The following is a 57,671-nucleotide window of genomic DNA, read 5'->3' as shown; positions in this document are numbered from 1 at the left end:
ACATTGTAGCAAAAGCCACCAGCGATATCATTTGGGATTTCGACATTATTAACGATAAGATAAGCTATAACAAAGGTATTCAAAAGATTTTTGGTTATCCGTTATCGTATCTGCAAATCAGAGATGTACAAAACTGGTGGGAAACAAGCATACACCCTGACGACCTGAAAAAAATAACTACTACATTAAACGATGTTCTTGAAAAAAAACAGACCAATATCCAGCTTGAATATCGGTTTAAATGTGCCGATGGCTCCTATAAATATGTACTCGACAGGGGCTTTATTATAGTTGATAACGACCATAACCCCGTCAGGATGATTGGAGCTATGCAGGATATTACCCGCCAGAAAGAAGAAGAAATCAGGCTTCGCTTACTGGAATCGGTCATAACTAATGCAACTGATGCTGTTTTAATTACAGAGGCTTGGCCTATTGAGGAACCCGGGCCTAAAATAGTGTATGTAAACGATGCCTTTACTCACATGACTGGATATACAAGAGAGGAGGTAATAGGGCGGAATCCAAGATTTTTGCAGGGACCAAACACCAATAGGGCTGACTTGGACCGTCTCAAAAAGAGCCTCGACAACTGGGAATCATGCGAGATGGAACTCATTAATTACAAGAAAAACGGTGAAGAGTTCTGGATAAACCTTTCAACGGCCCTTGTAAGTGATGAGAAAGGGATTTATACACACTGGATTGCCATACAGCGGGATATTACAGAACGTAAACATCGGGAAATTGAAAGAGAACAACTCATAAAAGAGCTAAACCATAGTAATCAGGATTTACGCCATTTTTCTTATATTACTTCTCATAACTTTAAGGCTCCGTTATCGAACCTGATAGGTTTTTTGAAGATAATAGACGAAATTCCGATTGAAAACCCAATTTTGAGTCAGATTATTCAAGGATTCAAAACATCAACAAGCCTGCTCAACGATACCATTAATGACCTTACGAAAATTCTGATAATCAGAGACAGCGATAAAATAGAGCAAAAGGATATACCTTTTGCTAAAATGATGAAACAAACAACGGTGCAGATAGAAAATCTGATAATTGAGGCCGACGCGCAAATTACTATGCAGTTTAGCGCAGCACCAAACGTTTTTTTTAATGAAACCTATCTGGAAAGTATTTTCCTGAATTTGCTTACAAATGCTATCAAATATCGTTCTTATAACCGCAAACTGGAAATTAAAGTCGTTTCCAGAGAAATGAAAGAGCATATTCAGTTAACTTTTGAAGATAACGGCATAGGGCTTGATGTAGAGCGGCATAAGGGCAAAATATTTGGCCTTTATCAGAAATTTCATGACCGCCCCAATAGTAAAGGCATGGGCTTGTATCTGATAAAATCTCAGTTAGAAAGTCTGGGCGGTAGTATAGATGTTGAAAGTAAGGTTGATGTGGGTACAAAATTCATTTTAAAATTTAGAAAATAAGAAATGATAAAAAAACTACTTTGCATTGATGATGATGAAACAACATTGATGCTTATTAAAATGGTCACTGAAAAAGCATCTTTTGCTAAAGAAGTAATTACAGCTGCTAACGGAAAAGAAGCACTCGATTACTATTATAATTTGCTGCATTCGGAAATAAAAGTGGCTCCTCCTGAGCTTGTTTTTCTTGACTTAAATATGCCTGTAATGAATGGGTGGGAGTTTCTGGATGAATTTATACAAAAAGTCTATCCCAGTTTTCCTGATACCAAAATAGTTGTGCTGTCGTCGTCGTCTAATCCGGTTGATAAAGAAAAAGCCAAGCAATATCCTATTATCATAGGGTATATTCCTAAGCCTATTACTGCCGATTTAATCAAAATGTTGGTAAAGAAATAATTTGTTTTGTTAAATTTGGCACTATATGGCTCAACCGAGCCGATTTTATCATTGACCCATTTAGCTAATGCAGATTTTCTACACTATTTCTGAAACACAAAACTACCTTAAAACACAACAAAAATCAGGGAAAACCCTCGGTTTTGTGCCTACTATGGGGGCCTTACACGCAGGGCATATCTCTTTGATAGAACAAGCAAAAAAAGAAAACGATATAAGCGTTTGCAGCATTTTTGTAAATCCTACACAATTTAATAATCCAGAAGATTTAAAGAAATATCCCCGAACACTCGAAAAAGACTGTGAGTTGCTTCAGGCAGCAGGTTGCGAGGTAGTATTTGCCCCATCTGCCGAAGAAATGTATCATAACCTACCAAAACTTAAATTCGATTTCGGGAATCTGGAAACCGTCATGGAAGGGAAATTCCGCCCGGGGCATTTTAACGGCGTAGGTATTGTTGTGTCAAAACTGTTTCATGTTGTAAAGCCTGATAAAGCCTATTTCGGACTAAAAGACCTGCAACAAGTAGCAGTAATACGCCAGATGGTATATGATTTAAGTTTTGACCTCGAAATTATTCCATGCCCGACTTTGCGCGAAGCCGACGGGCTGGCAATGTCTTCAAGAAATATGCGGCTTTCGGTAGAAGCCCGCGCGTTGGCACCACATATTTATAAAGTTCTGAACTTAACGAAGGCACAATTACAGGCAGGGGCTTCGTCGGTTGAAGCACACGCACACGCGGTAGCTTATTTTAAAAATTACCCCGAATTTGAACTGGAATATCTGGAAATAGCCGATTTTGATACCCTTATGCCTATCGGTCAGATAAATAGCCCAGATAAAACGGCTATTTGTATTGCCGCTTTTCTGGGCGGAGTAAGGCTTATCGACAATATAGTGTTTTAAGGCTTAGTCTTCCGGGAAAGGTACAAATACAAAACCTGCGAAATTATCTTCAATCACAAAAAGGCAGCAATATTCTTCGGGGTTTTTGTAGTTTTCTTTAAATAATTCGATGGATTCTTCCCCAATAAGTTTTCGCTGAACAAACTCATCCAGAAAAGATGCTTTGTAGTCGAACTTGGTTTTGAAATCACTACGGCCAAATAATAACTGACCTACTTCGGTCGGAATTTTGGTAAGTACAAAAATCGGATATTCTGAGAACCCGCGTTTTCTGATTTGGTAAGAGGCTTCTTTCAGGTGGTCGGCTACTGTAACAAAGTCTTCTGAAATCCGACCCATTATTTTGTTATCTAATTCCGGCGAGTTTGCGTCGTCCAGAATCGTATTTTCGTTTGAATGATTAATCATAAAATTTGCTGGGTTAAATCAAATACTACATTCGTGCTGCAATTAATAGTCCTAAATCTTTGTAGCGGAGATTAAAACGCTGCGCAATAGGAAGGTTCGTTAAGCTTCCCTTATAACTGTATACTCCTTTAGTAAACCATTGTTTAGCAAAAATCATTTCCTCAATACCACCTACATTGCCTGTTTTTAGTAAAAAAGGTGTAAACACATTGCTTAAAGCTATGCTGGCCGTATGTGCCACCCGTGAGGCAATGTTGGGCACGCAATAATGGGTTACACCATATTTCTGAAAAGTAGGCTGTTTGTGGTTGGTCATTTCGGAGGTTTCAAAACACCCGCCTTGGTCTATCGAGACATCAATAATGATTGAGTTCGTTTTCATGCGGGAAACCATATCTTCTGTTACCACCATAGGCGAAATGCTATCTTCTGCGCGCATGGCCCCAATTACCACATCTGCTCTTACGAGCGCGTCTGTGAGCGTTTCAGAGTCAATAATTGAAGTGAAAATCTGTTGTCCGATAGTATATTTTATGCGTTGCAAACGATAGATATGCTGGTCGAAAACCTTAATTTCGGCACCAAGCGCATGGGCGGCTCTGGCGGCATATTCGCCTACTGTTCCGGCACCCAGAATAACCACCTTTGTAGGCGGAACTCCCGTAATACCACCCAGAATGATACCCCTGCCATTGTGTACACTACTTAAAAGTTCGGCAGCTACGAGCATAACCGTATTACCCGCTATTTCGCTCATGGCCCTGATAATCGGGAATCCCCCCACTTTATCCTGTATCAGTTCAAAGGCTATCCCTGTAATTCGTTTCTCGTTGAGGCGTTCAAAATATTTTCTATCCAGATTCGGGATATTCAAGGCCGAAATAACAGTCTGGTCAGTTTTTAGGTAGCTTATTTCTTTTTCGGTGAGTGGCTCAATTTTCAGAATAATATCGGCCTGAAAAATTTCTTCCTGCGAATATACAATTCTGGCTCCGGCTTCGCTGTACTCATTGTCCGAGAATTTGGCTGCTTCTCCAGCACCGTTTTCGACCAATATTTCATGCCCGTTTTTAACCAGCAGGCTCACGGCTTCGGGGGTTAGCGCAATACGGCTTTCCTGTAAGGATATTTCGCGAGGTAAGCCAATAAAAAGGCTTCTCTTGCCTTTTTTTATGGCTGCCGGTGATTCTTGTGTGTAAAGTATTGTTTGGCGCGCTAGTTCAGAAACAGATTGACCAGTCATAGGCTAGTAACTTTTATGCTATTTTTGCTTTGGTATTAATGTAAACGCAAATTTCGGCTATTTTCATTAATAACTTCAATTTCTATGGTAAAACAATTATCTGGCAAAAGAGATTCTATTTTTTCGGCCCATTCCAAGAGGCATATATTTCCCGAATCAAAATACTCTTCTACGCCAAAATCAAGGGCTTCGGATTCACGTTTGAGGCGATAAAAATCAAAGTGATAAACAGTATCGCCAGTTTCTGTAAGATACTCGTTCACAATTGAAAAAGTAGGGCTTTGTACGGCACTCAATACGCCTAATTGCTTGCATATTGCTTTAATCAGGGTTGTTTTACCGGCACCCATCTCACCTTCAAATATCCAGATAGTTTTTCCACCTGCATCAGCGATAATTTTCTTCGCAATCTCTTCTAAATCTGTGATATTGTAAACCATTTTTCGTCCGTTTTTATATTCTTATTACAAAAATCGTATAATTCCTTAAAATATTTCTAATCTTATTTCAAGAAAAACCTTTTCAAAAAAAAAACATCTTTTTCTTACTCAGAAATATGTTTTTATCTTGTTTTTTCAAGAACTTTGTTAGAGAAAGTGAAAACTATAAAATTTTGCTGAATAACGTGCTTTACTCTGATATTTTGTCATTCCTGATGTATGTTCCAAGACCGTAAACAAATTATTTTGGGTTTCTTTTTTATTATCTGTGGGGTTTACCTTTTCAGGCTGTTATACCTTCAGGTTATAGATGACAAATACCGAACATTGGGGTCTACTAATGCTATAAAAAAAGAGGTTCAAATACCTTTGCGTGGGCAGATATATGACCGTAATGGCAAGCTACTAGTAGCGAATGTAGATGTTTATGATATGTATGTAACCCCCAACAAGGTTAAAAATATCGATACCGTTACATTCTGCCGTTTGTTTGGCATAACCAGAGGTTTTTTTGATAGCACCATGCACGTAGCAAAAACCTATTCTCCCAGACGAGCATCTTTGTTTTTAAGACAATTATCCAAAGAAGATTTTGGGCGGGTGTCTGACGCTATGGTGCATTTTTCAGGATTTTCATTTGAGTTGTCATTCTTTCGGACTTATCCTGCACATACCATGGCCAATGCCTTGGGTTATATAGGCGAAATCAGCAAAAAAGACTTTGAAGCACAAGTAGTAGAATATTATAGAAGCGGCGACTACGTGGGTATTACAGGGCTTGAAAAACAGTATGAATCAGAATTGCGTGGGCGAAGAGGGGTAAAGTTTACCATGATGAACGTAAAGGGAGAAGATAAAGGCTCTTATGCTGCTGGGGAATATGATACGCTGGCTGTGATAGGTAAAAACCTTTATACGACAATTGATGTGGAAATTCAGCAACTGGCTGATAGCCTATTTCAAGGTAAAACAGGCTGTGCAGTAGCCATTGAGCCTAAAACCGGTGAGATTCTGGCTATGGGGTCGTATCCGTACTTTGACCCTAATCTGTTATCAGGGAAACAGTTTGCTAAAAACTTTAAGGAACTTTACAGAAATCCTGATAAACCTTTAAACGACCGTGTGGCAACGGGTTTTTTCCGTCCGGGGTCAACATTTAAACTCGTGCAAGCACTTGTGGCTTTGCAATTAGGGGCTATTGAACCCTCAACGGCTTTTCCGTTGGGTGGTGCTCCGGTAAAATGCCACGTGCATTCGGGTTCCCCCAACGATTTACATAATGCTGTGCGTTTTTCTTGCAACCCATATTTTTATCATGTGTTCAGGAAAACCATGTCAATGGGCAACGAAACGAATCCGTTTAAAGAAGCACCCGTTATGCTCTCAAAATGGCATGAAATGATGTCTAAGTTCGGGTATGGACAAAAATTGGGTATCGACCTACCCTCAGAGTCATCGGGCTTGCTACCTAACGTAAAATATTATAATAAACGTTATGGGGAGTACCAATGGAAGTTTTCGAATATTTATTCGTTAAGTATAGGTGAAGGCGAAGTTTCTGTAAATATGTTAAAGATGGCCAATCTGGCGGCTACTATTGCTAACAGAGGCTACTGGATAACCCCCCATCTGGTAAAAGGTGTGGGGCAGGTATCAAAAGGAGTAAAACCTTCTTTACAAGAGGTACACCAGACAGGCATAGATACAAGGCATTTTGAAAGTATTATCGGAGGAATGCAGGATGCCGTTGAGCGTGGTACGGTTAGTGGTGGAGCCGGAATTGTGCCGGGCATTGCAATATGTGGTAAAACAGGTACTTCGCAGAATAAAAAAGGTAAAGACAATTCGGTGTTTATTGCCTTTGCCCCGCGTGAAAACCCTACAATTGCCATTGCAGTGATGGTTCAGAATGCAGGTTTCGGAGGCTCGTTTGCTGCCCCAATTGCTACGCTCATGATTGAAAAATACCTGAAACGTAAAGTTGAACGAATTGCCCTGAAAGAAAGAATGATGAACACAAGTATAAAAACAGTAGAAGCAATGGCAGGTAAGGGTGCCGAAATGAAAGCGAATATAGCCGAACCTAAAAAAACAGATAAAATACCTGAAAGCCCTAAGAAAGAAATACCAAAATCAGTAAAAGCAGATATAATAACTCCTAAAGAAAAAATACTAGCACCTAAGAACACAAAATAACATGGCACGTGATATTGATATTAGAGAAGGAATTGACTGGACTACCGTTTGGCTTTATGCAGCTTTAGTGTTGTTTGGCTGGCTGAACATCTATGCGGCTGTATACAACCCCGAAAACCCGATTGAGATTATTTCGCTCTCGCATAATGCAGGAAGGCAGCTGATATTTATAGGAGCATCTTTTATACTGATTCTCATAATTTTGTTTGTAGATTATAAGGTTTACGACTCCTTTGCCTATATATTTTACGGACTCGTTATTCTGCTACTCATAGGAACCATATTTCTCGCAACCGAGATTAAAGGCTCAAGGTCTTGGATAAAGATAGGTACTTTTTCGTTTCAGCCTGCCGAGTTTTCAAAAGTATTTACGGCTTTAGCTCTGGCCAGATATTTAAGTACACAGAACGTTAATATTACCCGCTTCCGCGATGCCATCGTTGCTGGGGTAATGGTATTTTTGCCGCCTGTTATTATCATTCTACAAAAAGAAACAGGTTCGGCACTTACATTTGCTGCTTTCGTAGCTGTATTTTACAGAGAAGGCTTACCCGGAATTTATCCGGCTTTAGGCATTGCGCTGGCTATTTTATTTGTGGTTACGCTGTTTGTGCCTAATCCGGTATTTATTATGATTGGGTTGGCTGTTTTGTGTGGGCTGTTCTGGTACTTGTTTCTGAAACGTTATGAACGAACCCAACAGAACCTTATCAGGTTAGTAGGGGTATTTGTATTGGCTTCCATGTTTGTTTTCGGAACAGGCTTTTTCATTACAAAGGTATTGCAGCCACACCAGCAAAAACGGATTCAGGTATTGGTAAACCCTGACTCTGACCCGTTAGGAGCAGGTTGGAACGTAACACAGTCAAGAATTGCCATCAGTTCGGGAGGTATAATCGGAAAAGGTTATCTGCAAGGAACTCAAACCAAATTTGACTTTGTGCCAGAGCAATCGACCGACTTTATTTTTTGTACAGTAGGCGAGGAGTGGGGCTTTGTTGGGAGTTTAATCGTAATCCTGATTTTTGCGGCACTGCTCAATAGAATCATTAATCTGGCCGAAAAACAGCGAAGCAAATTTGCCCGTATTTATGGTTATTGTGTAGCTTCTATTTTGTTTTTCCATTTATTTGTAAATATCGGTATGACCATTGGCTTGATGCCTGTAATTGGTATTCCGCTTCCCTTCCTGAGTTATGGGGGGTCGTCGTTGTGGTCGTTCACGATGTTGTTATTTATCTTCCTGAAACTTGATGCTCACAGAAGCTACAAAGTATAACTTAAAAGGCAGATGCTGTTAATCTGCCTTTTGATATATCCTTACGTAGTCTACTTCATATTTTATAAGGGCATTGCGTGGAGTACCACCATTTCCACCAATAGCAAGATTTAATAAAAGGTATTGTTCTTGCCTGAAAGGGTTACTTCCATCGGCATTAATGGTTTCGGCTAAAGAGGTACTATTTATTAATTCATCGTCCAGATAAAGTCTGATAGAATCATTATCCCAGTCCATGCGCCATAGATGGAATTTTGCAGGCCAGTCTTTATCTTTCTCGATAAAGTAAGCTAATGGAATTTTTTGTTCATCCCATTTCGCTATATAAGGTTTATCGGTCCCCCATGCCACATTAGCCAGAATAGTAGGTGCGTTTTTGACCCGATAAAATTCCATAATATCAACCTCTCCGTTCGAGGGCCATTGTCCGTTTACACCCAATGTCCAGATGGCAGGCCATGCACCCATGGCAGTATCAATGCGGGCTCTTACTTCTATACGCCCGTATTGCCATTGTTTAAATCCTCTGGTCTGAATACTACTCGATGTATATTCGATATATTCTCTGTTCGTACGCCAGTCGCTGCTGCCAGCCACATAATTGGGGTTTGTGAGGTGTTCTTTTCTGCCTTCAATCAGTAGAACACCATTTTGGCAAGTAGCATTATCTGGCTGATACCACTGTAATTCCTGATTCCTGACGAAGCCATTTTCATATTTCCATAAATAGGGGTCTGGCTTTCCGTCTTTATTAAACTCATCATGCCAGCGTAGCTTCATGTTTTTCACAGGCTTAGGCTCTGTATCGTCAGGTTTAAAAGGGTTTATTTCCTGAGCTTGACTATGCTGAAGTAACAGCAAAAAACAAAAAAAGATAAATATGATAGGCATAGGTTGTAAAGTTGTTTTTTATGGAAAAATATAAAAAACAATAGTTGAGTAAAAGAAGAACTTAGAAAATATTCAATCGTAACCCCATAAAGCCCCTTATACGTTGCAGAGGAGCATAATTATAACTAGGATCAAATTGCTCGCTAAAAGGGGCATCGGCTCTGAAAATAGGGTACTTTGGCAAAAAGTTCGTAAAGTTTTTTATACCACCATACAACTGTAAACCATTTTTTAAACGTTTGGTTGCTTGTATGTTGTGTAACCCAAACCACGGCGAGTATTCGGGGCGAGTATCGCCGTACTGGCGAACTACCGGCAAGCGCATAGGGCTGTAAATATTTCCGGTCAGGTCGAAGGTGAGTTGTATTTTTTCAAAAGAGTAGCTTATCGAGTAATTACCAGTAAAATGAGGAGTTTGTATCTGATTAATTTTTGTGCCATCGCTTTCTATTCTGTAAACATCCATTAATGTAGCCCCCATAAAGGCTTTCAGGCCGGAAGTAAAGGCAAATTCTCCATTAAATGCTAACCCTTTTGAAATACCATGTCCCTTAAGGTTATCATACACAACCAATTCGGGGTCTTGGTCGTAATCGGCAATGATTTTATTAGAAAAATAAGTGTAAAAGGCGTTCATCTGAATATTTCCATGGCCTTTACCAAAGGTAAAAAAATGCTGATAATCCAGATTTGTGTTGTAAGAACGCTCAGGCTGCAAAGCATTTTTAATTATTACTTTGCGAGAACCCGTAAGAGCGGCGTGGTCTTCTGAAAAAAGATTGACAACCCGATACCCATTTCCGACACTTAAACGGAAAATATTATTTTTATCAGGCGATAATTTCCAGTTAAATCTGGGCGAAAAAATATTGCCATGTTTTGAGTTGTAGTCATATCGTAGCCCCACTAAAAACTTGTTTTTAGTACCGGCAGTAATTTCGTCCTGAATAAAAACACCCGGAAGCCAGATTTTGTCAGGGGCATTACTAAGGTCTGAAAGCTGTGTAATAAGCGTGTTGTCGTCATAGTAGGTATTCCGAATGGTGGCACCCATGAGCGCATCATGGTTTTTACCTAATTTTTTGTCCCATAACAGTTGTCCGAAAAAAATGCGCTGTAAGGCAAGGTAGGTAGTAGCACCATAGACCGAGTTCTGGTCGTGTTGGTTAATCGAAAAATTAAGAGTAATTTTTTCCTTATCTATGGGTAACTGATAACTCCCCAGTAGTTCCCAACGTTTGGTGTAGATAGATTCTCCGTAGACCTCGCTACCACCACGATTACTTTTCTGCCACTGCATTTCACCTCCGAAACGGTCTTCGTAAACATAGCGGGCTGCCAGACTCAATAAGCGGTTGTGTTTACGTGCAAACGACCATTTGTTAAATAAAGAAATCCGGTTTTGAAGCGTTACATCCGTAAAATTATCCTGATTAATATCCACTCTATTTCCGAAAACAAAATAATTGCCTGAAAACAAAGTAGTAGCGTTGCCTATTTTAGCTTTAATGCTGGCATCGAAATTATTTTCCAGATAGCTAGTCGAATTCCAGTCGAAATTAAATCTTGGAGCTTTCGCCGGGCTTTTGGTAATGACGTTAATAAGCCCCCCCACAGCTTCTGACCCATATAATGTTGAGGCTGGGCCTTTCATGACTTCAATTCTTTCAACCATTGAGTTGGGTATGCCACTTAGCCCATAAACCGAAGATAAAGCCGATACAATGGGCATTCCATCAATTAAAACCATAGTATAGGGGCCTTCCATGCCGTTTATATGGATGTCGCCGGTATTGCAAACATTGCAGTTAAGCTGTGGCCGAACGCCATTTACCATTGAAAGAGATTCAAAGAGGCTTGGGGTCGGATTCTTCCTGAAAAAAGTGGGGTTCAGAATCTGGATAGGCGCAGGCGACTCATTAACGGTTGTTTCTTTCATGGTGCCTGTTACTACCACTTCGTTTAGCTGCGTATTTTCTTCTTCTATTTCAATAAGAAGATTATTTGATTTTTCAGCTGATATATGTACTGTAAGCAATTTAGTTTTATAACCAACGCTTGTAACCTGAATGGTTTGTTTGCCGTCAGGTGCATGGGTTAAGGTAAATTTCCCATCTTCATTGGCTTGTGTGCCAATGTTAGTATTCATGATTATAACATTGGCAAAACTTACAGGCTTATCTTTTGAAACGATAGTGCCTTTTATTTCCCCTGCAAATGCTGATTTTATGCTGTAAATACCTATATAAATAATAGTAGTAAATAGCTTTCTCATAATAGTATGTGTAAGTTCTCATGTAATTCTTTTCAAAATTAGAATAGTAAAATTAATTTTCAAAATATTTCTAAATAAAATTTTAGATAAAACTAAATATGTTACAATGTTGCAATTGTGAAATTGATTTAATTGGCGATGATACAAAAAAAGAAAGCCACCTCATTGAGATGGCTTTCGTGGCTTTAAAAAGTGCTTTTATTATATTTTTACAGTACCTCCGGTTTTGGCAGCTTTATAAATTGCCTCTACTACAGTTATGTCTTTCAGTCCTTCTTCACCAGGGGCTATTAGTTTGGTTCCGTTCATTAAGGCCATACAATCTTCGTCTAGCTGTTTGGCCTGCTGATTTTTTATCGGAAAATCAATGATACCACCCGAATGGCTACCCTTATTACCACCATAAGCCGAAAAAGGCTCCATTTTTAGCCAGCCTTTTTCATAGTTCACTTGTAAGTAGTTCATCTGAATACCAAAACTCGTATGGCAAGCTGCTAAGGCACCGCTCGGAAACTCAAGTTGAAAAAGCATGGTTTCTTCCACTTCCTTGTAAATCTCTGGTCTGTTAACATGGGCTTGAGCAGTTACGCTGATAGGTTCTTCGCCGGTTGCTAGTCTTGCCCCTTGCAAGGCATATACACCCATGTCGGGCATACAACCTCCGCCTAGTGCTTTTTTCTGTTTCCAGTGGGTAGTTCTGTTATCTACATATCCGGCTCCACAAGCAATCATCATCGGCTTTCCATATATCTTTTCTCGGCCAATACGCATATACTCCTGCGTGTTGGGGTCATGCTGGCACCGATACCCGATTGCCAGACTAACTTTATTGTCTTTGCAAGCTTTTATCATGGCAATACAATCACTTACCGAAGTTGCCATTGGTTTTTCACAAAACACATGTTTACCTGCTTTAGCGGCTCTCACTACGTATTCGCGGTGCATACTAGGCGGCAACACTACGTATACCACATCAATATCGGGGTTGTTAGCTATTGAGTCGAAATTCTGATAGTTATAAATGTTTTTATCAGGAATATTATATTGTTTTTTCCATTTCTCCGCTTTTTCGGGAGTACCTGTTACAATACCGGCCAGATAACATTTTTCGGTCATTTGTAAGGCCGGAGCCAGTAAATCGGTACTATAATAACCCAGACCTACCAGTGCAATGCCTAGTTTATCTTTCTTTTTAGCAACAGATGCCAGAAGTACATCCGGCGAAAATAGGGTAGTGGCACTTCCAAGTGCCAAAGTTTTAAGCGCGTGACGACGGGTAAACATAGTTTTTCGGTGTTTTGTGTTTCTAATGTTCTGACTGTACGAGCAGGCTTTTGGTTTATCAGAAGGCAGATAAAAATGTATCAGTACCGTTCATAAAAACGCTTGATTTTACTTGTCACCTGCGAATATATAGGCTTGGTAAATTCTATGAATAATTGTTGTGGCGAAGGTGGTAGCTCTTCACGGCGTTGTGCTAAGGCTTTATCGGCAGGGCTTAAGGCTCTTTCATCGCCGTTAAAAGTAGCCCAATCGTTAACCCATGTAAATTCTCCGGGAATTTCTTCTCTTGAGAGCGCACGGTTGGTTTGGTAATCGAAGATTTCGAGCGATAATATTCCCCTTGAACGAACAGCCTTATGTGAGCGTATCAGTTGCGCACTTACTTTATCATAAACGGGTACTTTCTTGCCGTTAATGGTGGCTTCGCCAGTTTTAACACTGTCTTTGCTGGTAACTTTCAGGCGGTCGGTTTGTACATTGGTTTCACCCACTACAAAGTCCAGAAATTCGAGTCTTACTACTTGGTCAGGTACGAGTTTAACCGACTTGGCTTCCTGCGGTGAGTAAAAACGTACAAATTTATTCATACGGCGGTTATTACGAAGGAAATCGTCGATTTGTCCTTGAAAATAATCATTGCTATATTGAAAAAGGCGTGAGTTAAGTTTGGGTTGCTCTAGTACTACATGTAACGATGCTACGTTGAGGGCATCTTCCATGCGGTCGCGGGTATCGCGGTAATTAGGAGCAAACGACATTAGCTGCTCAAAATGATTATAAGCCATTCTGGCTGACTCTCGGCTAGGGCGTTTCATTAAATCGCTGGCTACGGCATAGCGTTCGGCGGCTGCGTTTTCACGCGCTTCTTCTTCTTCGCGGTAATAGCTTTGAGGAGTAACCAACCTGCGGCAGGCAGTACATTTATCAATGGCATCCTGCATATTGTTGAGTTTAGTGTAATAGTTTAACACTGCTTCCCAACGAAATTGCTGATTGGCATTTTTGGCATGGTCGATGTCTCTGAGAAATTCCCGTTGGGCGTTTCGGTAGGCTTCGGGTAATACGGCTGAAGATTTACTGTTGTCGCTGTCTTTGCGTAGTTTTTCAGTAGCCTGTAAAACAGCTTCATAAAAATCGCCTCTTTCAAGAGCTTTGGTGCCACTTTTACTGCATGAGGAAAGGAATAGGAGAGTTCCTGCAATTATAACATAAATAATAGTCTTCATGAGACAAAAAATAGATTGGATAGTATTCGGAAATGTTTCGCAATATACTACTTTTCTGCGTTTTTTTTCGCTTATGTCTCCTGAAAACAAAACGTGATGTAACACTTACACCACGTTCTGAATTTATTATAAAGCGTTGCCTACTTTTTCAGGTCTGCTATTTTCTGGCTTTTGATTTTTTCCTGTAATTTCAGAATCCCGCCAATGAGTGCTTCTGGTCGTGGAGGGCAACCCGGTACATAGACATCAACCGGAATAACTCTATCAACACCTTTTACTACATGATACCCATGTTCCCAATATGGCCCGCCACAATTCGAGCAGCTACCCATTGAAATAACATATTTTGGGTCGGGCATTTGTTCGTAAAGCCTGCTGATTCTGTCGGCCATTTTAAAAGTGACCGTACCAGAAATAATCATCAGGTCAGAATGACGTGGAGAGTTTCGTGGAAAAACGCCAAATCTTTCCAAATCATAGTTAGAGGCATAAGTTGCCATCATTTCAATGGCACAGCACGCCAGCCCAAAGCCCATAGGCCAGATAGAATTGGCTCTTGCCCAGTTGGCTAGTTCGTCGATCGAAGTAAGAATAACTTCGCTCTCTCCTGTTTTAATATGTACGTCCTTATCAAGGGTTTCAAAATTCATTTTCAGAGTACTTTTTGTTCACGTTTTCGTACATATTCATTGGTATCTTACTTTTAATCTTCGGGGTTTTTATTTCTGGTTTTACCCATTCTAAATGCCCTTTTGCCCAAACGTAAGCTAATCCTAGAGCCAGTACAAGAATAAAAATGAACATTTCGGCTAAAGTAAACCAGCCCCAAAGCCCATTGCTTTGCTGAATGTAATTGCTATTTCCGAAGACAGTAGCCCATGGAAACAGAAAAACCAGTTCGACATCGAACAATATAAAAATCAAGGCTATTACATAAAAACGTATGTTGAACCTGATATTTGCATTGCCGATGGGGTCTTCGCCGGATTCATAGGTCATGAGCTTTTCTACGGTAGGTTTTTTGGGTCGAAATAACCACGAAATACCTAATACCAGTAGTATAGCTAACGCTGCGAAAATAAGAGCCAGTAAAACTATTCCAAAATCGGATAACATATTATTCGTTTTCTAATTCACGGTAGGCCAGTATTCCGCCTAATACATTGTGTACATCTTCAAAGCCTTGCGAAATAAGAAAAGCCTTTGCTTTACCGCTACGCGCACCACTACGGCAATGCAGGTAAATGGGTTGCCCTTTTAGCTCTTCAAGTTCGCCTATTCTGTCAGGTATTTCGCCTAGCGGAATAAGTTTTGCGCCGAGGTTATCATCTTCGTATTCGTAATCTTCGCGCACGTCAATCAAGTTAATTGGCTGTTCGTTGTCGAGCATTTCTTTCAATTGCTCTACGGTAATATCATAATTTTTGTCCATTAGTATATCAGTTTTCGGAATTAAATATAAGACCTGTTAATGCAAAACCATAATCTTGCGAAGAAAATTCTTTTTGCCGTCTGAAAAGTTTACAAAATACATACCCGACGGCAGGGTTTCGATGTTTATTTCCTGTGTGGTTACGTCTTCTGATAAAACAGTTACCCCTGTGGCATTAAAGATAGTAATGTGTTTGATGTTACTTAAATTCCATTGCAAAATACCAGTAGTTGGGTTCGGATAAGCAATTAGCCCACCGTTCACAGGCTCTTCGTTGGCAGTAATGCTATTTTGCTGAGCCTTTGTGGCAATAACGGGCCTTACCATCAGGCTGCCTTTAACAGATGTATTCTTTATCCATTCACTTCCGTTGTTATAGAAGATTCTGTTGGCAAACTGAGGGGTATTTTTATCGACACCAATAGCTATTACGTCAGACGTAAGTTTCGTCCAAGCCACATAAAAAGTATCTTTAAGGGCGATATTCCGGTTAAGCGGATATTCAGTAAAGCCGTTAATACCTTTGCCATAAGCCACTTTGATTGACTGCTCATGAATAATTTTGCCGGGCATACCGCCAGCACTTTCCATTATCTGTAACAGGAAAAACTGCCCCGAAATATCTTTAAAATAAGGGCTGAAATTAAACCTTACAGCTCCTATGCTATCGGGTTTACTTAAAATATATTGTATAGCCGCTTTTCCTAAGTTCTGGTCAAAATCTGCGCCTATTTCTGCCGAACCATCATCATAAGCATAGAAATCATCCAGAAATGTATATGTAGAAATAGAGTCATTAGAGGAGAGGTCATAGCCGGGTAATAGGGGTTGTACGTTATCGGTAGTAGAAATATTGAGCTGAAATTTCAGTACAGCTTTTGTAGACCCGAATTGTGTAACAGGCGGAATAATTAATTGCCGGCTGCCGGTTATGCCGGGGGGCAAGTTACCAAAAAACGGCGCAGGGGCATCATAGTATACCTGATTCGATACCGTGTCTATGATTTTCCATCGATATGGAACAAAGTTACCGATGTCTTGCAGATTAAACATTTCAGCCCTGAGGGTATCATAGGTTTCGGCGGCTGGGTTAACCATATATTGGCGCAAGGGCATTGCCGAATACCTTTTCAGGTAAGAGGTAGTAAACTTGGTACAGGCAATATCTTTGCTGTAAATATCCTGATAATTCCGATTTTTGTTGAAATAAATATAGTCGATATGCCACATATCGAAAGGACCAGACTGCCTGCCTTTTGTTTCAAACCTGAACTGGAAGTTGTCATGCAGAAAATCCTGATTTTTTATGGCAATGAGTTGTTGCTTGAAACTATCACTTCGGTAATTTCCGTTTTGTTTCCAGACTGGAATCCAGCTTTTTTTATTATTAAGAAAAGAAACAATAAGGGTATCGTCACTATCGGGTAAATCGCCATAGCCTTTAGCTTGCCAGAAAAAACTCAGGTAGAGTGAGTCAGCAACCTGATAACTCCCTATTTCGATAGGCTGGGAGGTTAGCGTATCGGTACGTCCGTAAGCTAGTTGGTTTGTATAATCGTAGGGTAGGCCCGCTGCGTTTCTTCCATCAAAAGTTGCTACATACATACTGGGCTGGTTAATAGCAAACGAGTTATTCACTAAAGTGCCGCCATTTATCCAGAGTTTTGGATTAGGGTTAGGGCCTGTATATTGTGAGAAATCATCAAAAAAAGGTAACTGAACCTTTTGGCTATAAGTATGATGGAACGAAAGAAGCAGCAATAAAATAACAGACCTGCAAAGAATTACAGGTCTGTTATTTAAAAACGAAATCATGTAATGATAAGTCTTTTGCACGTTGTTTGGATATTAAAACGAAATAAATCAGTTCTCGGTTGTGTTAGGGTCGGTTCCGGCCACATCTACATCGATAACGTCACCAATACGGATTTTATTTCCTCCGGCTGAAGGTCTTTGTTTGACGATGGTTCCATCGGCTACGCCTTCTACTGCCCCTACATAATGAATAGTTATTGACAGGTTTTGCCCTGACGTAAGTATTTCTGCTTCATCGGCGGCCATACCAACCAAATTCGGCACTTCTATCATCTGGTCGCCTAGTCCATCACCTACTACCAGCGTAATCTGTGAGCCTTTAGGAACCAACGAGCCGGGTGTGACTTCTTTTCCGTTTACTTTTAGTTTTAAAACCGTGTTTTCTTCTAATGCTGCAATGTATTCGGGTGGGCCAGCTACCAAACCATTGCTAAGTAACTGGTTTTTGGCACTTGACATTGACCGCCCCAGAATATCAGGAACTTTCACCATAGGGGCTGTTTCTGATACAATTGTAACATATATCTTACGGCCTTCTTTTACACTAGAGCCAGCTTTGGGGAATTGCGTAAGCACAGTAAGAGGCTTTGCGCCAGCCACAAAGGTGCAGTCGCTTACTTCGTATTCAAGGTCACGGTCATCGAGGGCTTTTTCCATTTCCTCAATGGTCATACTTTTTAATTCCGGTACCGTAATTGACTGCCCATGATTTGTACTCCACGGGAGGTACAGAAAAAAGAAACTGAAAAATAGTATCAGGAAAATTGCAATAATAATTCCGATATGGGTGAAAATATCAGCTCTTGTGTTTGTACTAAATTTTGCCATCTTTATAGGTTTGCATTCAGATTCTATATAGAATCAATGCAAAAAAAAAGTATTTATTGGAAATTACAAAGGTTTTTTATTTAACTCCGCCCGTCCAGTTTTTTAAAGGCTTTTGAAGTACAAGAATAATACCACCCACAATGAGGCAGAACCACACAATACTCATGAACATCTGAGGCATTTGCTGTATTTTTTCCGCGTTAAATCCTCCGGCAAATAAGCCAGCAAAAAGGTTGCCCAGCGCAGTAGCCACAAACCAGATACCCATTAACTGGCTAAGAAATTGTTTAGGAGCCAGTTTGGTGTAGGCACTTAAACCGACAGGGCTAAGGCATAGCTCGCCCAATGTATGAAAAAGATACGTAAATGTTAAAATCAAGGCTGAGGCTTTGGCACCTGTAATAGCCACTTTAGCACCCCATACCATAATATAGTACCCTAGAGCTACCAGAAATAAGCCTATGGCAAATTTAACTAGCAGCGGAGGATTCATTTTTCGTTTTTCAAGAAATACCCAGATACCCCCTACAACGGGCGCAAAAAGCAGAATGAATATCGAATTGAAATTCTGGAACCAGCTTGAAGGCATACCAAAAGGCAATTCCGAATGGCGGTCGGCAAAGATTTGTAAAGAAGAACCTTGCTGTTCAAAACCTGCCCAGAAAAGAACGGCTCCCCAGAAAAGAATAAACAAAATACCTACTCTTTTCATTTCAATTTTATTCAGGCCAGAGGCAAATAGTAAATTGGCAAAATAAGTTAGCACAACGGCTACGCAAATAATACCCATTGAGGTAGCCACTCCTTGCTTATTACTCCAACTAAAAGTGCCATTTAATTGCATCACTATCAAGAAAACAATAACTGCAGCCAATAAAACCCATGTTAAGGGCTTTATATTTGTACTTGTGTTTGACTCCGCTTTTTTGTTGCTTACCTTCGGGTATAAACCTTTCTCTTTCAGAATCGGGTTGGCAAAAATACGGTAGTTAACCAGCCCTAAAAACATGGCTATGGCTGCTGCGCCAAAGCCGTAGTGCCAGCCTACTTCCTGCCCTAGATACCCAACAATAGTAATGCCTAAAAACGAACCCAGATTAATACCCATATAGAAAATCGAGAAAGCGGCATCTCTGATGGCCCCACCTTCTGGATAAAGCTCACTTACAATAGAACTGATATTAGGTTTCAGCAAACCTGTACCTATGGCTACTAGTGCAAGGCCCGTAAAAAATAAAAATTGGGTTGAAGGGAAAGCCAACACAATATGGCCTATCATGATAGCAATGCCACCATACCAGATTGCTTTTCTTTGCCCTAAAACATTATCTGCAAGCCACCCACCGGGTAATGATAATAAATAAACTGAAAATGTGTATAAACCATAGGTAGCACCGCCCTCACCTTCGTTCATGCCTAAGCCTCCTTTGGTTTTGTCAAGTAAAAAAAGTAGCAGAATAGCGCGCATTCCGTAGTACGAAAAACGCTCCCACATTTCAGTAAAAAATAATACAAATAGCCCTACTGGGTGTCCAAATAATGTTTTTTCCTTCATTAGGTTTAAAGTTTAGATGAATGGGCAACAAATAAATTTGACTTTATTTATCATAAGAAACGCACAATTTATAAAACTTTTGTTTAAACATCGCAAAAAAACTTTCTGCAAGTGTAGATTCCGGCCTAATTAAAGCGTAAATGGCTTTTAGACTAATATTCTTGAAGATTGCTAGGGCTAAAAATAAAATTTAAAATTAATTAGCGAAATTTCGCAAAAAATATTTACTTCGCATCTGGAAAATAATCTCAGAAACCTGTGCTTCCGATAGCCGTTCGGGCTACGAAGCAATCTATATATAATATATGTTTTAAGGTTTAATTTTGCTTAGAATAAAAATTTAAATGCTCCACTTATAGTGGAGCTATTTTTTTAATAGCCTTCTGTTAATTCACTGGTCTATATTTGTAGATTATTTGTCTCATAAATCATAAAGATTTTAACAAAACAATCCCTTTATATGTTGTTACATAGAATAACTTAAACCTCGTTAAGCAATGATTAAATCACTTATTACCATTCAAGCCATTTTAGTAAGTATCTGGTTCTTTTTCTGGGGAGTTGAATCAGAAAAAAACACTCCGGTTTCCGAAATTACAATCTGCCACTCAGCCCCGATTGATGGCATGAAACAATTCGCTCTCGACCCTGCCTTTCAGGCCCTGCATCCGGCTCCACTTCCATTGCATTACGAAGCAGTAGGTAAAGACATTACCTTTAAAACTGCCGATGGTGTAGATGCCAAAGGGTATTTCATCAAATCAAAAAAGCCAAGTAACAACTGGCTATTGGTGTATCAGGAATGGTGGGGGCTGAACGATTATATCAAACGCCAGTCAGATACCTATTACAAGGATTTAGGCGAAAATGTAAACGTACTAGCTGTTGATATGTATGATGGCAAGGTAACCGCCGACCCTAAAGAAGCAGGTAAGTTTATGTCAGAGGTAAACGAAACCAGACTCGAAAACATAGTAAAAGGGGCAATAAGCTACGCAGGTAAAAAAGCAAAAATTGCCAATGTAGGCTGGTGCTTTGGCGGTGGCTGGTCGCTTCGTTCGGCTATTTTGGGCGGGCCGCAAACAGTAGGTTCTGTTATGTACTACGGAATGCCAGTAAGAGACGTTGAGCAACTAAAAAAACTCAACAGCGATGTGCTAGGTTTGTTTGCCACAGAAACACGTATTTCGAAAGAGGTAATCGAAGAGTTTGCTGCTAACATGAAAACCGCCGGAAAATCGCTCGACTATAAAATATTTAATGGTGTGCATGGTTTTGCTAATCCTAGTAATCCTAAATATGACGAAGCTCTTAGCAAAGAAGCCTATGCCATGTCGTTGAATTATTTGAAAAAGAAATTTTAGTAAAAAAACAACAACACAAATATGATGTTATGGTTTTTTAACTAACTTTCCGCCTTTCTTATCTACGACTCTAAATATTTTATTTTTTATGAAGTTAATTATTCCTTTTTTATTCGTAATAATCGGAATTTCATCATTTGTTTCTTTAAACTCTACTACTAAGAAAGAAAACAATGCCATTGTATGGAAAGATACACTAATGGCCGACCGCGAAAAGTATCTGAAGGCTTTTAAAGATTCTATCAGAGGTAAAGAAAGCATGGCAGCCGATTCAGTTTTTAAAAATATAAAAACATTAAAAGGAAAATCAGCCGAGCAAGTACTAAGTATCATGAATAGCTGGGGGCATGCGTTGGGCGTAACCTGTAAGTTCTGCCATGACCTGAACGACTTCGCTTCTGAAAAACCTCGGCATTTTAATCAGACCCGCGAAATGGTTGAAATGACCAACCGTTTAAATAAGGAAATATTAGCTAGTCTGAAAACCTTCCGTCAGCCGGTAGTAATGGGTTGTATTTCATGCCATAACGAAATGAAAGAACCCCCTCATGACGGCCCTAAGCCTGAAGGTGCCAGACCAAGACCAAGAAATTAAACAGATAACCCCATTATAAGTGGTATGAAACACCCTCATACCACTTTTTTTATGGGTATTGAAAAAAAACTATATAAATAGTTTTGAAACTAAAAAATTAGTTATAACTTTGTTTATAATTAAAGCCGTCCTATACTCAATTAATATATTAGATAAAATGGAACTGAGAGAATTGACCCGCGCGGAAGAGGAAGTAATGCAAATATTATGGAATCGTGAACCCGCCTTTGTAAAAGATATTCTGGAAGAATTCCCGGAGCCTCGTCCTGCTTATAATACTGTATCTACGATTGTTCGTATTCTTGAGCAAAAAGGTTTTATCGGGCATAAAGCCTATGGTAAAACACACCAGTATTATTCGTTGGTAAGCAAAGAGGAGTATAAGTCTTTTGCTACCACAAAATTAATGGAAGGTTATTTTGAAAACTCCGTTGAAGAAATGTTTTCATTCTTTGTCAGAGAAAAGAAAATTGATATACAGGAAGCCGATGAGATTTTGAAACTAATTGAGAAAATGAAAAAGCGGTAGTGCGCCAAATTAGTGCCAACAGATAAGTATTCAGTAAAACTATTCATTAACGTTTAATGAATCATGCAATATGATTGTACTAATCTACCTATTAAAAGTAAACCTTGGTCTGGTTGCTTTCTACGCTTTTTACTGGGCGTTTTTACGCAAGAACACTTTTTTTCAGACCAATCGTTTTTATTTGCTGTGTTCTGTGGTGGCTTCATTTCTGATGCCGCTTATTAAAGTAAGGCATAATTACAATTTTGAGTATTCGCTTCCGCTCACCCTTAACGAATTACCTACCGAGGTAATAAAAACAGTGGTGTATCAGCCTGTTTTAGGTTCGGTTTCCAATAGACTTAGTTTTCATTGGGTAGATTTGCTGGCTGTAATTTATCTGGTTGGCGTATTGGTTTTCAGTACACGCTTTATATTCGCTTTGGTAAAAATTTATTTTCTGCTGCGTGACAGCGAGCCTATTGATGTGTCCGAAACCCGTACAGGGCGTAACTACTGGCTTTTGCGCACAAACAAAGCATTTTCGTCCTATTCATTCTTTAATTTTCTGATTCTGAACAAGGAAGATGCCTTTTACAACCGCGCCGTCATAACCGACCATGAGGAGGTGCATATCGGGCAAGGCCATAGCTGGGATATATTTTTTATAGAGATTACTCATATATTTTGTTGGTTCAATCCGCTACTACTTTCATACAAGGAATCGCTTAGAAAATTACATGAATTTATAGCTGATAGCATTGTTGAAGGTGCCGAAGTTGCCCCTTATGCACAATTCCTTTTTGCTTATAATTTCAAAATTAACGCCAGTACGCTAGCAAATGACTTCTTTAAGGATTCGTTACTCAAACAGCGAATTCAGATGATGATGAAAGAGCGAACACCACTATGGTATGCCGCTAAATATATTTTTATACTACCATTAGTAATATGCTTTGGCTACTTTGTAGCTGCGCAGGATATAAGAAGAGTAAGGATAAATGATGTAGTACCAGCCGAATATGTAGGCGGGCTTATTAATCTTGAGTTATTCTTTAGCCGTAATTTCTCTTTTCCTGAGGCAGAAAACAGGGCAGTAGGAAATATCTATCTTTCATTTACAGTAACCAAAGAAGGGCAGGTGTCAGACATTCATATTGATAAAGGCTTACGGGTCGATTATGACAACGAAACCTATAACATATTAAGCAAAATGGCTGAATGGATACCCGCTGAAAAAAGAAAAAATCCGGCTCTTTCGCGCGTATTCCTGAAAATTACTTTCAATAAAACCAACGAGGTTACTATGCAGCAATATGCTGCGGACCCAGCTTTCAGAGGGGTACTGATAGTAGATAACGAGCAGATTGACTACGGAGATAAACTATACAGTGAAGATTATGCCCTTATTGTGAAAGACCTCGATAAAACCAAAGTAAGCTACCTTCGGCTGAATGGCTCTAACGAGCAACTAGAAAATAAATACGGCAACAGAGCGAAATATGGCGTTGATTTCTGGATGGATAAATACACGATGGCGGTTATTGTAGATGGTAAAGAAGTTGACATGAAGGGCGGAGTTACTTCTATCAGTATGGAAGAGTCGGCCGTGGAAGTACTAACGCCGCAGGATGCCACACACAAATTAGGAAAAAAAGCCCTCAATGGTGCTATTGTGATTAAAGAGACAAATTCAGGAAAATAATATTATTTAACTTAACTAATCTAAACTAGAAAAAACTTATGAAAAAGCTATTTTTATTAATAATTACATTGGGCTTTTCTGTGACTATTGCTATTGCCCAAAGCAACCCTAAAAATAATGAGGTATACGAGCAGGTAGACCAAACACCTGAGTATCCGGGCGGAATGCCTGCTCTTGTCGATTTTATCGGTAAAAATCTGAAATACCCTTCCGAAGCACATAAAAACAAAATAGAAGGTAAGGTACTGGTTAAATTATTAATTGAAGAAGACGGAACCATTAGCGAAACCGAAATCATGAAGGGTCTAGGGCATGGTTGTGACCAAGAAGTAACACGAGTAATAAAATTAATGCCTAAGTGGAAACCGGGTAAGAAAGACAACGCCTTTGTGCGTACCTCCTTAGTATTGCCAGTTATGTTTGCATTAGAAAGAAAATCTTCGAAATAATGAATTTTTTATTTTACATTGTTCAGGTAAACCTGTACCTGATACTTTTTTACACTTTCTACCGGCTAGTGTTATTTGGAGAAACATTCCATAACCTTAACCGTGTTTATCTGGTGGCATCAGCTTTGCTGTCGTTCGGAATCCCCCTCTGGTATTCCGAATATGTACAGTCGTGGTTTATTACAAAAGAGATTAATGCTGTCTTTTATTCTATCTATGACCCCTCGCTCATTTTGGTCAGGCCAACCGAGCAACTTAGCTTTACATGGGCTGATGCCATAAAGGGGCTATATATATTTGGCATTATTATCTTTAGTATCCGTTTGTTTGTAACGCTACTCCAGTTAATGGTGGTCTTGAGGAATAAGAATTTTGAGAAATTTTCAGCCTTTTCATTCTTCGGATACAGTTTCGTTGATGATACCCTCAAAAAGCGTGATACCATTCTTGCACACGAACACGTACACGTGCAGCAACTACACTCGGCTGACGTGCTCATTTTTGAACTTATTGCCATTCTGAACTGGTTCAATCCGATAGTATATTTTTATAAGAAAAATATAAAGCATATACATGAATTTATTGCCGACGACATAGCTTCCCGCAAGGAAGCCTCTAAAGCAGACTACGCTATTTTGCTATTTACGCAGGAATTCGGGTTGCAGCCTCACCAGCTTACACATCATTTTTTTACTCATTCAACCTTAAAACGTCGTATTCAAATGTTAAATAAACCTCGCTCTCGTCAGATTATGTTATTGAAATATGGTCTTTCTGTACCTTTATTTATTCTGATGCTTGTGCTTTCATCGGCCACAATTATCAAGCACGAAGTATTTACAGCCGTAGAAGATAAAGTAAATAATATTATCAATACTCAGGTAAGTCTGGCCCCTCCGCCTCCACCTACCGAATTGACCATTGATAAAGCTAAAGCCAACATTATTACAGGCAAGGTAACTTCGGCAGAAGACGGAAATGGTATTCCGGGAGTAATAATAGAAGTAGTAGATAAAAATAGTGGCACCACTACCGATGCCAGAGGAGAATATAAAATAAATGCATTGCCTGATGATAAACTACGGTTTACATTTCCGGGTTTTGAAACAGCAGTAGTGCCAGTAGCCAATAAAAATGCCATTAATGTAACCCTAAAAGTAAAAAACAATACAGTGTCTTTAAAGGAATCAACACCTACGCTTACGTTAAAAGCTAATAATAATGAAGATGTATATTTTACAGCAGTAGAGCAAAATCCTGAATTTCCGGGTGGAATAAAAGCAATGTACAATTTTATTAGCAATAACCTGAAATATCCGATAGAGGCAGTCGAAAACCGTACTTCAGGAAAGGTGTTTGTAAGATTTATTGTAAGAAAAGATGGAAGCATAACCGATTTAAAAATACTGAAAGGGATTGGCTACGGATGCGACGAAGAAACAGTACGGGTGTTTTCTCAGATGCCCAAGTGGAACCCAGGTACACAAAACGGAATACCAGTTAACGTTGCCTTTACTGCACCGGTCAACTTCACGCTGGGCGAAAACAATAACACAACCTTTACTACTTCGCCCGATAATGTTGCTATCCGTTTTAGAGGAATAAACGCCGACAAACAACTGTTTTTAGTTAATGGAAAAGAAGTGTCAATCGATTTATATGGCGCCCTTAACCCTGACAGTATCGAAAGAGTAGAAATATTGAAGGGAGAAGAGGCCATCAAACAGTATGGCGAAAAAGGAAAATATGGCGTTATAATAATTCAAACCAAACTGAATAAGAAAAATTAAAGTTGGCTGGTTGTGTCTTTAGGGTGCAATTGTTCCTGATGTTTCCACAATTCCTGAAAGACCGGGCTATTCTTTTTCAGATATTCAAATGTCCCCTCGTCAATAATGCGTCCATTCTGGAGAATGTACACGTAATCAAACTTGGTTAAAAGGTGAAGCCGATGCAGCGACGACAGCACGGCTTTGCCTTTAAACTCCTTAAAGAGTTTGTCGTATATCTGTACTTCCGTTTTAGGGTCAACGCTGCTGGTAGGTTCGTCTAGCAATACAATTTCACTGATTTTCGCAGCTAGTACTCCTCTGGCTAGAGCCAGCCGCTGCTTTTGCCCACCTGATAGGTTTACGCCTTTTTCCTGAATGTTTGACTCTAACCCGCGCGGAAGTTGGTGTATTACCTCTTTGAAATGGGCCGTTTCGCTAACCTTCATGATTTCTTCGTCGGCAAATGGTAAACCAAGCGTAATGTTATAAGCAATGGTGTTTTCAAAAATTTCCGGTTCCTGCGGGAAAAGCGTAACAGTTTCCGAAATAATATCTAGTGAATGATATTCTTCGCCGTCTATGACAAGTTTTAATTGTGGTTCTGCTTCATACAAGCCCCTGAGCAAAGCTAGTAGGGTACTTTTACCACTGCCACTCTCGCCGATAAACGCAATCTTTTTCCCTTTCTCAATAGTAATATTAAGGTTATGCAAGCTATGAGCAGCTTTTTCGGCTTCATAAACCATATTATGCGAAAAATTCAAGCCTTTAATTTCTATCTTTTTCCATCCTTCTGGCAAATTCAGGGCTGTGTCGGGTCTATGGTGTTCCTTAAAAGCCTCGCCTATTGTTCTGGCAGTTTGTACGTCTGTGTTGTATTGCACAATGTTGGTATATTGCCATGCAACATCATGAAAAACACTCGTGAACTGAATAACATAACCTAGCAAGGTTACTAAGCCCCCAATATAAAAAGGCTGGCCGGGTGTCCAGTGTTGATACACATAGCCTACTGCAATTACACAATAAATAGCTGTTACGAGTAGGTCGGCTACAAACCATTTCCATTCGTTTATCCGAACATTTCTGCGAAAAGGTGGTAAAACCTCTTTTACCTTTTGCATCAGGCTCGACTCCATCCGCTTTTCCAGCCGAAGCGTAATAACTGTAATAATATTTGAAAGGCTATCGAAGAGCGTCGATGACACAACGTGTTCTTTTTCGTTGGTTTCATCTAAAGCCTTAATAAATGGTTTATCGAACTTGAATATTACCCAGATAGTGAAAAACCCTAAAATAATACCAACACCACCAAAAACAGGCGAAAAATAGAGCATGGCTCCGAACGAAAAAACAAATTTTGAAATGGCATGTAAAAACATGAAGCCATCCTGAAAGAAATTTTTCAGGGCTTCGTAAGCCTTTCTGATACGGTTAATTGTAGAGCCGCTGTGGTTATCCTGATGCCAGCGGATAGGCAAATGTAAGGTCTGGTGGTATAATTCTTCCAGAAAATTCCGGCTTAAATTAAAAGCCAAATCACGTTCCATGATGCGCGCAGGGCCATGAAAACACCATTCCAGAAATTTAAGCAGCAGAAAAAGTCCCGCATAAAGCAACACGCTCGTCCAGATTTTTGAACTATCCCGTTGGATACTATCCACAAACCACCCATATAGCAGAGGGTTAAGAGCAGCAACAATATTGGCTCCAATAAAGAGACTATAAATAAAAACGTATTTTTTCTTTTCCTGACGGGCATATTTCCATGCGGTTTTCAGGAGCGAAACATAAGGATTCGACATATTTAATTCAGAAATCAATGCAAAGGACGGTATTTTCAATGAATTTGTTTTAAACAAACTATTAAATTCATGAAAATGTGGTTTTCGTTGCAGAGAGCTATTATTATTGCAGGCTGAAATAAATTTTTTGTGTTTAAAAATAGTCTGACAAAATGCACAGAGTAATTGCAATTGATAAATATATATGGCTCGATTTTACGGCGAATAATCAAGAACTTAAGCACGTGAATCTGGGTGATACTACTGCGTTCTCGGCGTATGTTTTTAACAAAATTCGGTCGGCTGGGGCTGAATTAGGCGTAGGAGGGTATCTGGAAGACAGAGTTATTTATCAGGTTAGAGAACACTTTTCAAACCAGAATGATGAAGCCAGATGTATTCATCTGGGTATTGATTTGTGGGCACAGGCAGGCACCCCCATCTATTCGCCTCTGAAAGGGAAAATACACAGTTTTAAAAATAATAATAATTTCGGCGACTATGGCCCTACCATTATTACAGAACACCAATATGAGGGCAAAACCTTATATCTATTATACGGGCATCTATCGGTAAAATCGTTAGAGGGTTTATATACAGGGAAAATGATTGAGGCAGGAGACCAGATTGCAGAAATAGGAGATTTTCCTGAAAATGGCGACTGGCCACCACATTTACATTTTCAGGTTATGACGGATATGCTAGGGTTAACAGGCGATTTCCCGGGGGTATGCACACCTAAAGACAAAGAAAAATTTGCCAGAATTTGTCTCAATCCAGACTTTCTTCTGGGGCTATAAAACAAGAATCCTGTGAAAACTCACAGGATTCTTGTTTTATGAAAAACTTATTTTTAGCCTTTATAAAAAATCCACTTGCCGATTTCCTTGAATGTAGGTTTTTTGCCAAACATCAGGATACCCACACGGTAAATACGCGCGGCCAACCAAGTAGTTCCGATAAAGCCTGCTGTCAAGAGGCTCATCGAAAGCACAATTTGCCACACAGGTACACCAAATGGAATGCGCACCATCATGATGATTGGCGATGTAAACGGAATCATCGAAGTCCAGAAGGCTAGATTACCGTCAGGTTCACGAATAACAAACTGGGCAATAGCAATTGAAAAGATAATAGGCAAAGTAATGGGAAACATAAATTGCTGGACATCCGTCTCGCTGTCAACAGCCGAGCCAATAGCTCCGAATAAGGCACTATATAGCAAGTATCCGCCCAAGAAGTAGAAAATAAAACAAGCCAGAATAGTTGCCCACGGTAGGGTTTGTACGGCTTTCATGGCCTTGCCATAAAGCCCCCCCGGCCCTTTAGCTTCTTTCTGAACCTGTTTTTCTATTTCCTGCGCCTGTGGCATTTTACGAACTTGTTCCAAGCGTTGCTCGGGCGAGCCTGCAAATTTTTCTCCGAACAAAGTAGTAGCCGCAGTAGTAATGGCAAATGACAGAACAATCCAGAGAGTAAACTGGGTTAATCCTACAAGGGCTACACCAATGATTTTACCCATCATGAGTTCAAATGGTTTAATAGAAGAAATAATTACCTCAACAATACGGTTTGTTTTTTCTTCCATTACACTTCTCATTACCTGAACACCAAAAATAAACACGGTAATATAGATAAGAAACGCACAGATATAGCCAATAACAGTAGCCGCCACTGAGCTATTACTTTTTTCGCCTTCTTCACTTAAACTGATAGTCTCGCTGTTTACATTCATTTTGGCGTCTTCAAGCACTTTTTGTGTAATACCAGCTTCTGTCAGTTTAATGGTTTCAATTTCATTCTCGATGGTTTTTTCTATTCCTCTTTGAAGTTCAATTGAAAGACTCTTTTCCGAAAATATCTTTACGCCCTTAGGGTTTGTCATAATATCTTTCGGAATATAGGCAAGTGCATCATAATCACTTTTTTTGAACCCTTTTTTTGCGTCATCAAGCGACTGCGTGATATAAGTATAAGCGAGTTCGTCAGTGTTTTTGAACTTATCTTTAAATAAACCGCTCTCGTCTATTACTTCAACCTTCTTTAGGCTAATAGACGACATGGCTGTCCAGCCGATAACACCATAGAATGCACCAATAAGAAGCGGACCAAGAATGGTCATGACAATAAAAGATTTCTTACGGACTCTGGTGAGGTATTCTCTTTTTAGAACAAGGAAAATATTTTTCATTATAATTTGAGCTTGTTTGAAGAATTAAACTTACTGAATAGCATTGGTATCATTGAGGTATTTCATTAACTGCTGCAATGAAAATATCATTCATACTTGGTATATTTTCGCCAAAACTGCGTAACTCTACCTGAGCAATCAGTTGTTTTATTAGCTGATTAACAGGCGTTTCAGGTTTTAATTTCAAGATAGACTTATTGTAGTTATCTTCAATTTTCTGGGTACTTACAATGTCAAAATCCTGATTTTCGCTGCTTAGGTCTCCGAGGTATTCAACATGATACGTATGGGTTTTAAATTGCTCCTTAATAAGTTTTTTAGGGCCATCAAGCACCTTATGAGACTTATTAATGAGAGCAACGTTATCGCATAGTTCTTCTACCGATTCCATGCGGTGTGTCGAGAAAATAATGGTAGTACCTTTCTTTTTCAACTCCAGAATCTCATCTTTTATGAGGTTTGCATTAATTGGGTCAAAACCAGAAAAAGGCTCATCCAGAATAATTAATTGTGGTTCGTGCAGAACAGTAGCCACAAACTGGATTTTCTGTTGCATCCCTTTCGAGAGGTCTTCTACATTTTTTGTCCACCATGTTTTGATGTCAAACTTAATAAACCACTCTTTCAGTTTTTCCAACGCCTGTTTCTCCGACAAACCTTTTAATTGTGCCAGATATAACAGTTGTTCGCCTACTTTCATCTTTTTGTAGAGGCCACGCTCTTCGGGCAGATACCCGATTTGCCTGATGTGTTCGGGGTTCAGCTTTTGTCCGTCAAACAGTACATAGCCTTCGTCAGGGCCGGTAATCTGGTTAATAATACGGATAAGGGAGGTCTTTCCTGCGCCATTTGGCCCAAGCAGACCAAATATTACGCCTTTAGGAACATTGATACTTACATCGTTAAGGGCAGTATGCTGTGCATATCGTTTCACGACATTGTGCACTTCGAGGATATTGTTCACAATAATGTTAGTTGGTTTAGTGGCTCAAAGTTAAGGGTCTTATCAAAAGTAATAAAGAAATCTGTATAAATGGAATAATTCTTTCATGAAAGGCAGAAAAAACAAAACTCCATGAAGTTTTGAACAACATGGAGCTTCAGAATAATCACAAATAAAGCAATGAATATGCTCAACTATAATATTCGCGTATCTGGAAAAGAAAATAACCCGAAATAAGAAACGTTATTATAGCATCCAGAAAATCCAGATAAAAAATATCACCTACCAGAAAAAGTAAAAAAGCATAATAAGCCCAGACCCAACCTTCACGTTTGCGGTCGAACAAACCCTTAATCGAAAAAAGGCTGCATACCATGCCAGCTACTTTGCATAAAGTACCCAACGAACTTAATATATGTGCAGTAAAAGCCGAAAAAAGGCTCGAAATAGTACCTAAGCCTATTACTAACAAATACAGCGGAACAAGTAACAGCATTATCCAGGGGGTAATTTTTACAATGAAGTTTTTCCATTCAACAGGTAATTGAAAAGGTACTGCGGTTGTAAAGAGAGGTAATATCTCTTTCTCAAGTGGTTTGTCAGGAGTTATGAAGCTCATAGCTATTAAATGAGTTTAGGAGTAATTAATAATTTAGTGATTGTAATGTACCGATTGACCTCTGGTTTTTCAAGTTTTTATCATTAATTGCCCATAGTTTTTTACTAAATGGTAAACTCAATAAAAAACCTTTCAACTTTTTTTGATTATTTGCATCAGAATCAAGTTATTTGTTAGGTTTTCGGCGAAATATTTAAATATGAAAGAAAATAATACCATTGATTTTATTAAGAAGTTTTGGGTAAACAGTACCTCAAAAATAGGTAAAGCCTGGGGGTGGTTTTTAGACCAGATATACCGTCTTTTATGCAAGATATTCGGCGAAAAAAGAATTGAAGCTGTATTTATTTCTTTTTACAAGGTAATTGATGGCGTAAATAACTTCTTTCTTTCGAAGTTCGACACTCAGGGAAAATATTACCCATTTATTAAAGGAACGTACAAATTTGGGGTCAGAACCCTCATTGTGGTTTTCTTTTACTGGTTCTGTATCGAAACTAATTTCCTGTGGCTTTGTGGGGGTATGCCAAGCATTGAGCAATTAACCAATCCGAAAATTGCACAATCTTCTACCATTTATTCAAGCGACGGGGTTGAGCTAGGAAAATTCTTTACAGAAAACCGCCAGACTGTTGATAGTTCACAAATGTCTCCGTGGTTATTTAAAGCATTGATTTCGACCGAAGATAAGCGTTTCTACGAACATTCAGGAGTTGACCTGCAATCAATGGGTGGGGTGCTTATAGGTATTCTGAAAGGAGGCGAGCGTGGCGGCGGTAGTACTATTTCGCAGCAATTAGCCAAAAACCTGTATAATACACGTCGGCGAGAAATGAGGGGGCTTTTGTATTACGTGCCAGTAATAAAAACGATTGTTTACAAAACCAAAGAGTGGTTAACGGCCATTCGTCTTGAACAACGTTTTACTAAAGGTGAAATCCTGACAATGTACCTGAATACCGTCGACTATGGTAATAATGCTTATGGTATCCGAACGGCTTCACGCACATATTTTGATAAAGAACCAGATAAACTAACAGCCGAAGAAGCGGCCGTTCTGGTAGGGCTACAAAAAGGTACCACGCTTTACAATCCTATCAGGAATCCTAAAAATGCCCTCAAACGCCGCAACACAGTTTTGCAACTAATGGCTAAAAACGGCGATTTACCTCAGCAGAAAGCCGACGAACTCTGCAAAACAGATATAAAACTGAATATCAATACTGACGATGCCTCAGATGGGCAGGGAAGCTATTTTAAAGTCGCTTTAGCTCGTTTTATAGAAAATTGGGCCAAAAATAACGAAGTTGATATCGATTTGTACAGAGATGGCCTAAAAATTTACACCACTATCGACTCACGGATGCAGGATTACGCCGACAAGGCGGTGTCGAGTCACATGAAACGCCTGCAAAAAATATTTGACCAAGAGTGGAAAGGTAAGAATCCGTGGATTTACGAAAACGGGCAGGAAATTGTAGGCTACATTGACACCGTTGCCAAACGTACCCCTATTTACAGAGGGCTAGCTATTAAGTATAAAAACAACCTCGACTCGATTCATTATTATATGTACGAGAAGAAAAAAATGACTAAGGTTTTCACTTGGGATGGCGAGAAAGAAATGCTCATGAGCCCCATTGATTCTATTATTCATTACAAGAGGTTTTTACAGGCAGGTATGATGGCTATGGACCCCTACAATGGCTTTGTAAAAGCATGGATAGGCGGTATAGATTATGATTATTTCAAATATGACCATGTAAAGCAGGGACGTCGCCAGCCGGGGTCTACATTTAAACCTATTTTATACTGCTCGGCTATTGATGGCCCTCTGAATTTATCTCCTTGTGACAGGCGCACCGATGAACCATTCAAAAAAGAATGGATTGAAAAAGGCGAACCTAAAGTTTGGGAGCCTAAAAATGCCGATGGAGTATTTACCTACGCTAGTATGAGTCTTAGAAGAGCAATGGCGCGTTCGATAAACTCGGTAGCAGCAAAACTGACCGATGAAGTCAAGCCCGAAACCATTGTGCAATATGCACGTAAACTAGGTATTACTTCACATCTTGACCCTGTTTTGTCGTTGGGCTTAGGCTCGTCTGATGTATCGGTCTATGAATTGGTTGCAGCCTATGCCACTTTTGCCAATGGTGGTGAGTATATTGAGCCAACGCTTCTTTTCAGAATAGAAGACCCAACCGGAAAAGTAATTTATGAAAACGAAACAAAAAAACGCGAGGCTATCAGACCTGAATCGGCATTCCTGATGCAATATATGTTACGTGGTGGGGTAGAAGAACCCGGCGGAACATCTCGCGGGCTTTGGGAATATGCCAGTGCCTTGTTCGGAAACGGTGGGCAGGTAGGAGGTAAAACCGGAACAACCTCCAATTACTCAGATGCGTGGTATATGGGCTTTACCAAAGACCTTGTTTGTGGCGTGTGGGTTGGTGGCGATGACCGTAGTATCCACTTCCGTACACGTATGGGCGAAGGTTCACGTTCGGCTTTGCCAATTTTTGGTAAATTTATGCAAAGCGTTTACACCGATAAAAAACTGGATTATTCGCCAGGACCATTTCCTAAGCCCGGTTTCCCAATCAAGAAAAACTATATGAATTGCGGCGATGACATCGGCGGAATTAATGCAGCTGATTCGACAGCCACTTTATTAGATTCATCGAATACAGTTCCGAGAGATGTAATAACTTTCCCGCCCAAAGATACTACCGTGAAAAACGACAACTAGAAGGCTTTAAAGTTTTTTATTTAAAAAAATAAAATGCTTTACAACTAATATCAGCAATTGGGAGTCATGAGTTATAAAAAGACTTAAACTCTCAATTCTGATGGAAACAAAGCTATACACAACTGAAACAATCAAGCTGGCTGGTAAAAAGAAAGTTACCCCCTCTGAAGTACTTTTTTTGAAAGCTGATGTTAACTATACAGAAGTTTTTTTGCAGGACGGTGAAAAAGTTATAGTCTCCAAAACTTTAAAAGAACTCGAAAAAGATTTCATCAACCATGATTTCTTTCGTACACATAAATCTTACATGGTTAATTTACACCATGTAACAGGTTATCAGATTCATGAAGGTTTGCTGGTAAAAGTCCACAACGAACATCAGGTAAGCCTTTCTCGCCGTAGGAAAGACGTTTTTCTACTCACTGTTTCAAAATTCAAAAGCGGGCTTAATTAACTGGTATGGTCCGAAACAATGAGCCATTTGCCCTTTATCTTCTTTAGTACTAAGGTAAAGTAACCTCCGGCATCGCCTTTTTCGGGTCTGGTTAAATGCCATTTACCCAGCACCCAGCAGGTTGTGGGCGAATAAAAGTCGGTTTTCTGAATATCAAATTTTAGCTTACCCATCGTTTGCACGTCTGGGTAGCTTTTATAATATCTTTCTAAGGTGGCTTTCCAGCCATAAATTACACCTGTTTTGCTAATAAACATCAAAGAGTCCGACTTCCAGTAGTCTTCCATAAAAGCAGCAATATCACCTTTATTCCAGTTTTCATTCTGGCGTTCCAGCACTTGTAATACTTCTTTGCGGGCTTTGGCTGTTTGCGCATAAATTTGTGCAGAAAAAAACAAACATACAATAAATGCCAGTACTGCTCTCATATTGAATAGTTTAGTTAGTTAAATAAAGATGAACGGTGGTATTTTAATAAGATAAAAGGTTTTCTTTTGAAATGATTATCTTTGTACGAAGGTATAAATTTATTTGAATATTCGTGAACAAGCAAGAAATCTGGTTTGTAGTTAATCCATTTTCTGGAAGGAAGAAAAATCATAAGGCCATAGTAGGGCTTATCGAAAACCAACTTGATAAAAAAAGATATGTAGCCAGCATAATAGAAACCAAAGCGGCAGGTCATGCTACCGAACTGGCACACGAAGCTGCCGAAAAAAAAGTGCCTTATGTGGTAGCTATGGGTGGAGACGGTACTGTAAACGAAACCGCGAAGGCATTGGTTAATACACAAACTGCTTTGGGTATTATGCCAATGGGGTCGGGCAATGGCTTGGCCAGAGAGCTAGGAATCCCGATGCAAGCCTCAAAAGTAATACAGAGGCTCAATGAGGCAACTGTCAGAAAAATTGATACTTGCTATATAAATGGCATTCCTTTTTTCTGTACCGCAGGCGTAGGATTCGATGCCCATTGCGCCGATGTTTTTTCGAGAGTAAAAGGGCGTGGCCTCATTAATTATGTAAAAGTGGGTTTTAGAGAGTTCTGGGCCTATAAACCTTTAAAATGTAATTTCGGAGGAAACGATTATGAAGTGTTCAGTATTACCTTTGGTAATGCCCGACAATTCGGTAACAATGCTTTTATTACTCCTGTTGCAGCCATTGACGATGGCTTTATTGATTGTACATTGCTGAATCCATTACCTTTATGGGAAGTGCCCTCTGTGGTAACCAAATTATTTAACAAGACAATCCATGAGTCGGTATACGCAGAGGCATACAGAAGTACAAAATTTAAACTGACAAGCACCGAAAACCTGTTGATTCATTATGATGGAGAACCTCTGCAATTATCAGCCAATGAACTGAATATAAGTATTGCAGAAAAAAGCCTGAATGTACTCGTATGAAAAATAAAAAACATAGAGAGGGAATAGTTTATTCGACTAACCCTGATTTTGAATTTAATTTTGGAGAAGCAAACGAAATTGAAACCCTGCCGGCGTCGAAACAAAATCTGAAAATATGGTTAGACAGAAAAGGCGGAAATAAAGTAGTAAGTAGGGTAGAGGGTATTATAGCCACAGATGATGATTTGCAGAATCTGAGAAAAAAACTCCAAACCCTTTGCGGAAGTGGCGGAACTGCCAAAGATGGCGAAATTCTATTACAGGGCGACCACCGTGATAAAATTCTGGCTTTCTTGCTGAAAGAAGGTTATAAAGCTAAAAAAGCCGGAGGCTGATGCCCGTCAGATAGGAATAACCTCGTCGCCTAATTTGATGGTTCCACCTTTAATAACCATACAGGTAATGCCACCGTGGCCCCTCATGGCATTGTAACCACCTATGCCCAGATTCTCTTCCATACGGCTGCATGGGTGGCAATAACCCGTCATTTTCAGCACGGCATCTCCAATCTGGAAAGTAGTATCGTTTAAGGCCAACAGATTAATGCCTGATACCACTATGTTTCGGCGGAGTAAAGCTGGGTCGATGGTTTCTTTGTGCAATATTTTTGCCACTGCTTCAATATGTTCGGCCTGAATAATAGTAACCTGACGGTTGCGGGCCGTTCCTCTGTAACGGTCTCCCACAATGCCTTTCTTTTCAGTCACTTCAAGCATATCAGCTACTAGTAATGGCCCTCTTGAAGTAGGCCCCGGGCGATAACTAAGCCATTCAACTTTGCCTCTGTGGGCAAAGTTTTTCATTAGTTGTTTGATTTCCATTATCAGAGCGACGGAGTTTTGAAATCACCTTTTTCATAAGCCAGACAAAAACCTTTCAGGTTGCACTCTCCACATTTAGGAGTGCGGGCAATACATATATACCTGCCATGCAAAATAAGCCAGTGATGAGCTACGGCAATTTTATCTTTAGGAATATACTTTACCAGTTCTTTCTCAACCAGTAAGGCACTTTTAGCCGTTTTAGGCACTAGACCTAGCCGATGCGAAGTGCGAAACACATGGGTATCAACAGCCATAGCGGGCTGGTTATAAATGACCGATACAATTACATTAGCCGTTTTACGGCCTACCCCCGGCATCCGTTGCAAATCTTCAATTGTGTTAGGTACTTCTGAATGATACTCATGTATCAGCATACGCGCCATTCCTACCAGATGCTTACTTTTGTTGTTGGGGTAACTCACGCTTCTGATATACTCAAATACTTCTTCTGCCGTAGAAGCGGCCAGACTTTCGGGTGTCGGAAAACGCTCAAAAAGTTTCGGGGTAATCATGTTCACGCGCTTATCAGTACATTGTGCCGACAAAATAACAGCCACAAGTAACTCATAAGGGTTCGTGTAATTAAGTTCGGTCTGTGCTTCAGGATAATGTTCGGTAAAGTAGTTTATCAGGGCTTTGTAACGCTCTTTTTTATTCATATTAAAGCTGGTTGTCTCAATTATTTTATGTTTTTACGGCGGTTTCGCTGGAAGTCCTCCAAAACAAACCCTCCCAAACCATTCAGGTTGCTATAATAAGCACGGCCATTATTTACCTGTGTAAACTGTTGCACAAATTGTTTCAGGTAAGGGTCAGAGGCAATCATGAAAGTAGTAATCGGAATATCCATCCGGCGCGCTTGTGCCGCAATAGTCAGGGTTTTATTAACAATTTTACGGTCGAGCCCGAAACTGTTTTTATAATACCTGATGCCTTCTTTTAGGCAGGTTGGTTTACCATCGGTTATCATAAAAACCTGCTTGTTTTTAGTTTTTCTACGGCGCAGTAAATCCATAGCCAATTCTAAACCAGCAACGGTGTTGGTATGATACGGGCCTACCTCCAGATATGGAATATCTTTGAGCTGAATCTGCCATGCGTCGTTCCCAAATACAAGAATATCAAGGGTATCTTTCGGATATTTCGTCCGAATCAGTTCTGCTAAAGCCAATGCTACCTTTTTGGCAGGTGTAATGCGGTCTTCACCATAAAGAATCATTGAGTGCGAAATATCTATCATTAATACAGTTGAGGTTTGTATTTTTGATTCCCTGTCTATCACTTCCAAATCGCTTTCAAGAAGCATAAAATCATCAATGCCGCTGTTAATCTGAGCATTTTTCAACGATTCAGTCATTGAAATCTGTTCCAGCGAATCACCAAACTGAAAGGCCCTCACATCACTACTCAGCTCATCACCAACACCCGTATAAGGTGTATGATGGCTACCGCTCGATTTTGTGCGTTTTAGCTTCCCGAAAATCTCATCTAGCGATTGTTTTCTGATACTCTGCTCACTCTTGGCTGTCATTCTATATTGCTGCCCTTCCTGATTTTCGTCTGTAATGTAGCCTTTCTTTTTCAGGTCATCAATAAAATCAGCCATGCCATAATTATCGTCAGTAAGTTGATACTGGCGGTCAAGGTCGCTCATATAACTTAAGGCCTGGCCCACATCTCCTGAGGTAATAAGTAATAATTGTTGAAAAATATTGAGCAATTGCTCAAACTTATTCTGCCCCTTCATTTCGGGTTTAAATTCTGAAAAACGGAAACCTTGCATGCTAATAATGATTTAACCTCTTGTATATATAGATAAACGCTTTTTTAGCGTTGAAAGTTTTGCTTCCTTAAAATGCGTCACTTTTTAAGAACTATTAAGTATTTGATTGCCTAAAATCCGAAGATTTGGCGTAAATTGCAACGTTTTTATAGTATTGGCGGAACATGAGCATAAAAAAAATATTTACTACACTCTTATTAGCATTTTTTTACGGTTTATGCCATGCTCAAATCCTTGACGATTCTACCCGACAAGTGTATAGCCTTAAAACTACACGTTATATTCTTGAAGAGGATATCCTGAATAACCGTAAAATCTATTACAATCCTGACTCAACATTGGAAGGTTTTCATTTATTCAATCGTAGTTTAAAAAATGGGTGGTTTTATCAGGATTTAGGAAACATCGGTACAGCCATAAAACCTCTCTTTTTCGAGCCTAATCAGGATGTTAGCACGCAACTGGGTTTTACTACTTACGGATTCTATGCCCTTGATGCCCGTAAAGCCAAATATTACAACACAAAGTCGCCGTATACTAATATGTTTTATACGCAGTCGGGTGGGGGAACCATGCTTGTAAACTTTACGCATTCTCAGAATATAAAGCCACGCTGGAATATAACATTCGATGCACATCGCCTTACTTCGTCAAAACAATATGGTGCGCCACAAACCCGCGAAGAACGACTCGTAGATAGTTGGGCCGTAATTGCTAATACCAATTATGAGTCGAAAAATGGAAAATATATTTTTCTGGCTACTTATAACCATTTCAATCATGCCCCTACTGAACTAGGAGGTATCAAACCACTCAATGATACTATCAATAAGTTTGTTCCGGTCGAAAGCCTGAATAATTATAAAAATTATCTTGGACGTTTATCAAATGCTGCTTCGCGTGACTGGCGTAATGAATTTCATATCTACCACCAATATAAACTGACGGATGAGTTTCAGGTTTATCATATTCTCGATTACCAACGGAGAATCGATTATTACAACGATTATACCTATAAAAAGGATTTATTAAGTGGAAATGGTGCCGATTTTTACAAGATTCCTGTTCCGACTGATACCATTGCTATTAAAGCCATGAAAGATACTTTGTCTTTAGCTTTGCGGTATCGCCTTATCGAAAACAGATTCGGTATTAAAGGAATTTATCGAGGCTTTGCATACAGGCTTCATCTGCGTAATCGTTTATATAACCTTACTTCTAATTTCGGGAATGATTTTCGTTTGAAACTTAAAAATGAGATTCTGGCAGGAGCATGGGCTAATTATTTTTTTCCTGATAGCCTTAAACGAGCCTACGCCGAGCTTGAGATAGGTACAAACGGAAACTTTAAACTGAAAGCCGAATATATAAGCCCCAAGTTAACGGCCGGTTTTTCTCAGTTGTCAACGCCTGCTTATATTCTCGACGAACGCTTCATGAGCGCAGCTTATACTTGGAGCAAAAGTCTTAATAATCAGTTTTCAAATAATTTATACGCTACTACTACGATTAGGAGAAACAGATTCCTGTTGGCTCCATCCTTGCATTATTCATTAATTAAGAATTACATTTATTATGACCAGAATGCACAAGTGCAGCAATCTTCGTATGATGTACATACTTTCAGAGGTAGCCTGAAAGTTGAGTATCGCTGGAAGAAAATCTTGCTGGCTAACGAAATACAAATAGCTAAAACAACCGAAGAAGCTATTCTGAGGATGCCACTCATCGCTAACAACACAACAATTGCCTACGAGTTTTTATATGCTAAAAAATTAAGTATTAATACAGGTTTGGAAATTTATTACAGGTCGGCCTACAAAGCAGACAATTACATGCCCCTAACCCGCCAGTTTTATTTGCAGGACGACGTAAAGGTGTGGGGGTATCCGGTAGTTGATGTTTTTGCTGATATGAAAATCAGTAATGTACGGCTTTTCTTTAAATTTGCCCATGTGAATCAGGGTTTCCCTGAAAACGGATACTATGTAGGCCCTGTTTATCCGGGTTTGAGAAGAACTTTCTTTGTAGGGGCTAACTGGCCATTATTCGACTAGCCGATAAACCAAGCAATAAAACGTTACTAAAACTGACCGAATTTACAATATCGTAACTGAAATCATTTAATTATTTAGATTTGTAGATATAAAGAATTTGTATCTTTGCACACTTTTAAACCTAAACTCTTGATACATGGTGTTTTGGCACTATTTACTACCGATTCTTTTTTTTGCTGCTGTTTTTATCCAACTTGTATTCATATTGGGTATTTTCCCCAGCTTATTATCGCATCAGGATCATGAACCAGAAGCGGACTCAGAAGAGAAACCCGGTGTTTCAGTAATTGTTGCAGCATGGAATGAGCTTGACAATCTGAAAGAATTGTTACCGATGCTTGAGGCACAAGAGTATCCGGATTTTGAAATAGTAGTGGCCGACGACCGCTCGCACGATGGCACGTATGATTACCTGCTATTTAATGAAGGGGGTTACTCAAAAGTTAATTTTGTCAGAATTGAGTCGTTGCCTACACACTTTACAGCAAAAAAATATGCTGTAACTATGGGTATTAAAAAAGCAAAAAAAGAAGTGATTCTTTTGACCGATGCCGATTGCCGCCCTACAAGTGACCAATGGATTGCCACAATGGTAGCACAACTAACACAAGAAAAGCAGATCGTTTTGGGCTTTTCGCCATATTCTTTTGAAGATTCAAGGCTTAACTCATTGATTCGCTACGAAACTTTTCAGACCGCCCTACAATATTTTTCTTTTGCGCTTTCAAAGATTCCTTATATGGGTGTTGGCCGTAACCTGATGTACCGGAAAAAACTGTTCTGGTCATCGAACGGGTTTAATAGTCATTATGAATTACTGGGTGGTGACGACGACCTTTTTGTAAATGAGGTTTCAAATGGCCAGAACGTGGCCGTTTGTATCAACTCCGATGCACACACCATTTCTGAACCCAAAAAAACATGGAAAGACTGGGTTCGTCAGAAACGCCGTCATTTATCGGTAGGTAAACGTTATAAGTTCAGAGATAAGTTTTTACTGGCATTGCTGGCGTTTAGCCAACTAATGTGCTGGTTTATGTTGTTACCAACATTCTTTATTAAACCAGATTGGTTTGAAGCCCCAGAGTGGTCTAGAATCCCAACTGAATGGCTCGACAACAATAACCTTCAGGATTTTTACCCATATAATGACTGGATGCGTTTAATTACAGGTGTTTTTGTGTTCTGGCTGGTAATCAGGTGGATAGTGCTGGCAAAAGCTAACAAAAAACTTAACAGTACTATTAGTTCTTTTAAGATTCCTTATTACGATTTGCTCTATGCAGGATATTATCTGGTTTTTGGGGTTATTACTATCTTTTCAAATCCTAAAAAAATTAAGTGGAGGTAAGCCAGAAATCAGGTTTATAAAAATCAGATATGTCAACAAAAATAGATATATTAAACAAGTACTTTCCGACGCTTACCGAAAAACAGCGTGGGCAGTTTGAACAATTACAAGACCTATATAGTTTTTGGAATAGCCAGATTAACGTTATTTCAAGGCAGGATATTGAAAATCTTTATGAAAAGCACGTGCTTCATTCATTAGGCATTGCTAAAGTAATTAATTTCAGGCATGGAACAGAAATTTTAGATGTAGGCACAGGTGGCGGGTTTCCGGGGATTCCGCTGGCAATTATGTTTCCAGAATGCCAGTTTCATTTAGTAGATTCTATCGGAAAAAAAATCAAGGTTGTAACCGAGGTATCACAGGCACTTGGGCTTAAAAACCTTACTGCGCAACATGAAAGGGCCGAAAATGTGGCCTCAGATTTTGATTTTATTATAAGCCGTGCCGTAACACGCCTGAAACCTTTTTACGGATGGGTGCAAGATAAAGTTACCAGAAATCAGTTTAACGATTTGAAAAATGGTATTCTGTACCTGAAAGGCGGTGATTTGGACGAAGAGTTACAGGAATTTGGTAAGAAATATAAGCTATATAACCTTGCCGATTATTTTGAAGAAGAATTTTTTGAAACCAAAAAAGTAGTTTATGTGCCTTTCTGACGGGCTTACGTTAACTCACTAACCGATAATTCCCATGAATGAACGATTCACAGCAAGTACCCTTAAAAATCCGTTTTTGCCTGACGAGGTCATTTTCAACGAAAAAGGAGTGACTTTCAGAGCAAGAAAAGTTTTTAGTAGTTCTGAAAACTTTGTTTTTTATAACGATATAGCAGGTGTAGAAATAGAATCGGGTATGTTTTTTTCAACCATTCGTATCAAAGCACGAGCCCGTGAACACGAAATTATTATTGAGAATTTCTCTAAAAGTGATGCCCGTAAAGTAAAAGAATTGATTTTACAACGTGCTACTGTCTGAAAAACATGGCTGCTGTCGCCGTTATTAACCATAGTACCAGCGAAATTCTGGTATCTGCCAAGCTCTTTTTTTATGGAAACTGCGCAGATGAAATAATTGCGGCTAAAATTGTAGATGAGATTTCGACGCAGTTCAACGAAGCAAAGGGGCATATAAACATAAAAAATGCTAATGGCGAAGGCACGCTGTATGCTGTAAAGTTTCAGATAAGTTCGTTCATAGTAACGCTCGATGAGGTATTTGACTTGGTACTTGATAATACCAGTTATGAAAATAATTTTATCAGAATAGAAAAGGAAAACACCATTCAACGCTCTTTTATGGGCCATGAATTGGGAAGTAATGTTGGGCATTGGCTCATTAGCGATAACCTCGGAGAATCAACAACGGCAGCCCATGAGTTTGGGCATTCATTAGGGCTTGACCACCCTGATGAAATAGATTTCAGAGGCAGGAGTATACCCCCTCCGATGATGGCTCCGAGAGGAACATGGGTGCAACCCCGATACCAGTGGAATCCGTCAGTAAATGCAGGAGAGTTCGGAGGTACCCTGAAACCTATTTACAGGAAAGTATGCGCCGAAGAAATAAGCCAGATTTTTGAAGGGAAAACTTTTTCGGCGGATGGCAGCCTGAATCTGGGGGTTCTTAACAATCTGGTTTTCGACGAAATAGGTAATCCTTACTATTGGGTACCCTGATTTGTTCTTTTTCACACCTTTAAATCACAGATAATTCTGCACGTTATGCTTAAACTTGGAGTCAAAAATACTTTAAAAATTCTTCGTGGCACAAGCGTAGGCATGTATTTAGGAGATAAAGAAGGCAACGATGTGCTTCTGCCTAAAAAATATATTCCAGATGACGCAATTGTGGGTGATACCATCGAAGTGTTTATCTACAAAGACTCAGAAGACCGAATAATTGCTACTACCCTCGAACCCAAAGTACAGTTAAACCAGTTTGCTTATTTACAGGTAATGGCCGTAACTGCCATAGGTGCTTTTCTTGACTGGGGGCTTGAAAAAGACCTTTTTGTGCCTTTTAAAGAGCAGAACAGGAAACTTTCAACCGGCGAATGGTGTGCTGTTTATGTGTATCTGGATGAAGAAACCGAACGGTTGGTAGGGTCATGCAAAGTGAATAAGTTTTTTGAAAAAGAAAACATCGAGCTGGAAGCAGGAGAAGAGGTAGATTTATTAATTTTTGAAGAAACAAACCTCGGGCTTAATGCAGTAGTTAATAATCGGTATAAAGGGCTTATCTATGAAAATGAAATTTTTCAGCGCGTAAAACTGGGGAGCCAAATTAAAGGGTACGTTAAGAATATACGGGAAGATAACAGAATTGATGTCAGCCTTCAGAAACAAGGCTACGCAAATATAGAACCGAATGCAGAGCGAATTCTGACCAAACTGAAAGAGAATGAGGGTTTTCTGGATGTAACTGATAAAAGTGATGCCAACTACATTATGTATCAGTTAGAAATGAGTAAAAAAACCTTTAAAAAAGCCGTAGGTGCCTTGTATAAACAACGCCTGATTACTATTGAAGAAGATGGCATATACCTGACAAAACAACAAACTTGATTTATATGAAACAGATTATTTTTACAGAGAAAGCCCCCGCAGCTATTGGCCCATACAGCCAAGCAGTTTTAGCCGGAAACACGCTTTATGTGTCGGGGCAGATTGCCTTAGAAATTGCCTCTACCGGAGACATAAAAGCTGAGGCACAGAAAATTATGGAGAACATTGGCCATATTCTGGCAGAAGCCGGCATGGACTACACAAATATCGTAAAATCAAGTATTTTTCTGAAAAATATGGATGATTTCGCAACGGTCAACGAAGTGTATGGTAGTTATTTTACTTCGGCTCCACCAGCCCGCGAAACCGTGCAGGTAGCTCGCCTGCCGAAGGATGTAAACGTAGAGATTTCGGTCATTGCCATTAAGTAAATTTTAATTTTATGCCATAAAAATTATTTTTAATTAATAATATTCTCGGTGTTATTGATAATCAAGTGTTTGGGCACAGCATAACTCGTGCCATTAAAATAAATCCTTACCGTAAAATAATTTTCATAACTGAAAATGTATCTATAATCAATAAAAACTTATATATTTACAAAAAAGAAATTCCTCCCATTTGAAACTAAAATAGTTTAGCTATGAGAAAAAATTATTTTCTATCTTTATTTTTGTTGATGATTGCTTTTTGGAAAGTAGAGGCTAAAGAGAGGGAAAACTCAACAGAAAACGCTCCTAGTTCCATTACAATCCCAGGTCCAGCAACATTGCCAACTCCAACAGAACTCAATAAGAATTTTGTTGGTGGTACAGGAACTCGCTTAAATATTTTCTGGCGTGACAACACTTCTGACGAAACATCGTTCCAAGTAGCAATTTCAACTGATGGTGTTAACTTCGGTATAGTTAACGCAGGTGCTAACTTGGGCCCATACGGCAACATTCAACTTACGGACCTTCAACCTGGCACCCAATACTGGTTTGCAGTAAGAGCAGTTAAAGCAGGTGCAGGCCCAACTACATTTGTAGGTTGTACAACTTCTATTACAACAGTTACGGAGGACCCAGCAGACCTTTATTCTTGCTGGAGTAATATTATTACGGTTACAACTAACCCTAATCGTCCGAATCCTCCTTCAAATGCGGTGGTATCTACATATGCACAAAGAAAAGCTACTTTAGTTTTCACCGATACCTCAAACGACGAACAAGGTTTCCTTATTCAACGTTCGTTTGAAGGCGGCCCTTTTGTTGACCTTGCAACTATACCAGCTTCACCAGGTATTGGTAGTAGAGTACAATTTGTAGATACAGGCTTACAACCAGAATTGTTGTATGAGTATCGTGTATTCTCGTTTAACGTAACAGACTACTCAATCATTGGTGCTAATTCAGGCTTATTCAGAACATTACCTGACCCGCCATCAGCACCACAGTTGTTGCAATCACCTAACCAGACAATCAGCACAATTGATTTACTTTGGTGGGATACTTCAACAAACGAGCAGTATTTTGTAATTGAACGCTCAACTGACCGTAATTTCTGGACCGTATTGACAAATACATGGTTTGCAAACACAGGCTATTTTACTGATAAAAATCTTCTTGAAGGTGTAACATATTATTATAGAGTAAAAGCAACAAACGCGGGAGGTTCAAGTGCTTACTCAAATATATTAACTATTGCAACTAAAAAGAGAGTGGCTCCGCCATCGCCTTATGACTTAGCTGCTACACCAAAAGCACCTACAAGAATTGACCTGAACTGGTCGAATCGTATATATGGTGAATATGATGTGCCTAAAACAACAGAAATTTACCGTTCTGAAGTAAGTGCAACAGATGGCTTTTTACCGATTGGGTATATTCCAGCACAATATTATACTTACATCGATAGTACAACTAAAGCCAAAACCAAATACTGGTATAAAGTAATAACTACTAACGAATTTGGTCGGTCAGATTATTCAAACGTAGTGGCGGTAACTTCTTTAGGCGCACCTTATGCTCCTTCTAACCTGATGGCAACTGCAGCTAAAGATAGTCTCGGCCATGATATTATGTCGGTAAACTGGACTGACAACTCAGACGATGAAGATTATTTTACGCTTGAAAGAGCAACCGATGTTAATTTTACAACTAATTTGCTTACAGCTAATCTGGTTGCTAACTATACTTCGGCAGTAAGTATTCCTTTCGAAGAAGGTGTTACTTATTTCTTCCGTATTAAAGCCACTAATAAATACGGTGACTCTAAATACAGCGAAGTAACAAGTATTACTACTTTCTATACAGCGGTTCCTAACAAACCATTTGGTCTTAAAGCCTCTGCTACGGCTACTGCCGTAACATTAAAATGGCTTGATGATTCAAACAAAGAAGAATCATTCGATATTGAACGTTCTACAAATGGTACAGACTTTACAAAAATCGGTTCAACCAATCGTAACGTTCTTACTTATGTTGACAATACAGTAGCTGCAAAAACCAAATATTATTATCGTGTAAAATCGGTGAACCCTAAAGGTAGTTCTGTGGCGTCTGATGTTGCTACTATTACTACTCCTGCGGCAACTTCTGGCTTTATCAGTACAGATATTGCTGCGGCTGATAACTGGCAGGTATTCCCGAACCCAACTGCTGATGCAGTAAAAGTGGTATTGCCTGAAAGTATGCAGAACCAAGTAGGTGTAGTAACGATAATCGATAGAATGAACAGAGAAGTGTTCAGAACAGCATTAGATGCTAATCAAACAGAATACCGTTTCGATTTGAGCAACTTCACTGAAGGTACGTATACCATCAGCATTCGTACAAGCACAAAACAAATCACCAAACGTGTATACAAGTACTAATTGAAATAATGAATTGGTAATAAATAAAGAAGCGTCTCAAAGAGACGCTTCTTTTATTTTACACTTTTGCTAATTACCTACTTATTTCAAATTGCTTTTGAAAAAGTATTCTGTGTGACACTGCCAGTCTGACGAATGTATTTATCAAACACAATACAGACATTGCGTATAAATGCACGTCCTTCAGGCGTAACCTTAATCTTATTGTCTTGTAATGTTATTATGTCATCTTGTTGTAATGCCAGTAATTGATTAAGCTGCTCATTATCGAGCATATCAATAGACAATTCAGTTTCAAACCTGCACATTAGGTTTTGTATGTGGTTTCTCAGATTTAAATCTTCTTCCGATTGTATGTGCCCTCTTAACAATGGGAATATATTATTTTTGGTCAGATGAAGGTATTCGTCGAGGCTTTTGGTATTCTGAGACAGGGCCGTCCAGCTATCGCTTATGGCCGATACACCTAATCCAAGCATACATTTCGATTGCGTAGTAGTATAGCCCATGAAATTTCGGTTAAGCATACCATTTTCGCTAGCTATAAATAGCGAGTCGGTAGGTCTGGCAAAGTGGTCCATGCCTATTTCATAGTAACCATTTTCTTCAAAAATCTTTCTACCTAGCTCATACAAGGCTCTTTTAGTGGCTGCATTGGGTAGGTTGTTTTCATCGAAACCTCTTTGACCATTTCCTTTTAACCACGGTACATGAGCATAAGAGTAAAGAGAGAGCCTGTCTGGAGATAGTTCTATGGTTTTTCTGATTGTTTTTTCAAATTGTTCTTCGTTCTGAAAAGGCAAACCATAAACAAGGTCATGGCTAATAGAAGTATAACCAATAGCACGGGCAAGTTCAGTAACTTTCTTCACATTCTCGAAAGGTTGAAGTCTGTTAATGGCTACCTGAACGGTATGGTCATAGTCTTGCACGCCAAAACTTACCCGACGAAAACCCAAATCATACAAAGTTTTGAGATGTTCTTCGGAAGTATTGTTAGGGTGGCCTTCAAAGCTGAACTCGTGTTTTTCGCTTATTTTTGAACCTGACAAAATACCCTCAATCAGGTCTTTGAGGTTTTCAGGCGAAAAGAAACTAGGTGTACCACCGCCCAGATGAATTTCTTCAATTACCGGAATTTCCCTGAGAAGGTTACGATACAACTGCCACTCTCTTAAGATAGCTTCAATATAAGGAACTTCAAATTGGTGGTTTAAAGTAATGCGTTTATGACAAGCGCAGAAAGTACACATGCTCTCACAGAAAGGAAGATGAATGTAAAGGCTTAGTTTTTTCTCGTTTTTATAAGTTCTGATAAAACTTTCTTTCCATTGAGCTTCTGTAAAAGTATCGTTTTTCCAAAAAGGTACGGTCGGATAACTCGTGTATCTAGGAGCTGAGGTGTTGTATTTCTCAATAAGTTCTGTTCGTGTCATTAGCATCTTTTTTTGTTTCAAAGGTAATGTTGAAGCAAAAAAAGAAATATGATGAATGTCATATTTGCTAATTTCTTAGCTTTTTTAACTTATCGGCATTTAGAATGGAAATTTTGCCCGATTCAATTTCAATCAGTTTTTCGTCTTTAAAATCTGATAAAGTACGAATGGCTGTTTCGAGTGAAGTGCCGGCAGCACTTGCTAAGTCTTCCCGACTGATTTTCATAGGGGCAGGAGTACTCTGGTGAAAACGTAACAAGGCCTCTGAAACCCTTTTTCTCACCGAATTATAGGCTAGTTTTAACAAGTGTTCTTCGTTCTCTTTGATATTTTTTGAGAGTAACTGAATAAACTTCTGAGCCACCTGAGTGTTTTGCAGTAATAAATTATTAAAATCTTTCTTAGGAATAAGGCAGATTTCGGCTTCTTCTAATGTTTCGGCTGTTTCAGAAAAATTAGTGTCATGAATTAAGTCTACATAACCCAAAAAATCACCAGTATTATAGAGGTTTACGATAAACTCTTTGCCGTCATCGTTCGTTTTAAAGGCTTTTACTTTTCCTTTTTGTACGTAGTATAAATAAAGCGGGAAATCGCCTTCGCGATAGATTTCGGTTTTTTTCTTGAAATACCTTATTTCCCTGTTTTCAGTTAGCTTCTTTAGTTCCTGTTCGCCGTTCGCATCAATAATGAGTTGGTCAAGTCCGGTAATATCCTGGCTATATTTTTTTTTCGAAATTTCTTTCTTTCTTAAACGGCTTTCAATGGCACTCAATAATTCAACATCATCGAAAGGCTTTGTTATATAATCGTCGGCACCCATTTCCATGCCTTTTCTGAAATCGGAACGCTCGGCTTTGGCAGTTAAAAAAATAAAAGGAATACCCGCTGTTTTTTCCTGTTTTGAAAGCAAATGCAATACCCCATATCCATCTAGCACAGGCATCATAATATCGCAGATAATAAGGTCAGGGAGTTCCTTTATGGCAAGGTCAACTCCAACTTTACCGTTTTCGGCTGCTACTACTTCATACCCATCCAATTCCAGAATTTCACAGGTATTTTCTCTGATTTCGGCATTGTCTTCTATTAACAGAATTTTCTTCATATTCCTTTGTGTGCTTATAAATATCTTGGTAGAGTTATGATAAACTGTGTTCCTTTGTTTTCTGTACTTTCAAAATCGATTTTCCCTTTTAATAGCGATACATACTGGTAAACAATGCTTAAACCCAAGCCAGTTCCCTGAATTTCTTCGGCATTACTCATGCGGTAAAATCGCTCAAAAAGATGCTTTTTCTCTGCTTCTGGAATGCCGATACCTTCATCTTTAATAATGAATGTAACGGTTTTTTCGTTCAATTGCCCTATAACCGTGATTTCAGAATCTTCAGGCGAAAACTTAATGGCATTCGATAAAAGATTGATAGCAATATTTTTAATAAGTTTTGAATCAAGACATACTTCGCATGAGCCTTTAGGAGATTCACAAAAAAGTCTGATTTTTTGTCCTTTCTTGGAAATCAACTGCATTTGCTGGCATAATTCTTCTAGGCAATCATCCAGATGAAAAACTTCAGGCGTAACTATTACTTTCCCTTCTTCGAGCTTGTTTAGTGAAAGAAAATCGTTCAGGATTTCGGTTAGGTTTCTGACAGACGATTTAATACGGTTGATGTGCTTGTCACGCTTTTCGTTTTCGTCTAAATCGGCATATTTTTCTACTAGCGAAAGAGACGACAACACTGTGGCTAAGGGCGTTCTGAACTCGTGCGAAGCAATTGTAATGAACCTAGATTTCATCAAATTCAGTTCTTGTTCCCGCTTCAAAGCTCTGTCGAGTTCATCTTTTGTTTTTTCAAGTTTCTGAATAGCCTCTTTCAGTACGAGTGTACGTTCTTCAACCTCAACTTCTAATTCATTCTTGTAACTAACTAGTTGGTTTTCAGCCTTTTTTCTAACTGTAATATCAATTACAAAAGCAATGACATAATCGCCTTTGCTGTTACTATACGGGCTTAAACTTATTTCGACCGGAAACTCCGAACCATCTTTTCGGCGTGCGTATAAATCCATGCCATGCCCCATTGAGCGGGCATGTGGATGCTTGTTGAACCCTTCACGGTAGGTAGAGTGGCTCACCCGAAAACGATTCGGAATCAGGTCTTCTACCATTTTATTCTCAAGTTCATCTGTCGTGTATCCGAACATAGCTGCACCGTTAGGATTAACCCGAATGATTTTTCCTTGTTTATCAGCTATTAAAATTCCTTCAGTGGCGAATAGAAAAATGGCCTCTGATTGGTGTAAAATATCCATTTCCGCAATAGTTGACAGATGGTCAGTGTTCTTTTTCATCAGCAAAGGAGAGAAGTTTTAATACTTAAAAATATGACAAAAATCAGGTTTTTGAAATATTCTCTGCAAAATTAACTGAATTCTCATATCTCCTTATGATTATACTCATATTCATTATTGAATAATGTGCCGAATTTTGTTATCTCGAAAAGTAATAATATGAAAACCATTCTTTTAGCGACAGATTTTTCACAACCGGCCAACCGGTCCGTTTACGCGGCAGCTCAGATAGCATCGAAACAAAATGCACGTCTGATGCTTTTTCATTCATACAGATTCATGAATACTTATGATGACAATTTTGGTTATCCGATTGATGAAATTGAGAAGCTAAGTTTAAAGAAGTTAAGTGAACTAAAGGGTAAAATTGAAAAAGAAGGTTACCAGAATCTGGAAATTATTACGTGTATCAGGCATGGGTCAATTATAGATACCATTGAAGACGTAATAAATGAGTTTGAAGTAAGCATGGTAGTAATGAGCAGCGTAGGAGGGTCTTCTATTGGTATTCATTATTTTGGTGGTACAGTTATCAAGATGATACACAAGCTGAAAATGCCTATGTTGATACTGCCACCCGGTTTCAAAGTTAGTAATATCGAGAATGTAGTAATGGCTGTTGACCTGAAAAAACCTATTGATGAAAGCACGCTCGAAAAGAGTATCTATTTTCTGAGAGACTTAAATGCTATTGTAGATGTATTATACGTAGCAAAATCGACAGCAGAAGCAGATAGCGAACCCATAAGAGAGGCCGCGCTCCATTTAAGAAGTCTGCTTAAAAATGTGCCACATACTTTTGGGGTAATTATTGGAAAGAGTCAGGTACAGGAAATAACCGGATTTGTAAAGAAAAGAAAAGCTCAGTTACTGATTACTTTTCCGGCGCACCATACCTTTTTTGAGAATATTTTTCTTCAAGGCAATACGAGGCGTCTGGTATTTGATGTCGAAGCCCCCGTTTTAGCCCTACAATAACTTTAAGCATTAATAGAATGGAAATTGTCATTGATAAAGAAATGACTGTAAATCAGTTAGCCAGTATATTTCATGAGATATATCCTTTCCTGAGAATTGAGGTGTATCATCGTGGGCAGGAAGTAAGTAACGATTGTTTCCATGCTTTGCATGAAATATCAAGTATGAAAAAGCCTGCCAGTTTCAGTATCATGTCTGACATGACCATTAAGCAGGTTGAAGATTTTTTCTGGGAAGAACTCGGCCTGCAAGTAGCTGTTTTCAGAAAAGTAGGTAATTCATGGCTACATACAGCTTTTACAAACAACTGGACGCTGGAACGGCAAAATAGAATGGGTATGAATATTTTTGGAGCCATTGCTTAATACCATATATGCACCGTATGGTACACGGCTTTTCAGAAAATATGATAAATATCAGTTTAAAGCCAGAATTTGGTCATATAACTACGTTGCTGTGAAGGCTAATTTTGAGCATTAATAAAATACTTATTCTTAATGATAATCTTAGTTTTTTTTGTTAGCCACTGGTATTTATCCTTATTCTCACAGACCTTCTTCTTACACCGCTATGCTGCACACAAGATGTTCACGATGTCGAAAGGCTGGGAAAAATTCTTTTACGTTTTTACGTATATTTCTCAAGGTTCCTCTTTCTTAAGCCCCAAGGCCTACGGAATTATGCACCGCCTGCATCATGCTTATGCCGATACCGAGAAAGACCCGCATTCGCCAAGTTATTCCGACAACCTGTTCCACATGATGTGGAAAACGAAAAAATATTACAATGATTTGCTAAACGACCGAACCGATATTGACCCTAAGTTTACCAAAAATGTACCTAATTGGATGTTTATCGAAAAACTGGGCGATATGTGGGTTTCCAGAATAGGGTGGGGCGTGTTATACACCTTATTCTATATACAATTTGCCACTAACGGTTGGGTATATTTACTATTACCCGTACATTACCTCATGGGGCCTGTGCATGGTGTTATTATTAACTGGTTTGCTCATAAATATGGTTATACTAATTTTAAAGTAAACGATACCGCCAGAAACTTACTTCCTTTCGATTTCCTGATGATGGGTGAGGCCTATCATAACAACCACCATAAATTGGGCGGTAGGGCAAATTTCGGCATTAAATGGCATGAGTTTGACCCTACGTACCCAATCATTTTGCTACTTAATAAAGTGAAAGTTATTAAACTTAAACTGAATAACGATTTGAACTATATGTAACTCTTAAACAGCAGCACAACATGACACTGACCGATACAAAAATTGCTTGCTACCATTGTGGTGAGGAATGCTCAGATACACCAATTGTGAGTGACGACAAACATTTTTGTTGCCACGGATGCAAAACGGTCTATGAAATTCTTCAGGATAATAACCTGTGCTCATATTATGACCTGAATCAGCACGCTGGTATAAGCCTGAAAGCCATGAATCTTAATGGCCGGTTTGAGTATCTGTCAGACGAAAAAATACAAGCGCAGTTGCTAGACTTTCAGAGTGATACACTTAATAAAGTTACATTCTATATACCAGCTATTCATTGTAGCTCGTGTGTGTGGTTGCTTGAGAATTTTAATAAAATACAGCAAGGGGTTACTTCGGCAAGGCTTAATTTTCTTAAAAAAGAGCTTTCGCTGAGTTATGACCCTACTCAGGTAACTCTACGAACTATTGTAGAGTTACTTACTACACTAGGTTATGAGCCTTTGATTAACCTTCAGAGTGCCGAGCATAAACCTGTTCAGAACAAAGTAAAAAGACGCCTCATACTCCAGATAGGTGTAGTGGGTTTTTGTATGGGAAACATCATGCTCATGAGTTTTCCTGAGTACTTTAAACTTGATTTGAATAATGTAGTTGACAACACCTATCAGCGTTTTTTCTTATACCTTAATTTTATTCTGTCGTTACCCGTTTTCTTTTTTGGAGCTATCGATTACCTGAAAGGCGCGGTTGTTTCAATTAGGGAGAATCTCAGAAAAAACACAGATATTTTAAGTGTCGATATTCCGATTGCTTTAGGAATTACCGTGCTTTTTATCAGAAGTACCTTTGAAACCTTCGTGAATCATTCAGCAGGGTATTGGGACAGCCTAGCTGGGTTAGTGTTTTTCTTGTTAGTAGGTAAATGGGTACAACAGGTTACTTACAATTATTTGTCGTTCGAGCGCAATTATAAGTCTTATTTTCCGCTGGCCGTAAAAGTAGGAGAGGAATATAAAAACGTATCCCAGTTACAAAAAGGAGATAAAATTCTGATACACCATCAGGAGATTATTCCGGCAGATGCCTTGCTACTAGCCGATAAAGCATTGATTGATTATAGCTTTGTAACAGGTGAAGCCGAACCTATCGAAAAAACAAGTAGTAATATTGTTTATGCAGGAGGCCGCAACATGGGCGAAAACATTGAACTGGTAGTGCAGAAACAGGTATCACAAAGTTATCTGACAGACCTCTGGAATAACGAGGCCTTCAAAAAAGAGAAAAGTACGCCAGCCATTGACCTCGCCAATGCCTTTAGTAAATATTTTACTTATACTACATTACTAATTGCGCTTCTTACAGGTGTTTACTGGTACATTCATGAGCCTTCGTTGGTATGGCGAAGTGTAACGGCGGTTCTGATGGTGGCTTGCCCATGTGCTTTAACGCTTTCGTTGCCTTTTACCATGAATACCACTATGGGCATATTCGGTCGGAACAGGTTTTTTGTAAAAAACCAGCGTGTTATTCAGTTACTGACCGAAATCAATGAGGTAGTATTTGACAAAACAGGAACGCTCACCGAAAATAAAAATGCACAGGTGTATTTTGAAGCCGGTAAATTAACTGACGAAGAAGCCCGATGGGTAGCTAGACTTACGAGCCAATCGACACACCCACTTAGTAAAATTATCAGCCAAAGTTTGGGCGTTTCGGCAAATGCTACTAAAGTTAACTGCCTGAACGAAATAAAAGGTATGGGAATAGAAGGGGTAATCGAAGGTAATTTTATCAGAGTAGGTAACGCTGACTTTATTTTATCGACTACCGAAAACATCCAGTCCAGTCACGTACTTGTTGAGATAAACCACCAATATAAAGGCTATTTTGTTATCAGACCCAATTACAGAAAAGGCTGGGAAAAAGTACTAAATAAACTCAAAATGACTTTTTCGTTGGCTTTGTTATCTGGCGATAATGATGCTGAAAAAGCAACCTTAAGTCCATTTTTTACTGCCGACAGGCTACGGTTTAATCAGAAACCACAAGATAAACTCGATTTTATCAGACAAGAACAGCAAGCCGGAAATCATGTATTAATGATAGGCGATGGCCTGAACGATGCCGGAGCCTTGCGCCAGAGTAATGTAGGGGTAGCTCTGAGCGAAGACGTACAGGCGTTTTCGCCAGCCTGCGATGCAATTCTGGATGCTTCACGTTTTGCTCAGCTAACACAGTTTTTAAGTTTCAGTAAAATTGCGCTTAACATCGTAAAAGCAAGTTTTATTTTGTCGTTAGTTTATAATTTTATTGGCATTGGCTGGGCGGTTTCGGGTAAGTTGTATCCGGTAACGGCAGCCATATTTATGCCTTTGAGTTCACTTTCAGTAGTGTTATTTGCCGTTGGAATGACCTATTTATTTGCCAGAATTAAAAAACTTATTTAGTTATGGGAGTTATTATTTTCTTGGTCGTAGCTGCGCTTATGGTAGCGGGTGGCTTCTTGATTTCGTTCTTCTGGGCTACTAACGACGGGCAGTTTGACGACACCTATACGCCAGCCGTCAGAATTTTGTTTGATGAGGAAAAACCTGTCGAAAATCACATTGAATCATGATAGTGCATAGAGAATACCCCAAAAAGCTACCCTACCTTTGAATCATGAAAATGAATAAGCATGAAATCGACTAAAAATTTATATCAGTATATTCTGAAGTCAGTAGAGTATGTTTTTGAGTCAGGGATATTTATGGGTATAATGTTAGTAATATTTCTTTTGGCTATTATAGGCAACTGCCATGCGCAAGTAAACTTTGCCAGTATTCCGCCAGTAGAGAAGTTTACAAATTATAAAACGCCCATTTCCGTAAAAAACATCTATCTGGTTCAGTATGATAAAGAGCTAGACTGTACATGGAAAACCTCTCATGCCCAGCTAAGTGGGTTACTCGATACACAAACCGAAGATTTTCTTAACGATTGGCTTTCAGGTATGACCTATTTTGGAAATTGTGAAGGTGATAAAGAATGTTATGATTTTCAGTCGTTTCATTATTATTATAAAGCAACAAGAGTAACTTATCTGGCCAATAACCTGATGGCGTTTTACTTGCATGAAGGAAATTGCAAGAACGAAAAAGATAATTGTCTGGAAAATCAGGATTGGGAAATCTATGATTTAGAAGCCAAACGTTTTTTGCAGGAAGCCGACATTATCCGTCAGGATAAAAAATCACAGGAAATTTTCTGGAGTTTAATTGAAAATAAAGTCATCGGTAAAAAACATACCTTAGTTAACGACTGGAAAGCCTATACCCGTCAGATAGGTCTGGAAGGAGCCAACATAGTTATATATCTGAACAACGACATTATTAATAATACTAAAGGAATAGTTTTAAGGTTTAAAAAAGCCGAAATCGAAAACATTCTTACACCCTGTTTTGAAAGCAGGTTACGAAACAAAGTATGTGAACAATTGGCCCAGCAGGCCATTATCCAGAGTTCATTAAAAAACTAATTGCTTAGGCAGCAATAGTTAGGTTCAAGTCGCAAAAGAAAAAGACAGGCACTGCCTGTCTTTTTTCTGATATATATCATATTTCATCAGGGTGTCAAGTCATAAAAAACTAGTTATCAGTCTGTTAGTTTTGCTGTGTCAAAACAACCAGCTAAAATGAAAAAGATTCTCATTGCTACCGACTTCTCAAAGGCATCCGTAAAAGCAGCCGAATATGCTTTAAATCTATTTAATAATACGCCCTGTGAATTTACCCTCATGAACGCCTATGATTCGTTTCCGTCGGGTAATTCTCCTGAAGTAGCTTATAGTATGTTGGAAGAACTCTATAAACGCTCGAAACTTGATTTATATGCGTATCTGGAAGAGGTGAAAAAACTTGACATCCATAAAATTCATAAGTTTAAGTCTGACCTTGTGCCTACTTCGCCTGCAAGTGCTATTCATATTCTGAATCAGAAAAATAAATATGATTTTGTAATAGTAGGTGCTAACGGCAAAGGAGAAGATATTCTGTTTGGTAGTACTGCTACTGATATAGTCAGAAATGTGCCTGTCAATACAATTGTAGTGCCTGTTCAGTCGA

The 57,671-nt window shown here is 39.1% G+C and carries 55 protein-coding genes (2 of these 55 cut by a window edge); 31 read left to right on the top strand and 24 right to left on the bottom strand.

The genetic code is table 11. From position 1 onward, the window contains the following. The 3 genes from WAA15_RS08995 to panC form a co-directional block, all read left to right on the top strand. Nucleotides 1–1,454 carry the 3' portion of a PAS domain S-box protein gene (locus WAA15_RS08995; protein WP_337042397.1) on the top strand. The gene continues 2,065 nt to the left of window position 1, outside the view, so the window shows 1,454 of its 3,519 coding nt (coding positions 2,066–3,519); its start codon lies beyond the left edge, outside the window; its stop codon occupies nucleotides 1,452–1,454. 3 nt (nucleotides 1,455–1,457) lie between these two features. Continuing rightward, the gene (locus tag WAA15_RS08990) at nucleotides 1,458–1,853 is read left to right on the top strand and encodes a response regulator (RefSeq protein ID WP_337042396.1); all 396 of its coding nucleotides are present in this window, start codon (nucleotides 1,458–1,460) and stop codon (nucleotides 1,851–1,853) included. Between the two features lie 67 nt (nucleotides 1,854–1,920). Continuing rightward, nucleotides 1,921–2,763: a pantoate--beta-alanine ligase gene (panC, locus tag WAA15_RS08985; protein ID WP_337042395.1), complete on the top strand. Its 843-nt coding sequence runs from the start codon at nucleotides 1,921–1,923 to the stop codon at nucleotides 2,761–2,763. 3 nt (nucleotides 2,764–2,766) lie between these two features. On the opposite strand, the gene WAA15_RS08980 is transcribed toward panC, so the two are convergent. Genes WAA15_RS08980 through tsaE form a run of 3 tightly spaced genes read right to left on the bottom strand, consistent with a single transcriptional unit; the run spans nucleotide 2,767 to nucleotide 4,854 of the window. Then, nucleotides 2,767–3,171 carry a hypothetical protein gene (locus WAA15_RS08980; RefSeq protein ID WP_337042394.1) on the bottom strand — a complete coding sequence of 135 codons (405 nt, stop codon included), beginning with the start codon at nucleotides 3,169–3,171 and terminating at the stop codon, nucleotides 2,767–2,769. A 25-nt stretch (nucleotides 3,172–3,196) separates the two neighbouring features. Next, nucleotides 3,197–4,414: an alanine dehydrogenase gene (locus tag WAA15_RS08975; protein ID WP_337042393.1), complete on the bottom strand. Its 1,218-nt coding sequence runs from the start codon at nucleotides 4,412–4,414 to the stop codon at nucleotides 3,197–3,199. Nucleotides 4,415–4,449: 35 nt separating this feature from the next. Beyond that, on the bottom strand, nucleotides 4,450–4,854 hold the full coding sequence (tsaE, locus tag WAA15_RS08970) for a tRNA (adenosine(37)-N6)-threonylcarbamoyltransferase complex ATPase subunit type 1 TsaE (RefSeq protein ID WP_337042392.1): 405 nt from the start codon (nucleotides 4,852–4,854) through the stop codon (nucleotides 4,450–4,452). 219 nt (nucleotides 4,855–5,073) lie between these two features. Between tsaE and WAA15_RS08965 the strand changes: the two genes are divergently transcribed. Beyond that, nucleotides 5,074–7,050 carry a penicillin-binding transpeptidase domain-containing protein gene (locus WAA15_RS08965; protein ID WP_337042391.1) on the top strand — a complete coding sequence of 659 codons (1,977 nt, stop codon included), beginning with the start codon at nucleotides 5,074–5,076 and terminating at the stop codon, nucleotides 7,048–7,050. A 1-nt stretch (nucleotide 7,051) separates the two neighbouring features. After that, nucleotides 7,052–8,329: a rod shape-determining protein RodA gene (rodA, locus tag WAA15_RS08960; protein ID WP_337042390.1), complete on the top strand. Its 1,278-nt coding sequence runs from the start codon at nucleotides 7,052–7,054 to the stop codon at nucleotides 8,327–8,329. Between the two features lie 18 nt (nucleotides 8,330–8,347). Here rodA and WAA15_RS08955 read toward each other — a convergent pair whose 3' ends face one another. The 10 genes from WAA15_RS08955 to WAA15_RS08910 all read right to left on the bottom strand — a co-directional run bounded on the left by WAA15_RS08955 (nucleotide 8,348) and on the right by WAA15_RS08910 (nucleotide 19,635). Continuing rightward, nucleotides 8,348–9,220 (bottom strand): glycoside hydrolase family 16 protein, encoded by an 873-nt coding sequence (locus tag WAA15_RS08955; RefSeq protein ID WP_337042389.1) that lies wholly within the window; start codon nucleotides 9,218–9,220, stop codon nucleotides 8,348–8,350. A gap of 61 nt (nucleotides 9,221–9,281) precedes the next feature. Continuing rightward, complete coding sequence (locus WAA15_RS08950) at nucleotides 9,282–11,495, bottom strand: TonB-dependent receptor (protein WP_337042388.1); 2,214 nt, start codon at nucleotides 11,493–11,495, stop codon at nucleotides 9,282–9,284. A gap of 201 nt (nucleotides 11,496–11,696) precedes the next feature. Further along, on the bottom strand, nucleotides 11,697–12,779 hold the full coding sequence (locus tag WAA15_RS08945) for a Gfo/Idh/MocA family protein (protein ID WP_337042387.1): 1,083 nt from the start codon (nucleotides 12,777–12,779) through the stop codon (nucleotides 11,697–11,699). Nucleotides 12,780–12,859: 80 nt separating this feature from the next. After that, nucleotides 12,860–14,005 carry a hypothetical protein gene (locus WAA15_RS08940; protein ID WP_337042386.1) on the bottom strand — a complete coding sequence of 382 codons (1,146 nt, stop codon included), beginning with the start codon at nucleotides 14,003–14,005 and terminating at the stop codon, nucleotides 12,860–12,862. A 140-nt stretch (nucleotides 14,006–14,145) separates the two neighbouring features. Beyond that, a complete protein-coding gene (nuoB, locus tag WAA15_RS08935; protein ID WP_337042385.1) occupies nucleotides 14,146–14,655 on the bottom strand; it encodes an NADH-quinone oxidoreductase subunit NuoB in 510 nt (169 codons plus the stop codon). Next, on the bottom strand, nucleotides 14,645–15,121 hold the full coding sequence (locus WAA15_RS08930; RefSeq protein WP_337042384.1) for an NADH-quinone oxidoreductase subunit A: 477 nt from the start codon (nucleotides 15,119–15,121) through the stop codon (nucleotides 14,645–14,647). The genes nuoB and WAA15_RS08930 overlap by 11 nt, the downstream gene beginning before the upstream one ends. 1 nt (nucleotide 15,122) lies before the next feature. Further along, nucleotides 15,123–15,437 (bottom strand): rhodanese-like domain-containing protein, encoded by a 315-nt coding sequence (locus WAA15_RS08925; RefSeq protein ID WP_337042383.1) that lies wholly within the window; start codon nucleotides 15,435–15,437, stop codon nucleotides 15,123–15,125. A 36-nt stretch (nucleotides 15,438–15,473) separates the two neighbouring features. Then, nucleotides 15,474–17,273 (bottom strand): T9SS type A sorting domain-containing protein, encoded by a 1,800-nt coding sequence (locus WAA15_RS08920; protein WP_337042382.1) that lies wholly within the window; start codon nucleotides 17,271–17,273, stop codon nucleotides 15,474–15,476. 27 nt (nucleotides 17,274–17,300) lie between these two features. After that, complete coding sequence (locus WAA15_RS08915; RefSeq protein ID WP_337042381.1) at nucleotides 17,301–18,080, bottom strand: PASTA domain-containing protein; 780 nt, start codon at nucleotides 18,078–18,080, stop codon at nucleotides 17,301–17,303. A gap of 76 nt (nucleotides 18,081–18,156) precedes the next feature. Beyond that, nucleotides 18,157–19,635: a peptide MFS transporter gene (locus WAA15_RS08910; protein ID WP_337042380.1), complete on the bottom strand. Its 1,479-nt coding sequence runs from the start codon at nucleotides 19,633–19,635 to the stop codon at nucleotides 18,157–18,159. Between the two features lie 497 nt (nucleotides 19,636–20,132). Here WAA15_RS08910 and WAA15_RS08905 point away from each other — a divergent pair, with 497 nt between their 5' ends. The 6 genes from WAA15_RS08905 to WAA15_RS08880 all read left to right on the top strand — a co-directional run bounded on the left by WAA15_RS08905 (nucleotide 20,133) and on the right by WAA15_RS08880 (nucleotide 26,046). Next, nucleotides 20,133–20,999, top strand: coding sequence for a dienelactone hydrolase family protein (locus WAA15_RS08905; RefSeq protein ID WP_337042379.1), 867 nt, complete (start codon nucleotides 20,133–20,135; stop codon nucleotides 20,997–20,999). 88 nt (nucleotides 21,000–21,087) lie between these two features. Beyond that, a complete protein-coding gene (locus WAA15_RS08900) occupies nucleotides 21,088–21,594 on the top strand; it encodes a photosynthetic reaction center cytochrome c subunit family protein (RefSeq protein ID WP_337042378.1) in 507 nt (168 codons plus the stop codon). Between the two features lie 157 nt (nucleotides 21,595–21,751). Then, on the top strand, nucleotides 21,752–22,123 hold the full coding sequence (locus WAA15_RS08895; protein WP_337042377.1) for a BlaI/MecI/CopY family transcriptional regulator: 372 nt from the start codon (nucleotides 21,752–21,754) through the stop codon (nucleotides 22,121–22,123). A gap of 70 nt (nucleotides 22,124–22,193) precedes the next feature. After that, nucleotides 22,194–23,807 carry a M56 family metallopeptidase gene (locus WAA15_RS08890; protein WP_337042376.1) on the top strand — a complete coding sequence of 538 codons (1,614 nt, stop codon included), beginning with the start codon at nucleotides 22,194–22,196 and terminating at the stop codon, nucleotides 23,805–23,807. A 38-nt stretch (nucleotides 23,808–23,845) separates the two neighbouring features. Continuing rightward, a complete protein-coding gene (locus WAA15_RS08885) occupies nucleotides 23,846–24,256 on the top strand; it encodes an energy transducer TonB (RefSeq protein WP_337042375.1) in 411 nt (136 codons plus the stop codon). Continuing rightward, entirely contained in the window at nucleotides 24,256–26,046 is a 1,791-nt protein-coding gene (locus tag WAA15_RS08880; RefSeq protein ID WP_337042374.1) for a TonB family protein, read from the top strand. The genes WAA15_RS08885 and WAA15_RS08880 overlap by 1 nt, the downstream gene beginning before the upstream one ends. Here WAA15_RS08880 and WAA15_RS08875 read toward each other — a convergent pair. After that, on the bottom strand, nucleotides 26,043–27,833 hold the full coding sequence (locus WAA15_RS08875) for an ABC transporter ATP-binding protein (RefSeq protein ID WP_337042542.1): 1,791 nt from the start codon (nucleotides 27,831–27,833) through the stop codon (nucleotides 26,043–26,045). The two genes, WAA15_RS08880 and WAA15_RS08875, sit on opposite strands and share 4 nt — an antisense overlap. A 152-nt stretch (nucleotides 27,834–27,985) precedes the next feature. On the opposite strand from WAA15_RS08875, the gene WAA15_RS08870 reads away from it, so the two are divergent. Further along, entirely contained in the window at nucleotides 27,986–28,612 is a 627-nt protein-coding gene (locus WAA15_RS08870; protein WP_337042373.1) for a peptidoglycan DD-metalloendopeptidase family protein, read from the top strand. A 53-nt stretch (nucleotides 28,613–28,665) separates the two neighbouring features. Here WAA15_RS08870 and WAA15_RS08865 read toward each other — a convergent pair whose 3' ends face one another. The 3 genes from WAA15_RS08865 to WAA15_RS08855 form a co-directional block, all read right to left on the bottom strand. After that, on the bottom strand, nucleotides 28,666–30,003 hold the full coding sequence (locus WAA15_RS08865; protein ID WP_337042372.1) for an ABC transporter permease: 1,338 nt from the start codon (nucleotides 30,001–30,003) through the stop codon (nucleotides 28,666–28,668). A 49-nt stretch (nucleotides 30,004–30,052) separates the two neighbouring features. After that, complete coding sequence (locus WAA15_RS08860) at nucleotides 30,053–30,967, bottom strand: ABC transporter ATP-binding protein (RefSeq protein ID WP_337042371.1); 915 nt, start codon at nucleotides 30,965–30,967, stop codon at nucleotides 30,053–30,055. Nucleotides 30,968–31,136: 169 nt separating this feature from the next. Continuing rightward, entirely contained in the window at nucleotides 31,137–31,565 is a 429-nt protein-coding gene (locus WAA15_RS08855; RefSeq protein ID WP_337042370.1) for a hypothetical protein, read from the bottom strand. Nucleotides 31,566–31,764: 199 nt separating this feature from the next. Between WAA15_RS08855 and WAA15_RS08850 the strand changes: the two genes are divergently transcribed. Next, complete coding sequence (locus WAA15_RS08850) at nucleotides 31,765–34,320, top strand: transglycosylase domain-containing protein (protein WP_337042369.1); 2,556 nt, start codon at nucleotides 31,765–31,767, stop codon at nucleotides 34,318–34,320. A gap of 100 nt (nucleotides 34,321–34,420) precedes the next feature. Then, nucleotides 34,421–34,774 carry a LytR/AlgR family response regulator transcription factor gene (locus WAA15_RS08845; RefSeq protein ID WP_337042368.1) on the top strand — a complete coding sequence of 118 codons (354 nt, stop codon included), beginning with the start codon at nucleotides 34,421–34,423 and terminating at the stop codon, nucleotides 34,772–34,774. Here the strand turns inward: WAA15_RS08845 and WAA15_RS08840 are convergent. Next, entirely contained in the window at nucleotides 34,771–35,202 is a 432-nt protein-coding gene (locus tag WAA15_RS08840; RefSeq protein WP_337042367.1) for a YybH family protein, read from the bottom strand. The two genes, WAA15_RS08845 and WAA15_RS08840, sit on opposite strands and share 4 nt — an antisense overlap. Before the next feature lie 113 nt (nucleotides 35,203–35,315). Here WAA15_RS08840 and WAA15_RS08835 point away from each other — a divergent pair, with 113 nt between their 5' ends. After that, nucleotides 35,316–36,185, top strand: a complete 870-nt coding sequence (locus WAA15_RS08835; RefSeq protein ID WP_337042366.1) for a diacylglycerol/lipid kinase family protein — start codon at nucleotides 35,316–35,318, stop codon at nucleotides 36,183–36,185. After that, a complete protein-coding gene (locus tag WAA15_RS08830; protein WP_337042365.1) occupies nucleotides 36,182–36,520 on the top strand; it encodes a translation initiation factor in 339 nt (112 codons plus the stop codon). Before WAA15_RS08835 ends, WAA15_RS08830 begins: the two co-directional genes overlap by 4 nt. A gap of 6 nt (nucleotides 36,521–36,526) precedes the next feature. Here WAA15_RS08830 and WAA15_RS08825 read toward each other — a convergent pair whose 3' ends face one another. From WAA15_RS08825 to WAA15_RS08815, 3 genes are read right to left on the bottom strand one after another with little or no spacing between them, the layout of a single operon-like run. Further along, complete coding sequence (locus WAA15_RS08825; RefSeq protein WP_337042364.1) at nucleotides 36,527–37,006, bottom strand: MOSC domain-containing protein; 480 nt, start codon at nucleotides 37,004–37,006, stop codon at nucleotides 36,527–36,529. A 2-nt stretch (nucleotides 37,007–37,008) separates the two neighbouring features. After that, nucleotides 37,009–37,668 carry an endonuclease III gene (nth, locus tag WAA15_RS08820; RefSeq protein ID WP_337042363.1) on the bottom strand — a complete coding sequence of 220 codons (660 nt, stop codon included), beginning with the start codon at nucleotides 37,666–37,668 and terminating at the stop codon, nucleotides 37,009–37,011. A gap of 20 nt (nucleotides 37,669–37,688) precedes the next feature. Further along, nucleotides 37,689–38,792, bottom strand: coding sequence for a vWA domain-containing protein (locus tag WAA15_RS08815; protein ID WP_337042362.1), 1,104 nt, complete (start codon nucleotides 38,790–38,792; stop codon nucleotides 37,689–37,691). A gap of 164 nt (nucleotides 38,793–38,956) precedes the next feature. Here WAA15_RS08815 and WAA15_RS08810 point away from each other — a divergent pair, with 164 nt between their 5' ends. From WAA15_RS08810 to WAA15_RS08775, 8 genes are all read left to right on the top strand, one after another. Continuing rightward, complete coding sequence (locus WAA15_RS08810; protein WP_337042361.1) at nucleotides 38,957–40,849, top strand: putative porin; 1,893 nt, start codon at nucleotides 38,957–38,959, stop codon at nucleotides 40,847–40,849. 136 nt (nucleotides 40,850–40,985) lie between these two features. Then, nucleotides 40,986–42,200, top strand: a complete 1,215-nt coding sequence (locus WAA15_RS08805) for a glycosyltransferase (protein ID WP_337042360.1) — start codon at nucleotides 40,986–40,988, stop codon at nucleotides 42,198–42,200. Between the two features lie 29 nt (nucleotides 42,201–42,229). Next, a complete protein-coding gene (gene rsmG / locus WAA15_RS08800; RefSeq protein ID WP_337042359.1) occupies nucleotides 42,230–42,862 on the top strand; it encodes a 16S rRNA (guanine(527)-N(7))-methyltransferase RsmG in 633 nt (210 codons plus the stop codon). Nucleotides 42,863–42,896: 34 nt separating this feature from the next. Then, nucleotides 42,897–43,181: a hypothetical protein gene (locus WAA15_RS08795; RefSeq protein ID WP_337042358.1), complete on the top strand. Its 285-nt coding sequence runs from the start codon at nucleotides 42,897–42,899 to the stop codon at nucleotides 43,179–43,181. 5 nt (nucleotides 43,182–43,186) lie between these two features. Next, nucleotides 43,187–43,882, top strand: a complete 696-nt coding sequence (locus WAA15_RS08790) for a hypothetical protein (RefSeq protein WP_337042357.1) — start codon at nucleotides 43,187–43,189, stop codon at nucleotides 43,880–43,882. Nucleotides 43,883–43,927: 45 nt separating this feature from the next. Further along, on the top strand, nucleotides 43,928–44,770 hold the full coding sequence (locus tag WAA15_RS08785; protein WP_337042356.1) for a CvfB family protein: 843 nt from the start codon (nucleotides 43,928–43,930) through the stop codon (nucleotides 44,768–44,770). Between the two features lie 5 nt (nucleotides 44,771–44,775). Continuing rightward, nucleotides 44,776–45,141, top strand: coding sequence for a Rid family detoxifying hydrolase (locus WAA15_RS08780; RefSeq protein WP_337042355.1), 366 nt, complete (start codon nucleotides 44,776–44,778; stop codon nucleotides 45,139–45,141). A 212-nt stretch (nucleotides 45,142–45,353) separates the two neighbouring features. Continuing rightward, on the top strand, nucleotides 45,354–47,567 hold the full coding sequence (locus WAA15_RS08775; protein ID WP_337042354.1) for a T9SS type A sorting domain-containing protein: 2,214 nt from the start codon (nucleotides 45,354–45,356) through the stop codon (nucleotides 47,565–47,567). Between the two features lie 86 nt (nucleotides 47,568–47,653). Here WAA15_RS08775 and hemN read toward each other — a convergent pair whose 3' ends face one another. The 3 genes from hemN to WAA15_RS08760 form a co-directional block, all read right to left on the bottom strand. Further along, entirely contained in the window at nucleotides 47,654–49,003 is a 1,350-nt protein-coding gene (gene hemN, locus WAA15_RS08770) for an oxygen-independent coproporphyrinogen III oxidase (protein ID WP_337042353.1), read from the bottom strand. A gap of 67 nt (nucleotides 49,004–49,070) precedes the next feature. Beyond that, nucleotides 49,071–50,111: a response regulator gene (locus WAA15_RS08765; RefSeq protein WP_337042352.1), complete on the bottom strand. Its 1,041-nt coding sequence runs from the start codon at nucleotides 50,109–50,111 to the stop codon at nucleotides 49,071–49,073. A gap of 14 nt (nucleotides 50,112–50,125) precedes the next feature. After that, nucleotides 50,126–51,361, bottom strand: coding sequence for a PAS domain-containing sensor histidine kinase (locus tag WAA15_RS08760; RefSeq protein WP_337042351.1), 1,236 nt, complete (start codon nucleotides 51,359–51,361; stop codon nucleotides 50,126–50,128). Between the two features lie 159 nt (nucleotides 51,362–51,520). On the opposite strand from WAA15_RS08760, the gene WAA15_RS08755 reads away from it, so the two are divergent. From WAA15_RS08755 to WAA15_RS08725, 7 genes are all read left to right on the top strand, one after another. Then, nucleotides 51,521–52,339, top strand: a complete 819-nt coding sequence (locus WAA15_RS08755; RefSeq protein ID WP_337042350.1) for a universal stress protein — start codon at nucleotides 51,521–51,523, stop codon at nucleotides 52,337–52,339. A gap of 17 nt (nucleotides 52,340–52,356) precedes the next feature. Beyond that, on the top strand, nucleotides 52,357–52,704 hold the full coding sequence (locus WAA15_RS08750; protein WP_337042349.1) for a hypothetical protein: 348 nt from the start codon (nucleotides 52,357–52,359) through the stop codon (nucleotides 52,702–52,704). Between the two features lie 132 nt (nucleotides 52,705–52,836). Then, nucleotides 52,837–53,583 (top strand): acyl-CoA desaturase, encoded by a 747-nt coding sequence (locus tag WAA15_RS08745; RefSeq protein WP_337042348.1) that lies wholly within the window; start codon nucleotides 52,837–52,839, stop codon nucleotides 53,581–53,583. Between the two features lie 20 nt (nucleotides 53,584–53,603). Further along, a complete protein-coding gene (locus WAA15_RS08740) occupies nucleotides 53,604–56,015 on the top strand; it encodes a heavy metal translocating P-type ATPase (protein WP_337042347.1) in 2,412 nt (803 codons plus the stop codon). 2 nt (nucleotides 56,016–56,017) lie between these two features. Continuing rightward, nucleotides 56,018–56,185, top strand: coding sequence for a cbb3-type cytochrome oxidase assembly protein CcoS (gene ccoS / locus WAA15_RS08735; RefSeq protein ID WP_337042346.1), 168 nt, complete (start codon nucleotides 56,018–56,020; stop codon nucleotides 56,183–56,185). 60 nt (nucleotides 56,186–56,245) lie between these two features. Continuing rightward, nucleotides 56,246–57,085, top strand: a complete 840-nt coding sequence (locus WAA15_RS08730) for a hypothetical protein (protein ID WP_337042345.1) — start codon at nucleotides 56,246–56,248, stop codon at nucleotides 57,083–57,085. A gap of 156 nt (nucleotides 57,086–57,241) precedes the next feature. Next, nucleotides 57,242–57,671 carry the start of a universal stress protein gene (locus WAA15_RS08725; RefSeq protein ID WP_337042344.1) on the top strand. It continues 434 nt past the right edge of the window, so only the first 430 of its 864 coding nucleotides appear in the window; it begins with the start codon at nucleotides 57,242–57,244; its stop codon lies off the right edge, out of view.

Origin of the sequence: Emticicia sp. 17c (assembly GCF_037153985.1) — a bacterium.
Lineage (GTDB): Bacteria > Bacteroidota > Bacteroidia > Cytophagales > Spirosomataceae > Emticicia.
This window is presented reverse-complemented; position numbering and strand designations above follow the sequence as displayed.

Coding starts and splice junctions, on each gene's coding strand:
- WAA15_RS08990 (WP_337042396.1), top strand. CDS start 1,458: ATGATAAAAAAACTACTTTGCATTGATGATGATGAAACAACATTGATG.
- panC (WP_337042395.1), top strand. CDS start 1,921: ATGCAGATTTTCTACACTATTTCTGAAACACAAAACTACCTTAAAACA.
- WAA15_RS08980 (WP_337042394.1), bottom strand. CDS start 3,171: ATGATTAATCATTCAAACGAAAATACGATTCTGGACGACGCAAACTCG.
- WAA15_RS08975 (WP_337042393.1), bottom strand. CDS start 4,414: ATGACTGGTCAATCTGTTTCTGAACTAGCGCGCCAAACAATACTTTAC.
- tsaE (WP_337042392.1), bottom strand. CDS start 4,854: ATGGTTTACAATATCACAGATTTAGAAGAGATTGCGAAGAAAATTATC.
- WAA15_RS08965 (WP_337042391.1), top strand. CDS start 5,074: ATGTTCCAAGACCGTAAACAAATTATTTTGGGTTTCTTTTTTATTATC.
- rodA (WP_337042390.1), top strand. CDS start 7,052: ATGGCACGTGATATTGATATTAGAGAAGGAATTGACTGGACTACCGTT.
- WAA15_RS08955 (WP_337042389.1), bottom strand. CDS start 9,220: ATGCCTATCATATTTATCTTTTTTTGTTTTTTGCTGTTACTTCAGCAT.
- WAA15_RS08950 (WP_337042388.1), bottom strand. CDS start 11,495: ATGAGAAAGCTATTTACTACTATTATTTATATAGGTATTTACAGCATA.
- WAA15_RS08945 (WP_337042387.1), bottom strand. CDS start 12,779: ATGTTTACCCGTCGTCACGCGCTTAAAACTTTGGCACTTGGAAGTGCC.
- WAA15_RS08940 (WP_337042386.1), bottom strand. CDS start 14,005: ATGAAGACTATTATTTATGTTATAATTGCAGGAACTCTCCTATTCCTT.
- nuoB (WP_337042385.1), bottom strand. CDS start 14,655: ATGAATTTTGAAACCCTTGATAAGGACGTACATATTAAAACAGGAGAG.
- WAA15_RS08930 (WP_337042384.1), bottom strand. CDS start 15,121: ATGTTATCCGATTTTGGAATAGTTTTACTGGCTCTTATTTTCGCAGCG.
- WAA15_RS08925 (WP_337042383.1), bottom strand. CDS start 15,437: ATGGACAAAAATTATGATATTACCGTAGAGCAATTGAAAGAAATGCTC.
- WAA15_RS08915 (WP_337042381.1), bottom strand. CDS start 18,080: ATGGCAAAATTTAGTACAAACACAAGAGCTGATATTTTCACCCATATC.
- WAA15_RS08910 (WP_337042380.1), bottom strand. CDS start 19,635: ATGAAGGAAAAAACATTATTTGGACACCCAGTAGGGCTATTTGTATTA.
- WAA15_RS08905 (WP_337042379.1), top strand. CDS start 20,133: ATGATTAAATCACTTATTACCATTCAAGCCATTTTAGTAAGTATCTGG.
- WAA15_RS08900 (WP_337042378.1), top strand. CDS start 21,088: ATGAAGTTAATTATTCCTTTTTTATTCGTAATAATCGGAATTTCATCA.
- WAA15_RS08895 (WP_337042377.1), top strand. CDS start 21,752: ATGGAACTGAGAGAATTGACCCGCGCGGAAGAGGAAGTAATGCAAATA.
- WAA15_RS08890 (WP_337042376.1), top strand. CDS start 22,194: ATGATTGTACTAATCTACCTATTAAAAGTAAACCTTGGTCTGGTTGCT.
- WAA15_RS08885 (WP_337042375.1), top strand. CDS start 23,846: ATGAAAAAGCTATTTTTATTAATAATTACATTGGGCTTTTCTGTGACT.
- WAA15_RS08880 (WP_337042374.1), top strand. CDS start 24,256: ATGAATTTTTTATTTTACATTGTTCAGGTAAACCTGTACCTGATACTT.
- WAA15_RS08875 (WP_337042542.1), bottom strand. CDS start 27,833: ATGTCGAATCCTTATGTTTCGCTCCTGAAAACCGCATGGAAATATGCC.
- WAA15_RS08870 (WP_337042373.1), top strand. CDS start 27,986: ATGCACAGAGTAATTGCAATTGATAAATATATATGGCTCGATTTTACG.
- WAA15_RS08865 (WP_337042372.1), bottom strand. CDS start 30,003: ATGAAAAATATTTTCCTTGTTCTAAAAAGAGAATACCTCACCAGAGTC.
- WAA15_RS08855 (WP_337042370.1), bottom strand. CDS start 31,565: ATGAGCTTCATAACTCCTGACAAACCACTTGAGAAAGAGATATTACCT.
- WAA15_RS08850 (WP_337042369.1), top strand. CDS start 31,765: ATGAAAGAAAATAATACCATTGATTTTATTAAGAAGTTTTGGGTAAAC.
- WAA15_RS08845 (WP_337042368.1), top strand. CDS start 34,421: ATGGAAACAAAGCTATACACAACTGAAACAATCAAGCTGGCTGGTAAA.
- WAA15_RS08840 (WP_337042367.1), bottom strand. CDS start 35,202: ATGAGAGCAGTACTGGCATTTATTGTATGTTTGTTTTTTTCTGCACAA.
- WAA15_RS08830 (WP_337042365.1), top strand. CDS start 36,182: ATGAAAAATAAAAAACATAGAGAGGGAATAGTTTATTCGACTAACCCT.
- WAA15_RS08825 (WP_337042364.1), bottom strand. CDS start 37,006: ATGGAAATCAAACAACTAATGAAAAACTTTGCCCACAGAGGCAAAGTT.
- nth (WP_337042363.1), bottom strand. CDS start 37,668: ATGAATAAAAAAGAGCGTTACAAAGCCCTGATAAACTACTTTACCGAA.
- WAA15_RS08815 (WP_337042362.1), bottom strand. CDS start 38,792: ATGCAAGGTTTCCGTTTTTCAGAATTTAAACCCGAAATGAAGGGGCAG.
- WAA15_RS08810 (WP_337042361.1), top strand. CDS start 38,957: ATGAGCATAAAAAAAATATTTACTACACTCTTATTAGCATTTTTTTAC.
- WAA15_RS08805 (WP_337042360.1), top strand. CDS start 40,986: ATGGTGTTTTGGCACTATTTACTACCGATTCTTTTTTTTGCTGCTGTT.
- rsmG (WP_337042359.1), top strand. CDS start 42,230: ATGTCAACAAAAATAGATATATTAAACAAGTACTTTCCGACGCTTACC.
- WAA15_RS08795 (WP_337042358.1), top strand. CDS start 42,897: ATGAATGAACGATTCACAGCAAGTACCCTTAAAAATCCGTTTTTGCCT.
- WAA15_RS08790 (WP_337042357.1), top strand. CDS start 43,187: ATGGCTGCTGTCGCCGTTATTAACCATAGTACCAGCGAAATTCTGGTA.
- WAA15_RS08785 (WP_337042356.1), top strand. CDS start 43,928: ATGCTTAAACTTGGAGTCAAAAATACTTTAAAAATTCTTCGTGGCACA.
- WAA15_RS08780 (WP_337042355.1), top strand. CDS start 44,776: ATGAAACAGATTATTTTTACAGAGAAAGCCCCCGCAGCTATTGGCCCA.
- WAA15_RS08775 (WP_337042354.1), top strand. CDS start 45,354: ATGAGAAAAAATTATTTTCTATCTTTATTTTTGTTGATGATTGCTTTT.
- hemN (WP_337042353.1), bottom strand. CDS start 49,003: ATGACACGAACAGAACTTATTGAGAAATACAACACCTCAGCTCCTAGA.
- WAA15_RS08765 (WP_337042352.1), bottom strand. CDS start 50,111: ATGAAGAAAATTCTGTTAATAGAAGACAATGCCGAAATCAGAGAAAAT.
- WAA15_RS08760 (WP_337042351.1), bottom strand. CDS start 51,361: ATGAAAAAGAACACTGACCATCTGTCAACTATTGCGGAAATGGATATT.
- WAA15_RS08755 (WP_337042350.1), top strand. CDS start 51,521: ATGAAAACCATTCTTTTAGCGACAGATTTTTCACAACCGGCCAACCGG.
- WAA15_RS08750 (WP_337042349.1), top strand. CDS start 52,357: ATGGAAATTGTCATTGATAAAGAAATGACTGTAAATCAGTTAGCCAGT.
- WAA15_RS08745 (WP_337042348.1), top strand. CDS start 52,837: ATGATAATCTTAGTTTTTTTTGTTAGCCACTGGTATTTATCCTTATTC.
- WAA15_RS08740 (WP_337042347.1), top strand. CDS start 53,604: ATGACACTGACCGATACAAAAATTGCTTGCTACCATTGTGGTGAGGAA.
- ccoS (WP_337042346.1), top strand. CDS start 56,018: ATGGGAGTTATTATTTTCTTGGTCGTAGCTGCGCTTATGGTAGCGGGT.
- WAA15_RS08730 (WP_337042345.1), top strand. CDS start 56,246: ATGAAATCGACTAAAAATTTATATCAGTATATTCTGAAGTCAGTAGAG.